The organism is Streptomyces sp. NPDC036822, from assembly GCF_055609145.1.
Genome location: NZ_JBVJPY010000001.1, coordinates 166,343 through 222,954 on the forward strand (window position 1 = coordinate 166,343; position 56,612 = coordinate 222,954).

Genomic DNA, 56,612 nt, shown 5'->3' on the forward strand with positions numbered 1-56,612 from the left:
CGGCGTGGCCCACGTCGGCCTGGACGAGGAGCGGCTCACGCGGATCGCGGAGGACCCCACCGTACGGAAGCTGGGGCACCGCGACCTGGCGCCGGCGCTGGCGACCGGAGCGACCGGTGCGACGACCGTCTCCGGCACCGCCTGGCTCGCGCACTCCGCGGGCATACGCGTCTTCGCCACCGGCGGACTCGGCGGCGTGCACCGGGAGTGGAGCGAGACACAGGACGAGTCGGCCGATCTGCGGCTGCTCTCGCGGGTCGGGGTCACGGTGGTCTGCGCAGGGGTCAAGTCGATCCTGGACGTGCCGGCGACGCTCCAGCGCCTGGAGACCCTGGGTGTGACGGTCGTCGGATACGGCACGGAGCACTTTCCCGGCTTCTATCTGGCCTCCTCCGGCGAGCCGGTGGACTGGACCCTGCGGACACCGCGGGAGGTGGCCGGGGTGATACGCGCGCAGGACGAGCTGGGCGAGCCGTCCGCCGCACTCGTCGTGGCCAATCCGGTGCGGGTGGAGGACCAGCTGGATCCCGCCCTGCACGACCGGGTGCTGGCCCAGGGGCTCGCCGAGGCGAGGGAGAAGGGGATCACGGGGCAGGCGGTGACGCCGTTCCTGCTCGAGTATCTGACGGTGCACACGGACGGGGCCTCCCTGGAGGCCAATCTCGCCGCGGTGCGCGGCAATGTGCGGCTCGCGGCGCGGATCGCGACGGCGTACGCCGAAGCGGGCGCATGAGGGGCCTGCTCGTCGTCGGGGACGTGGTCACCGATGTCGTCGCCCGCCATCGGCACCCGCTCACGGCGGCGACCGACACGGCGGCCGAGATCCGTACGCTTCCGGGCGGGGCGGGGGCCAACGTGGCCTGCTGGGCGGTGCGTTCGGGATGTGCGGACGTGCGCCTGCTCGGCCGGGTCGGGACCGACGCCGCCGACTGGCACGACCGGGCGCTGGCCTCGGCGGGCGTGCGTCCGCTCCTGGTCAGGGACGCGGAGGCCGCCACGGCCACGGTGATAGCGCTGGTCGACGCGAGCGCGGAGCGCACGTTCTTGACCGACAGCGGGGCGGCGCTGCGGCTGGCCCCCGCCGACTGGTCCCCCGCGTTCCTCGACGGGGTCGCCCACCTCCATCTCTCCGGGTACCTCTTCTTCGCGGAGCCGAGCCGCGCCGCCGCGCGGCGGGCGCTGCGGGACGCACGCGAGGCGGGGGTCCCGGTCAGTGTGGACCCGGCGTCGGCGGGCTTCCTGGCGGAGCTGGGGACGGACCGCTTCCTGGCGGAGGCGGCGGGCGCGGACATGCTGTTCCCCAACGCCGACGAGGCCCGGCTGCTGACCGGGCACGCGGCGCCCGGCGAGGCCGCCGTGGCGTTGAGCAGCGCCTTTCCGCTGGTCGCGGTCACGCTGGGCGCGCAGGGTGCCCTGGTCGCCGAGGCGGGGGTGGTGACGGCCCGGGTCGCGGCGCCCGCGGTCCGGCCGGTGGACTCCACGGGCGCGGGTGACGCCTTCACCGGGGCCTTCCTCGCGGCCCGGCTCGCGGGGGCGGACACGCCGAAGGCGGCGGAGGCGGGCTGCCGCGCGGGCGCGGAGGCGGTGACCTCGGTGGGCGGGCGCCCCCCGGCACCCTGAACTCCGGGCCGGGATCGACTCGGACGGGCCTCCTTGTCAGATCCCCTCCGACGGGCCTCCTCCGCCACATCCCCTCGGACGGCCTTCGACGGGCTCCTCCGCCGGATCCCCTGCGACGGGTCTCCTCGCCGCGCCACGGCCACGGCCGTGAGCAGCGAGCCCTCAGCCGCGGTCCTTCACGCCGGGAGACCCGTCCAGGCCGGGTGGCGGGGGTCGTCGGTGCGGACGACGACGTCAGCGGCGCCGGTGGGGCCGACCTCCCGCTCGTACCGCGCGAAAGCGGGCAGGGTCCAGGGCTCCTCGCCGCGGCGCGCGAGGGCCCCCGGGGAGAGCCGCAGATGCACGGACAGGTCGAAGGGGAACCAGTGCCCGAGCAGGAACGGGCCGTGCAGCAGCACCACCCCTCCGGGCGGCAGGGACACGTAGGGACTGCGGGTCGCCCGGTCGGTGACGGGGTCCCACAGGTCGGGCAGCACCCGCCCGCTGCCCCCGGCCTCCAGCGGGCCGAGGACCTCGCGCCAGAGGGCGCCCGTGTCGAACCAGCCGCTGTAGTACGTGTCGGGGTCCTGTCTGCCGTACTCGTACCGCAGCGACGCCGGCCGCAGGAACCCGCCGGTGCCCACCACCAGGACGGACCGGCCGCGCAGCCGCAGTGTGGCCGCGATCCGCTCGGCGAGGTCCCCGGTGGGCGCCACGGGCGCGCCGTCGATGCCCACCTTGAGCCAGTCGCCGCCGTCGCCGGGGGCCGTCCGGTCGAGATGCGCGGCGAGGGTGTCGGCCAGCCGCTCCCAGGTGATCGGTTCGAATCGCACGCTGCTCATGGTGACGGCTCGTCCACGACGGCCCGGCCCGCCACGACCGCCTCCGCGAGCGTCAGTTCGCCCGCCGCCAGGGCGCGGCAGGTCGCCAGGTCCGTCCGCACGCGCGCGTCGGCGGCCTGCGCGGGCCCGTCGCCGTACCCCGCGCTGCCGTCCTCCCCGGTCCGTACGTGGAACGGCCCCTCGTCGAGGTCCACCTGGACGACGCCCGGGCCCCGCGCCTCCAGCGCGCCCAGCAGCGGGATCGCGAGCCAGTGCGCCCGTACGGCGTCGGTCGGTCGCGGCTCGTCGAGTGCGGGCGCCCCCCATTCCGCCAGGGCCCGCAGGACGGGAAGCAAGGCGCGTCCCCGCTCGGTGAGTTCGTACACATGGGCCGGGACGGGCGGCGGCATCCGGCGGCGCGTGACGAGGCCCGCGCCCTCCATCTCCTTGAGGCGGCCGGCCAGCATGTCCGTGCTGACCCCGGGGAGATCGGCGTGCAGGTCGGTGTAGCGGCGCGGCCCCGTGAGGAGTTCACGGACGATCAGCAGCGTCCACCGGTCGCCCACGACATCGAGGGCGCGGGCGGCGGCGCAGTACTGGTCATAGCTTCGGCGACGTGGCATGCGACGCAGTCTAGACAAGTAGTTGGACTTTCCAAGCTCGAACTTGGTAAAACCAAGCAACAGCACTCTGGGGAGGTCGTCGCATGGAGTTCCGGCAGTCGAGCAAGTTGAGCGAGGTCTGTTACGAGATCCGCGGACCGGTCATCGAGCACGCCAACGCCCTGGAGGAGGCGGGACACAGCGTCCTGCGCCTCAACACCGGCAACCCGGCGCTCTTCGGCTTCGAGGCTCCGGAGGAGATCGTCCAGGACATGATCCGGATGCTTCCGAAGGCCCACGGATACACCGATTCCCGCGGCATCCTCTCCGCCCGCCGCGCCGTGGCCCAGCGCTACCAGGCCCTCGGCCTGCCGGACGTCGACGTGGACGACGTCTTCCTCGGCAACGGCGTCTCGGAGCTGATCTCCATGGCCGTCCAGGCGCTCCTGGAGGACGGCGACGAGGTGCTGATCCCCGCCCCCGACTTCCCCCTGTGGACGGCGGTGACCACCCTCGCGGGCGGCAAGGCGGTGCACTACCTCTGCGACGAGTCGGCCGACTGGTACCCGGACCTCGACGACATGGCCGCGAAGATCACCGACCGCACCAAGGCGGTCGTGCTCATCAATCCCAACAACCCCACCGGGGCCGTCTATCCGCGCGAGATCGTCGAGGGCGTCCTCGACCTCGCCCGCCGCCACGGGCTGATGGTCTTCGCCGACGAGATCTACGACCAGATCGTCTACGACGACGCCGTCCACCACACCGCCGCCGCCCTGGCCCCGGACCTCGTCGTCCTCACCTTCTCCGGGCTCTCCAAGACGTACCGCGTCGCGGGCTTCCGCTCCGGCTGGATGGTGGTCAGCGGTCCCCGGCAGCACGCCAAGAACTATCTGGAGGGGCTGACGATGCTGGCCTCCATGCGCCTGTGCGCCAACGCCCCCGCGCAGTACGCCATCCAGGCCGCGCTCGGCGGACGGCAGTCGATCCACGAGCTGACCGGCCCCGGCGGCAGGCTGCGCGAGCAGCGCGACAAGGCGTGGGAGAAGCTCAACGAGATCCCGGGGGTGTCCTGTGTGAAGCCGAAGGGCGCGCTCTACGCCTTCCCGCGCCTCGACCCGAAGGTCCACAGGATCCACGACGACGAGAAGTTCGTCCTCGACCTGCTGCTGCGGGAGAAGATCCAGGTGGTGCAGGGCACGGGCTTCAACTGGCCCCGTCCGGACCACTTCCGCATTCTCACCCTGCCGTACGCCGACGACCTCGACGCGGCGATCAGCCGCATCGGCCGCTTCCTGAGCGGATACCGCCAGTGACGGGGCCCCGCGACGGGAGCGGGAGCAAGGCGTGACCGTCCCCGGAAAGGGAGCGGGTCCGAGGGCGTAGCCTGCCCCCGGACCCTGTCGATGCCGCTCACATCACACGCCGGCACGCTTGAGGACCCGGGTCAGTCGTCATTGCGTCGCGTCCTGCCGTTGGACCACCGCCGATCGGAGCTCGGCGGACCAGATTCGAACTGGCATTTCGACGCACCAGGGCCCGGGCCCGGTCGATCCGGCGATGAGCGGCGCATGCTGAGTCTGGAGCAATAGTCTGAGTCTGCTCGCGCCCCTCGTCAGGAGGGCCGCGCATTCACGACAAGCCTCATCTTCAGCTTCGCGCTCCTCGCGCGCCCCGGCCGTGTTCTGTGGCCGGGGAGTCTGTGTCGTCCGCCTCCCGACTACCCGAAGAGGTAGCCGAAGACGGCGTCGCCGACCCGCTGGTCGGTCACCTCCGCGCCGTTCGCCTCCTCGCGGGCGAACTTCACGGCCTGCTGGAGCTTCTCCACCCGCTCCAGGAGTTCGTTCACCCGACGGGCCGGCAGCGCCCCGGAGAACTTCACCGTGCTCCAGTACCCGACCGGGATGTCCTCGTAGTACACCTCGACCTGCGCCGGGTGCTTCTCCGTCGCCTCCGCCTTCACGTGGTTGCGCGGGACCTTCTTCGTCCGGACCGTGCGGACGACCTCGGTCTTCCACGCGTCCGTCGACGGGTCCTGCGTCCAGGACTCGGCGGCGTCCAGGACGGGCAGCTTGCGCACGAAGGTGTTGATGTCCGTCAGCTGCTTCTCCAGGAAGAGCAGATACGCGACGGGCACCCGGCCCACCAGGACGCGCCCGTCGACCGTGATGTCGGCGCGCGCCTCGCAGTTGGCCCAGTCCTTGGTGGCGGTCACATCGAACAGCCGGGTCAGCGCCCGCGCGGTGTCGCGCAGCACGTCCTCGGCCTTCACCTGGACCAGCGTGGACTCCGGCGGAAGCTGTTCGCCTTCCTCGTCCTTCGGCTGGTACGTACGGGAGATGCCGGCGAGCAGCGCGGGCTTCTGCAGCCCGTGGTGCGCCGCGGTCAGGTCCTGATGCGCCCGGGACTTGACGCCTTTCTCCACTGCGATGATCTGATTGAGTTTCGTTGCCACGTCACTGACCCTAGCCGCGCGACCGGCATCGAATCGAACTGTTTTTCCAGGTGTGTTGACGACTCGAGGAGCGACCTGTCATGGAGACGGCCGTGATCGCCGTGGTGGGAACCCTGCTGGGCGTGGTGGCCACGCACTGGTTCCAGGGCCGTGCCGCCGAGCGGTCGGCGATGCTGACCCGTGCCGAGCAGCTGCGCCAGGAACGCATCGCGTCCTACAGCGCCTTCGCCGGCGCGGTCGTCGACTACCGCCGCGCCCAGAACGACCGCTGGTTCCGGGCCGCCCAGGACCCGGAGTCCCCCGAGGCGGAGGAGTCACGGTACTCCTCCTACCAGCAGCGCACGGCCGCCCGGCAGGCGCTCTTCCGCGTCCAGCTGGTCTGCGACGACCCGGATGCCCGCGAACAGGCCGAGACCGCGTTCGAGTTGACCCACTGCATGCACGAGGCGGGCAGCGAGGAGGAGCGCGCCCACCGCTCCGGTGAGGCCAAGGAAGCACTCGACCGGTTCATCGCCTCGGCCGCTCCCGGCGTCCGCTGAGGAGATCCGTCATGGACCTGGTCGCGCCCGTCGTCGTCGAACCCCTCAAACGCCGCCGCTGCTCCGAGTGTCACCAGGGGCCGCTGCTGCGGATGATCGTCGAATTCAACGCTCCGGTCTGCCTCGACTGCGCCGACCTCGGGCATCTGGTCTTCCTCGGACGCGGCGACACGGCGCTCACCCGGCGCGCCCGGGAGGGGAGCATGCTGTGGGCGGTGGTGGTACGGCACAACCGGCGCCGTACCCGGTACGAACGGCAGGGGCTGCTCGTCGAGGCGGCCGCGCTGGCCCGGGCCGAGGAGGCCTGCCTGGCGGACTCGGAGGCGCGGGCGCGGAGGCGGGCCCGGGACGCCGTTCGGCGCGCGGAGCGGGACGCGCGGGTCACGGCGGAGCTGGAGGCCGAGATCCGGCGGCTGTTCCCACACTGTCCGGTGGAGCGGGCGGCGGAGATCGCGGCTCACGCCTCCCGGAAGGGCAGTGGCCGGGTGGGGCGCACGGCGGCCGGGCGGGCGCTCGACCGGGACGCGGTCACGGCGGCGGTGCGGGCGTCCGTACGCCATGTGGACACGGAGTACGACACGCTCCTGATGCGGGGGGTCCCCCGCCACCAGGCCCGGACGAGGGTCGCTCCCGCCATCGAGGCGGTGCTCCGGGCCTGGCGTCGTGCGTGAGGGCTCAGGGCCCCGCGGTTCTCAGATCTCCCCGCCCGCACGGCGGGAGCGGCGGTACAACAGCGCGCCGCCGAGCAGCAGGGCGGCGCTCGCCGGGGCGGCGTAGCCGACCAGGTCCGAGCCCGTGCTGGCCAGCGAGACGGAGCTGGTCCGCGGAGCGGGGGCCGGGGCCGGCTCGTCGGTGTCCGTGCTCGGCAGCGGCGGGTGGTTCCGGGGCTCCATCGGCTTCGGCTCCTCGCCGGGGGCCTCGGGCGTGCCGGGACCGTTGACCGAGGTGTTGCCGAAGGCGGGGTTGCCGATGCCGACGACGTTGACGGAGTTGCCGCTGACGTTCACCGGGAGGTCGATCGGCAGCTGGATGCCGTTGCCGGAGAGGATCCCGGGCGAGTTGTGCGCCACGCCCTCGGCCGTGGCGCCTCCGCCGTTGCCGCCGTTGCCGCCGTTGGAGGCGTTCCCGCCCTGGCCTCCCGACCCGCCACCGCGCGGGGTGGCGGGCAGGTCCTTGTGCTTGCCGCCGCCCTCGCCGCCCCGGTCGCTGGAGCCGTGACCGCCCGGCGCACCGGAGTGGTTCGCGCATGTGTTGCCGAACGAGGGGTTGAGCAGCCCGACGACGTTGACGGTGTTCCCGCAGATGTTGACCGGGGCGTGCACCGGCAGCTGAACGGTGTTGCCGGAGACCGCGCCCGGCGAACCGATCGCGGCGCCCTGCGCACCGGAGTCGGCGTGCGCGGCACCCGCCGAGAGCGCGAGCGCGCCTCCTGTGACCATCAGTGTGGCCAGACCACTACGGCGAATCTGCCTCATGGCTTCCTGCCTTCCGGAGGTGTAGACGAGCATTCGCCCGTACCGCAATTAACGCGATGCCACCCGGCTCGGATCAGGCCAAAGGGCTGTTTCACTCCTTCGAGTGGGTATGACTCGAACGCTCGTGGGCAGCATTCCTGGCCGCTTGTCGCTCTCGGCGGCGTCCGACGGCCCGGAAGCGGCTCGTGTCACCGTCCCAGCAGGTCGGTGAGGGCGCCGACGGGGTCGGTGTCGGGGGCGCCCCGGGGCCACCAGTCCTCGCGGTCGGCGTCCGATTCGTAGCCGTACCAGAGGCCGTCCCGGCCGAAGCGGAGCTGGAGGGAGCGGGTCGACAGACGGTTCCGCCAGGGCCGGAAGGCGGGGTGGTCGGCGGCGAGCAGCGCGGGGCGGGCCCGGTCGAAGGGGCCGGCGGGCGGGTCCCAGGGCTCCTCGAGGACCGTGAGACCGGCGAGCCCGCCCTGGCGCCAGGCGGCGACCGCGCGCGCCAGTTCGGTCGGGGTCCTGTCGAGGGCGTAGGCGAGGTCGCGGTACAGGGCGCGGGTCGACGCGGTGAGGCCCGAGCCGGGGTGCGCGGCGGCGAGCCGGACGGCGTCCTGCCAGGGGGTGAGGGCGGCGATGGGATCGTGGCCCGTGATCAGGAACGCATGGGCTCGGGCCGCGGCCTCCGAGGCGAGCAGGTCGAGCGCGAGGGGATCGGGGGCGTCCGGGTCCGGCGGGTGGACGGGCGGGCGGCCGGGCTGCGCGGGGGCGGGGAGCGGCGCGGGCAGGGGCGGCAGCGGCCGGGGGACGGTGTCGTCGGCGGTCGGGGCCAGGACGCTGCGGGCGAGGACGGTCGCCAGGGCGGGCGCGGCGGCGCCGGCCTCCGCGGCGGAGCGTGCGGCGTTGCGCCGGGTCAGCGCGGCGAGGATCTCCTGTTCGCCCCGGCCCCGCATGAGGAAGAGGACGAAGGGGTCCTCGTCGAGAAGACGCGCGGCCTGGTAGCAGAGGGCGGCGGCGTGCTTGCAGGGGAAGCCGTCGTCGGGGCAGGAGCAGTCGGGGATCAGGTCGCCGGGAGCGGGCAGCAGTCCGGTGACCGCTTCGAGGGCGTGCGGGACGTCCTTGTCGAGCAGGGCGGCGATGTGGTCCGGTCGGGCGGCCGCCTTGTCGAGGAACCGTTCCCAGTCGTCGTCGCCGAGGGTGCGCAGCCGGATCTCCGAGCGGTACGGGCGGGGGCGGCTGCCGTGGACGTAGGCGACGACCCGGCCGGGCGTGACCGTGATCGCGTCGACGTGGCCCCGCCGGGCGTACGCCTGGCCGCGGGCGAGACGGGCCGGGTCGAGGGCGGTGTCCTCCAGGGCCTCCACCCAGGCGTTGCCCCACCAGGTGGCGGCGAACCGTCCGTCCGGTGCGTCCCGGGGCGCGAGCTGGGGGAACGTGCGGCGGCGGTCGTCGTGACGCGGCAGGGCGGGGCGGCCGCCCGGGGACGGGCGGGGGGTCATGACGGCCTCCTCAACGAGACCAGGTCGGCCAGCTCGCGGTCGGTCAGTTCGGTCAGCGCCGCCTCGCCGGAGCCGAGGACGGCGTCGGCCAGCGCCTGCTTGGCACGGAGCATCTCGGCGATGCGGTCCTCGACCGTCCCCTCGGCGATCAGCCGGTGCACCTGCACCGGCTGGGTCTGACCGATGCGGTAGGCCCGGTCGGTGGCCTGCTCCTCGACCGCCGGGTTCCACCAGCGGTCGAAGTGGACGACATGACCGGCCCGGGTCAGGTTGAGCCCCGTCCCCGCCGCCTTCAGGGAGAGGAGGAAGACGGGCACGTCGCCGGCCTGGAAGCGGTCCACCATCCGCTCGCGCTCGGCGACGGGCGTCCCTCCGTGCAGCAGTTGGGCCGGGATCGCGCGGGCGGCGAGATGGTCGGCGAGGAGCCGGGCCATGGAGACGTACTGGGTGAAGACGAGGACGGAGCCGTCCTCGGTGAGAATCGTGTCGAGGAGTTCGTCGAGCAGGGCGAGCTTCCCCGACCGGCCGGCGAGCCGGGCCGTGCCGCCGTCCTTCGAGGACTGCTCCTTGAGGTACTGGGCGGGGTGGTTGCAGATCTGCTTGAGGGAGGTCAGCAGCTTCATGACGAGCCCGCGGCGCGCGATGCCCTCGGCGTCCTCGACCTGCGCCATGGTCTCCCGCACCACCGCTTCGTAGAGCGAGGCCTGTTCGCGGGTGAGGGGCACGGGGTGGTCGGACTCGGTCTTGGGGGGCAGCTCGGGGACGATGCCGGGATCGGACTTGCGGCGGCGCAGCAGGAACGGCCGGACGAGACGGGCGAGCCGCTCGACGGCCTCGTCGTTCTCGATCTCCTCGGTGTTCTCCACCGCGCGGGCGTGGCGGGAGCGGAATGCCTTGAGGGGGCCGAGGAGGCCGGGGGTGGTCCAGTCGAGGAGGGCCCACAGCTCGGAGAGGTTGTTCTCCACGGGCGTGCCGGTGAGGGCGACCCTGGCCGGCGCGGGGATCGTGCGCAGCGCCTTCGCGGTCGCGGAGAAGGGGTTCTTGACGTGCTGGGCCTCGTCGGCGACGACCATGCCCCACTCGTGTTCGGCCAGTCGGGCCGCGCTGGTGCGCAGGGTGCCGTACGTGGTCAGGACGAACCCGCCGTCGACGCCGGCCAGGGAGCGGTCGGCGCCGTGGAAGCGGCGCACGGGGACACCGGGGGCGAACCGCCTGACCTCCCGCTGCCAGTTGCCCAGCAGGGAGGCGGGACAGACGACGAGGGTGGGCGCGCGGCGGGCGCGCCGCAGATGGAGGGCGATGAGGGTGACGGTCTTGCCGAGGCCCATGTCGTCGGCGAGACAGCCACCGAGGCCGAGCGAGGTCATCAGGTCGAGCCAGGCGAGGCCCCGGAGCTGGTAGTCGCGCAGGGTGGCGTCGAGGCCGTCGGGCGGGGCGACCGCCTCGGGACCGGCGACGAGCCGGTCCCGCAGGGTGGCGAGCGCGCCGACGGGCACGGCGGGGACGGTCTCGCCGTCCACCTCCGCGGTGCCGCTGAGGGCCACGGCGAGCGCGTCGACCGGCTCCAGCAGGCCCAGCTCGCGCTTGCGGGCCTTGCGGACGAGCGCGGGGTCGACGACGACCCACTGGTCGCGCAGGCGCACGATGGGCCGGTGGGACTCGGCGAGGACGTCCATCTCGCGTTCGCTGAGCGGGTCGCCGTCCAGGGCGAGCTGCCAGTTGAAGCGGAGGAGCTCCTCGCTGTCGAAGAAGGCCGTGCCGTCGGTGGCCGAGCCGGGCGCGGACAGCGCCGGCCGGACGACGGCGGAGGCGCTGAGGGAGCGGGCCAGCTCGCGTGGCCAGTGGACGGCGACGCCGGCGTCGGCGAGCCGCGCGGCGGCGGGGCCGAGCAGCTCGTACAGCTCGTCCTCGGTCAGCGCGAGCACGTCGGGCACGTCGCGCTCCAGGAGCCTGCCCAGCGGTGCCCAGACGCGGGACGCCCGGCGGACCGCGAGAAGGGCGTCGATCCGGGCGCGCGGTCCGAAGTGCTCGTCGCCCTCGCCGGCCCAGAGGGCGGCCGCGTCGATGACGAGGGTGGGGTCGGCGAGGCTGTGCACCTGGAGGAGGGCGGCGGCCGCCTGCCGCTCGTCGCCGCCCTCCTCGGCGATGTCGAACAGCTCGTACCCCGCGAGGTCGAGGCGCAGGGAGACGCGGACGCCGGCGTCCATGCCGGCCGCGGCCTCGGCCGCCCAGGCACGGGCGCGGGGCAGGTGCTGGGCCTCACGGGCGGCGAAGGGCGCCCCGGCCGCGTGGGCCGCGGCGGGGGTGCGGGGCAGGGTGTCGGCGACGGCGTCGAGGAAGGCCCGCACCAGCGCCTCGGGGTCGGGCACCCGCAGCGGGCCGCGCCCGGGGACCGGCACGGCGTGGGCCTCGTACGGCATGGCGGCGGCGACGGCCCGGAGATGGGCGATGTCGTCGGCGTCGAGCGGCCCCGCCCGCCAGGCGTCGTGGTCGTCCGCGGTCAGTCCGGGCAGCAGCCGGCCGCGCGCCGTCAGGTGCAGGGCGTGCAGGGCGGCGGCGCCCCAGCAGGCGGTGGCGGGGTGCGCGCCCGGGTGGTGGCGGGCCGCGACCAGGTGGGGCAGGGCGTCGGTGACGGGCAGGATGACGGCGGGCACCGTGCGCCCGCGGGCCCCGGCGCCGTGGCGGCGCACGACGGTCAGCCGGCCTGCGGGCCGGGCGCCGCCCGCATCCTCGGCCGGGAGCTCGGGCAGCGCTCTCCCGTCGGGCGCCCAGAAGGCGACACGGCCCTCGCGGGGCAGGGCGGCCGGAAGGAAGACGGCGGCGCACGCATGCAAGGTGGGGGTCACGGCGCTGCTCACCTCCCGATCAGGCTCGGATTCCGACTGGACTTCCGACCTTACGGGTGGGGTCTGACAACGACCTCTTCCCCCGCTTCCCCCGGGCGGCCCAACGGCGGGTGACAGTCGCCCCGCCGAGGGGCATGGTGACGTGGAATAGGCTGCGGACGGGTTCTGCCGCCTTCGCCCGACAGACGAGGATCCGCCATGTCCGTTCACCGGCGTCTCGGCATCGCCGCCGGGGCCGCGCTCCTGACTCTCGCCGTCGCGGGCTGCTCCGGCCTCGGCCGGACGGCGGTGGGCCCGATCACGTACGAGACCCCGAACGAGGTCGTGGTCTCCGTGACGAGCCCCTCCGTCAAGGGCTGCCACCGCCTGGCACCGGCCGGCGCGACCAGGGTCGAGAACGGGTCGCTGGTCGACATCGTCATGTACCCGGCACCGGGCTGCCGGGGGGACGGCATCTACGTGGCCACCATGACCTCCGACTCGATCGCGCCGGGTACGAGGCCCTGGCGGAGCTACAGCCTCGTGCACTGATCGGCGGCCGGAAGCGGGCGGGTCGGCATCGCGGCCCGCCCGTCTCAGGCGCGGCGGCGCAGGGCCAGGGCGAGCAGCTCCGCGTTGTGGTGGCGGCGCGTCCAGGCGATCACGACGAGCGGGACGGCGAAGAGGAGCGGCGTCAGGGCGTACTGGCCGTCGAAGACGGTCATCTGCGTCACGAACGCCCCGATCATCAGGCCCGTGAGCGCGATCGCCGAGGCGCTCGACAGGACCGGGATCACCAGCGCGACCGCCCCGGCCAGTTCGAGCGCGCCGACCGTGTACATCAGCCAGTCGCCCCAGCCGATCGCGTCGAAGGACTCGGCGGCGGACGAGTGGCCGACGAGCTTGGGGGCGGCGCTGGGAACGGCGAAGGCGAGCGCGAGGAGGATCTGGAGCACGCGCACGGTGAGGTCGAGGCGGCGTCCCGGGCGGCGGACGGCGTCGACGCCGGGGGTCGTGGCGGTGTCGGTGGTGGCGGTCGTGGTGGTGGCCATGCTGAATCTCCTCGTGTCGGCGTCGCGTGCGCTTTCGCTTTCACAGAGGTAGACGGTCCGGGAGCCGGAAACTCATCGCCGACGGGGCGCCCCCAACCGGATTTCCGTCAGCGCGACTTGGGGCGCGCCCGGACCCATGTGCCGTCGTCCGTCAGGGTCGTGTCCACGACGAGACCGGCCTCGCCCAGATGGCGCTCGAAGTCCTCGGGGGCGAGAGGCCGGGACAGGAACGTCTGCGTCCACCGCGCGTCCGGGAAGAGGTACTCGGCGAGGACCGAGTGGACGCCGTCGCCGACCGGCCGCGCCGACACGATCCGTACCGTGCAGCCGGCGGCGTCGACGCGCTCGCGCGGCACTTCGCGGTGCCAGTTCTCGCCTTCGCGCTGGATCAGCACACAGCCGTCGTCCTTGACGTGCCGTCGGCACGTCTCCAGCAGCGCCTGGCGCGTGGCGTGTTCGGCGGTGTGGACCAGGTACGACGCGAGCATGACCACGTCGAACCGTCTGCCCAGGTCGAGTGCCTCGATCGGGCTGAGCGCGGTCTCCACGCCCGGCACCCGCTCCCGGACGGCGGCCAGCATCTCCGCGGACTCGTCGACGGCGGTGACGGCGAACCCCCGCTCGACGAGCGGTCCTGTCACCCGGCCCGCGCCACAGCCCAGTTCGAGCAGGGTCGCGCCGGGTGGCACGGCCGCGGCGATCACATCGGGCTCGTTCCCGACCGCGAGCCGCCGGTACAGCTCGACGGCGCATCCGTCCGGGGTGATCGCCCCGGATCCCGTCCCTTGGTGTCCCTCACGCATCGGTCCCCTCATGCCCCGGAGAACGCGGAGCCGCGCGGCGCCGTTCCCCCGACGGGCGTGCGCGACCGGATAACGCCCGTACGAGTGAACGAGCATCGAACGCGGGCCGCCTCGGCCGTCTCGGACCGCCACCTCCGGCCGTCCCCGGCCGTGTCCCCCGGGGCCGCCGCCCGCGTTCGCGAACGCTCCTGGCGGGTACATCGTCAATGGACACTCCGGCCTCTCACCGGGGAGGGCGATCGTCATGCGTACGGGCAGTGAACCGGCGACCGCGCGCAGTCCCCTGCGCCTGCGGTTCTGGCTGAGTCTGTGGGGTCTGCTCTGGGCGGGCTTCGGGGTGACGGCGTTCGCCCTGATCGGCCGGCCCGGGTGGGCGGCCGCGTGCGGCGTGCTGTTCCTCGTGGTCCTGGCCGACATGGCGACGGTTCTGCGCCGCATCCGGCAGGGGCCGCACTGGCAGCCGGGCCGCGACGTCCCGCCCTACGAGCCGGATCACGGAGGTACGCCTCCGGGGACCGCTCCTCGCCGTGATCACGGGGACACGCGCCGCTGACCGACCCGGTCGGCGGGCCCCCGCCGGGGCGGGCCGCCCCTGGCTCAGTCCTCGGCGCCGAAGCGGGCGGCCTGGAGGTACTCCGGCTTCGGGTCGAGCGCGGCCGCGAGCCGGAAGTGCCGGGTGGCCTGGTCGGGACGGCCCGACCGCTGGAAGGTGCGGGCGAGCGCGAAGTGCGCGAAGGCGTTGTCCGGCTCTCGCTCCAGAACCAGCTCGAACTCGAGCTCGGCCGGACGCAGTTGCGCGGCGGCGAAGAAGGCGCGGGCGCGCAGCAGACGGGCGGCCGTGTTCTCGGGGTGGGCGGCGATCACCGAGTCGAGCAGCTTCACGGCACCGCGCGGGTCACGCGCGGCGAGCAGCTGCTCGGCGGCGCGGAAGTCGATGACGTGGGTTTCAGGGTTCCTCTCGGCCACGGTGGCATCCTTCCCCTCGCTCCGGCGGTTCAACATCGGGGACCGCGGCGGTATTCCGTATCGGATGACGATCCCACCGCCGCCCCCTCCGCGATCCTTACCCAGCCGGGGCCGAAGACGATCGGCCGGGCCCCATCACCGGCTCGCGGCGGGTGCCACGGACCCGGCATGCGGGCCGCCGGCCGGATCCTCTCAGCGTCCGTCGGCCGAGGCCCGCCGGACGAGGTCGGCCCAGACCTTCCGCACCTGCGGTTCCAGCGCCTCGAAGGGGCCGTCGTTGTCGATGACCAGATCCGCGACGGCACGCCGCTGCGCGCGCGTGGCCTGAGCCGCCATCCGGGCCCGCGCCTCGGGCTCCGCCATGCCCCGCAGGCGTACGAGCCGGTCGAGCTGGGTCTCGGGCGACGCGTCCACGACCACGACCAGGTCGTACAGCGGGGCGAGCCCGTTCTCGGTGAGCAGGGGCACGTCGTGGACGACCACGTCGTCCGGGCCCGCCTGGCCCTCCAGCTCGGCGGAGCGGGCGCCGACGAGCGGATGGACGATGGCGTTGAGGGTGGCCAGCCGGTCGGAGTCGGCGAAGACGATCGAGCCGAGCTTCGGCCGGTCCAGCGTCCCTTCCTCGGTGAGGATTCCGGAACCGAACGCCTCGACGACGGCCGCGAGCCCCGGGGTCCCGGGCTCGACGACCTCGCGGGCGATCCTGTCGGCGTCGATCAGCACGGCTCCGTACGAGACGAACAGCCGTGACACTGCACTCTTGCCGGCGCCGATACCGCCGGTCAGGCCCACCTTCAGCATGAGCGGCAGCTTAGGACCCCGGCCCGGTCGCCGTCCGGCGGGGGCGGGGTCCGCTCGCCCGGACGGTCCGGGAACCGGTCCTACGCCTCGCCCTCGCGCTCCGCGAGGAAGCGCTCGAACTCGCGGCCGAGCTCGTCGGCCGAGGGCAGGTCGACGGGCTCGGCGACCAGGCTGCCGCGGGTCTCGGCGCCCGCCATGGCGTCGTACTGGTGCTCGAGCCCCTGGACCAGGGCCACCAGTTCTTCGTCCCCCTCGCCGATCTGGCGGTCGATCTCGGTCTGGGTCCGCCGCGCCTCCGTGCGCAGAGCGTGCGCGACACCCGGCAGGACGAGCCCCGTGGCCGCCGTGATGGCCTCCAGGGCGGTCAGCGCGGCGTCGGGGTAGGAGGCCCGCGCGATGTAGTGCGGGACGTGCGCGGCGATCCCCAGGGTGTCGTGGCCGGATTCCGTCAGCCGGTACTCGATGAGGGCCTCGGCACTGCCGGGCACCTGGGCCTCGTCGAAGGGGCTGCGGTGCCCGGGGACGAGGTCGGTGCGGCTGCCGTGCGGGGTGAGGCCGACGGGTCGGGTGTGCGGCACCCCCATCGGAATGCCGTGGAAGTTCACCGCGAGGCGCACGCCGAGGCGTTCGACGATCTGCCGGACCGCGACGGCGAACCGCTCCCACTCCACGTCCGGCTCGGGACCGGACAGCACCAGGAAGGGCGCGCCGGTGGCGTCCTGGACGAGGTGCACCTCGATGGACGGCGTCTCGTACGCCGTCCAGCGGTCGCGCCGGAAGGTGAGCAGCGGACGGCGGGCCCGGTAGTCGACGAGCCGGTCGTGGTCGAAGCGGGCGACCACCTGGTGGGGCAAGGCGTCCAGCAGGCGCTCGACGATCTGCTCGCCGGTCTCACCCGCGTCGATGTACCCGTCGAAGTGGTAGAGCATGACCAGCCCGGCCGACTCCTGCGCCAGGGCCACGTCCACCACGGCCAGGCCCTTCTGGTCCCATTCGTACAAATCCTGGGGATCAAGCACGATTACCGCTCCTCCTCGCGTTCCGTCAGGGGAACACCGCACGGAGCGAGGGCATTCCCCCGCGGCGGCCGATTTCGATCTCTCCGGCCTCTGGTCCAGACCTTGACATGCCCATGGACCGTCCCTACCGTCACGAAGCAGCAAGCGTTCAGCCCATCGTTCGTCGTGCACATACGAGAACGCCTCGCGCGAGCGGCCGCTCCTGCGAGAACGCCACGCTTCCACGGGAAGGCACCCCCCATGCGCACCCGCACTCTGCTCCTCCCCCTGCTCCCGGCCCTCCTCGCCGTTCCCCTCGTCGCCCCTCCGGCCACCGCCGCCACCATCGAGGTGTCCACCGCCGCCCAGCTCAAGACGGCGTTGGCCGACGTCGGGCCCGGGGACACCATCCACCTCGCCGACGGGACGTACACCGGGAACTTCAAGGCCACCACCCCCGGAACGTCCGCCGCCCGGATCGCGCTCACCGGCTCCTCGCGCGCCGTGCTCACCACCGGCGGCGGCTACGGCCTGCACCTCGACGGCGCCTCGTACTGGACGGTCAAGGGTGTCACCGTCACCGGCGGTCAGAAGGGGATCATGGCGGACACGGCGAACGACGTGGTCATCGACGGCGTGACGGTGCACGGCCTGGACATGGAGGGCGTGCACTTCCGCAAGTCCAGCAGGAACGGCGTCATCAGGAACTCGAGGATCTACGACACCGGGAACGACGGCCGCGGGATGGGCGAAGGGGTCTACGTCGGCTCCGCCAACACCCTCTCGGACAGGAGCGACAACGTTCAGATCCTCGGCAACACCATCGGCCCGGACGTCGGCGGCGAGGCCGTCGACATCAAGGAGGGCACCACCGGGGCGAGGATCATCGGCAACACGTTCGACGGGCGCGGTCTCACCGGCGCCAACTTCGACGACTCGTGGGTCGACGTGAAGGGCAACAACGTGCTGGTGGAGAACAACACCGGCCGCAACACCACCGACAACGGCTTCGAGACCCACACGCAGCAGAGCGGCTGGGGCTGCGGAACGGTCTTCCGTGGCAACCACTCCGATCTGACGGGTGCGACCGGACCGAGGCAGCTGGCGATCAACGTGACCAACCGGAGCGGCAGCTGCCCGACGACGGTCTACAGCTCGAACACGGTGACCGGCGGCAAGGGCCTGACGAACATCCCCGTCACCCCCTGACGCGTCCTGCCGCACCGAAGGAGACCGGGCGGCCGGGAAGGACCGGACTGCCGCAGAACGCGAGAAGGCCCGCTCCCCCGAAGGGGAACGGGTCTTCTCGCTTCAGCCTGTCAGCTGGTGGTCAGAGCGTTCAGCTCTGGCCGCCGGCCAGCTTCTCGCGCAGGGCAGCCAGGGCCTCGTCCGACGCCAGGGCGCCGGAGGTGTCGTCCGACTCCGAGGAGTACGAACCACCGGAGACGCCCGCCGGGGCACCGGCCGGAGCGGCGGTGCCACCCTCGGCAGCGGCGGCCTCGTCGGCCTCGCGGGACTTGATGACCTGAGCCTGGTGCTGCTCGAAGCGCTGCTGCGCCTCGGCGTACTGGGTCTCCCAGGCCTCGCGCTGGGTCTCGTAGCCCTCGAGCCAGTCGTTGGTCTCGGGGTCGAAGCCCTCGGGGTAGATGTAGTTGCCCTGGTCGTCGTAGGACGCGGCCATGCCGTACAGGGTCGGGTCGAACTCGACCGAGGCCGGGTCGGCACCGAAGGACTCGTTGGCCTGCTTCAGCGAGAGGCTGATGCGACGACGCTCGAGGTCGATGTCGATGACCTTGACGAAGATCTCGTCGTTGACCTGGACGACCTGCTCCGGGATCTCCACGTGGCGCTCGGCCAGCTCGGAGATGTGGACCAGACCCTCGATGCCCTCGTCCACGCGGACGAACGCACCGAACGGAACCAGCTTGGTGACCTTGCCGGGAACGACCTGGCCGATCTGGTGCGTCCGGGCGAACTGCTGCCACGGGTCCTCCTGCGTCGCCTTCAGCGACAGGGAGACACGCTCGCGGTCCATGTCCACGTCGAGAACCTCGACGGTGACCTCCTGGCCGACCTCGACAACCTCGGAGGGGTGGTCGATGTGCTTCCAGGACAGCTCGGAGACGTGCACGAGGCCGTCGACGCCACCCAGGTCCACGAAGGCACCGAAGTTGACGATCGAGGACACGACGCCGGAGCGGACCTGACCCTTCTGGAGGGTCGTGAGGAAGGTCTGGCGGACCTCGGACTGGGTCTGCTCCAGCCAGGCACGGCGGGACAGGACCACGTTGTTGCGGTTCTTGTCCAGCTCGATGATCTTCGCCTCGAGCTCCTTGCCCACGTAGGGCTGGAGGTCGCGGACCCGGCGCATCTCGACCAGGGAGGCCGGGAGGAAGCCACGGAGGCCGATGTCGAGGATGAGACCACCCTTGACGACCTCGATGACGGTACCGGTGACGATGCCGTCCTCTTCCTTGATCTTCTCGATGGTGCCCCAGGCGCGCTCGTACTGGGCACGCTTCTTCGAGAGGATCAGGCGGCCTTCCTTGTCCTCCTTCTGAAGGACAAGGGCCTCGATCTCGTCGCCGACCTTGACGACCTCGTTCGGGTCGACGTCGTGCTTGATCGAGAGCTCGCGGCTCGGGATGACACCTTCGGTCTTGTAACCGATGTCGAGCAGGACCTCGTCCCGGTCGACCTTCACGATGACGCCGTCGACGATGTCGCCGTCGTTGAAGTACTTGATCGTCTCGTCGATCGCGGCGAGGAAGGCTTCCTCGTTACCGATGTCGTTGACCGCAACCTGCGGGGTGGTGGCGGTGGTCTCGGTGCTGCTCGTCATGTGGGAAAGGGCTCCGGTTACGGACAGAAAGTCGTAGGTACTGCTACGCCGTGAGCCCGTATCGCACCAAGAAGCCGGACAGCCAATGAAGCGCCGATCCGCGAACGGTGGCGCCCCGAGAACCGAGGGGACATACAACAGGTACGAGCGCGGCCTGCTCCGTCTGAGGCGCGCAGGCCCGCAGCGCAACCTTTAGCATACGGGGGCAGCCGGACAGGGTCAATGCGCGAAGCGCGCACCCGGGGCGGATCGCCGCATAACCGGCACAACTCAAGCCACTCGCAGCCGTCCTGGCCACGAGGGCCACCGCCGCGCTGAGCGCAAACTACATCGACGGGCGAGATGAACCAAGAGTACGGACGGCAGGACGAGAGCGACTTCGAGCCGGAGGCGACGCGGCGTGACGCCGGGGACGCGGAGAGCAGCCGGGCGAGTCGTGGCTGGTGGGACAGGAACGCCGACGAGTACCAGAGCGATCACGGGGCGTTCCTCGGGGACGACCGGTTCGTCTGGGGCCCCGAGGGGCTCGACGAGGCGGACGCCGGGCTGCTGGGGCCGGCCGGCTCGCTGAAGGGCCGGGACGTCCTGGAGATCGGCGCGGGCGCGGCGCAGTGCGCGCGCTGGCTCGCCCGGCAGGGCGCCCGGCCGGTGGCGATGGACCTCTCCCACCGGCAGCTCCAGCACGCCCTGCGGATCGGCGAGGACGTACCGCTGGTCGAGGCGGACGCCGGGGCGCTGCCCTTCCGGGACGGTTCCTTCGATCTGGCGTGCTCGGCGTACGGCGCGGTGCCGTTCGTGGCGGACCCGGTGCGGGTGTTCCGTGAGGTCCGCCGGGTGCTGCGCCCCGGCGGCCGCTGGGTGTTCTCGGTGACCCACCCGATCCGCTGGGCGTTCCCGGACGAGCCGGGGCCCGAGGGCCTGTCCGTCGCCGCCTCGTATTTCGACCGCACTCCCTATGTCGAGCAGGACGAGGAGGGCCGGGCCGTCTATGTGGAGCACCACCGGACGATCGGGGACCGGGTGCGGGACGTGGTGGCGGGCGGGTTCCGCCTGGTGGACCTGGTCGAGCCGGAGTGGCCCGCGTGGAACGACCAGGAGTGGGGCGGCTGGTCCCCGCTGCGGGGCAATCTGATCCCCGGCACGGCGATCTTCGTCTGCGAGCGGGACTGACCCACGGCATCACCGCCGGTCATATGAACAGACGGGCCCTGTGGACAGCCGTGCCCGCCGCCGGTGACGACGTATGAGACTGAGTGCGTGATCCGACACGACGCACTCGACCTTCTCCCCGTCCGCCACGCCGTCCCCGCGCTGCTGAGCGCGCTCGACGAGCGCGGCACGGCGGTGCTGTACGCCCCTCCCGGCACCGGCAAGACGACGCTGGTGCCGCTCGCGCTGGCCGGGCTCATAGGGGACGGGCCGCGGCGGCGGGTGCTGGTGGCCGAGCCCCGCAGGATGGCGGTACGGGCGGCGGCGCGGCGGATGGCGTGGCTGCTCGGCCAGGAGGTCGGCGAGGCCGTCGGCTTCTCCGTCCGGGGCGAGCGCCGGGCCGGGCCCTCCACCCGGATCGAGGTGGTGACGACGGGCGTCCTGCTCCAGCGGCTCCAGCGGGACCCCGAGCTGTCGGGCGTGGACGTCGTCCTGCTCGACGAGTGCCACGAGCGTCATCTGGACGCCGACACGGCGATGGCGTTCCTGGTGGACGTCCGGGCGACGCTGCGGCCGGAGCTGAAGCTGATCGCGGCGTCGGCGACCAGCGACGCCGAGGCGTGGGCGGACCTCCTCACGGTCCTCGACGGGTCCGGTCCGGCGCCGATCGTGCGGGCGACGGGAGAGGGGCACGGGTGCCGCGTCCTGTTCGCTCCCCCGCCCGCCGGCATCCGGCCGGCGCACGGCACCTGGGTGGATCCGGCCCTGTTGCGCCATGTCGCGGCGACGGTGCGGCTGGCGCTGGAGCGGCATGAGGGCGACCTCCTCTGCTTCCTTCCGGGCACGGGCGAGATCGCCCGGACGGCCGGGATGCTGGCCGGCCTGGACGCGGAGGTGCTCCAGCTGCACGGCCGCGCCCCGGCGGCGGTCCAGGACGCGGTGCTGCGCGGGACGGAGCCGGGCGGGCGTCGGCGGGTGGTCCTGGCGACGGCCGTGGCGGAGTCGAGCCTGACGGTGCCGGGGGTGCGGATCGTGGTCGACTCGGGGCTCGCCCGGGAGCCGCGGACGGACCATGCCCGGGGTCTCGGCTCGCTGGCGACGGTGCCGGTGTCGGTGGCCGGGGCGACCCAGCGTCTGGGCAGGGCGGGGCGCGAGGCGTTCGGGACGGTGTACCGCTGCTGGGCCGAGGCGGACGACGGACGCCGGGCGAGGTTCCCGTCCCCGGAGATGAGGATCGCGGACCTCGCCTCGTTCGCCCTCCGGGCGGCGTGCTGGGGCGACCCCTCGGCGGCCGGTCTCGCCCTGCTCGACGCCCCGCCGGCCGGGGCGATGGCGGCGGCCCGTTCCGTGCTGACGGCGATCGGGGCGGTGGAGGAGGACGGCCGGGCGTCGGAGCGCGGGGTACGGATGGCCCGGCTCGGCCTGCATCCCCGGCTGGCGCGGGCTCTCCTGGACGGGGGGCCCGCGGTCGGCACGCGGCGGGCGGCCGAGGTGGTGGCGCTGCTCAGCGAGGAGCCGCCGCGGGAGTACGGCGACGATCTGGCGGCGGCCTGGCGGACGGCCCGTCGGGGCGGGGACGGATACGGGGCGCGCTGGAAGGCGGAGGCCCGGCGTCTGGAGCGGTCGGCCGTCGACGCGGGGGCACAGCGCCCGGCGCCGGCCGGGCCGGCTGCGGAGCGGTCGGCCGCCGTGCGGTCGGACGGCGCGGGAGGGCAGGGGGCCCCGGGAGCGGTCGCGGCTCTCGCCCCGTCGGGGGCGGCGGGGACGGGGGACGATGCCGCGGCCGGGCTGGTGACGGCGCTGGCGTTTCCCGAGCGGGTGGCACGGACGCGTCAGGGCAGCGGGTTCCTCATGGTGTCGGGAACGGGCGCCGAGCTCGCCGAGGGGTCCGGCCTGCGGACCGCTCCGTGGCTGGCCGTCGCCGTCGCGGACCGGACGGCGCAGAACGCCACGGCTCGGGTGCGGCTGGCGGCCGTGGTGGACGAGGAGGTGGCACGGGCGGCCGCCGGGCATCTGCTCACCTCGGGCGAGGAGGTTCTGTGGGAGGACGGGGACGTCGTCGCGCGATGGGTGTCCCGCCTGGGCGCCGTGGAGCTGGCGGCGCGGCCGCTCAGGGACAGGGCCGCCCCCGGGGCGGTGCGGGAGGCACTGCTCGACGGCCTGCGGCGGGAGGGGCCGGGGCTGCTGCGGTGGAGCCGGGACGCGGAGGAGCTGCGCGGGCGGCTCGGATTCCTCCACCGGGTGCGGGGCGAGCCCTGGCCGGACGTCTCGGACGGGGCGCTTGTGGACCGGGCGGACGAGTGGCTGGAGCCCGAGCTGTCCCGGGCCCGGCGGCGCGCCGATCTCGGTCGGATCGACGCCGGTCAGGCCCTCGGGCGGCTGCTGCCGTGGGCGACGGGCGAGGCGGCGCGTCTGGAGGAGCTGGCGCCCGAGCGGATCGAGGTGCCGAGCGGCTCGCGGATACGCGTCGACTACGGCGGGGAGCAGCCGGTTCTCGCGGTGAAGCTGCAGGAGATGTTCGGGCTCGCCGAGACGCCCCGGGTGGCGGGTGTCCCCGTCCTGGTCCATCTCCTCTCCCCCGCCGGCCGTCCGGCGGCGGTCACCGCCGATCTGGCCTCGTTCTGGAAGGAGGGGTACCGCGCGGTGCGGGCGGAGCTGCGCGGCCGCTATCCGAAGCATCCGTGGCCGGAGGACCCCGGGACCGCGGAGCCGACCCGGCACACCAGCGCGCGGCTCAGACGGGAGCGGTGACGGGCGACGGCGGGGGACCGGGTTCCGCTTCCGGGCGGCGGGAGCGCGCCTCGAGCCAGAGGGCGAGGGCGAGAAGGGTGAGGGCGAGGACGACGAAGGTCCACGGCAGATAGGAGACGAGCAGCAGGACCATCAGGCGGTTGGACTCGACCAGCTCGACGACGGCGGTGATGTAGTCCTCGCGCATCTTCACATGGCCTTCGAAGACCGTGACGGTGTCCTGTCCCATCATCGCCCGGGCGTTGCGGAGCTCCTCCTTGTGGATCTCCTCGCCGTTGACGGGGGCTCCGGTGACGGGGTCGACCCAGAACATGCGCCGGGTGGTGTACCAGCGGGTGAGGCCGGAGCCGGCGAGGATCTCGGGGGTGATGCCCTTCACCGGCATGGTCTTGGGCATGGGGACCTTGGTCCAGGGGATGGTCTGCTCGAAGTAGTAGACGTCCAGGCCGCGGAAGGTCCGGGTGCCCTTGTAGTGGATGGGGGCGGAGGTCCGGGTCTGGGCGTCGAAGTACTGGTAGTCGCGCTTCTCGGTGAGGAAGGGCCATTTGAATTCGATGCCCTCGCGACGGACCGGGTCGCCGTCGACCATCTCGCCGGTGGCGTGGACCGGGTCCTGGGTGTGGGCGTCGAAGATGTACCGCTCGGGGATCCGGGACACCATCGCGCCGTCCGGCCCGGCCACGAAGGAGAGCGAGTCCCAGACGACCACGTCCCGGCCGGCGTCTCGCTCGATCCTCCTCGACTCCTCCACGTTGCCCTTGAGGGTCTGGATGATCGTGATCTTCTCGATCTTCTCGGCCTTGAGCGTGGAGTAGTTGAGGAGGGTGGCCGGTTTCGCCTCCAGGACGGTCTCCTGGTACTGGTTCGGCGGGATCTTCGCCAGCCGGGGGAAGGCGTACCAGCGCAGGGTGGGGGCCATCGCGGCGAAGAAGACGGCGAAGGAGAGCAGGACGAGGCTCGCTCGGCGGCGCATGGAAGGGCTCCTCCTACTTCTTGGGGCCGGGGTCGGCGGTGAGGAGGGGGCGGGGGGAGGTGGGGCCGTCGGGCGGCAGCTCGACCACGGAGACGAGCAGGATGACGAGGAGGACGGGGACCAGCCCGAGGGCTGCGGCGACGAGGGCACGCACGGTCGGCCTCCCGGTGCTCGAACTGATGCGGCGTCAGGGCGGGGGCACCGTAGCAACGTGGCCGCGAGATGAGAACACGTTGCACCCAGAACACGGCTCCGCCGCCGGGCGGCGCCCCTCCCCCCACACGGAGCCCCCCCTCCGTCCGGAGGGACGGAGGGGCGGCGCGGGGACGCGTGCGGACCGGGGTCCGTGCGGGGGTCAGGAGGTGGAGCTGGGCGTCGGCGACGGCGAGCCGTCGGGCGACGTCGACGGGGACGGGGTGGGCTCGGGGGCCGGGGCGGTCACCGTGAGCTCGATCAGCACGCTGCCGCCGCCGGGCGCGGTCAGCCGGAGCAGGAACGTGCCCGCCTCGCCGTCCGCGTAGATGTCCGGCAGGGTCAGCAGACCGTTCTCGTCCGTCTTCAGGCCGGTCAGGGCCCGTACGGGATCACCGTTCGCGTCCTTGAAGAACGGGCCCTTGCCGACCGCCTCGGAGTCCTGTGCCGAGCCGACCATGGTGGCGGTGAGGGCGACCGACGCAGCGGGAGCACCGTCGAGGGTGGCCTTGACGAGCACCCGGTCGGCGAACTGCCCTCCGGTCGTCGCCGTCAGCTCCTTGGCGTCGCTGCGGACCAGGGTGTCGGCCTCGCGAGCGGTGACGGTCGCGTCGAACTCAACGGGGGCGAGGGTCCGGCCCACGACCGTGGCCCGCACGGTGAACGTGCCCAGCTGCTCGCCCGCCCGCAGGAGCGGGGTGACGGCCTTGCCCGTGGAGTTCGTGGTGAGGGTGAGGCTCTTGGCCACGCCGCCGAAGTTGGCGCCGGTCGTGCCGGTGATCTCGAAGCGCACGCTGAGCCCGGCGACCGGCTTGCCCGCCGCGTCGAGCGCCACGACCGTGGGCCGCCCGGCGAAGACGCCACCGGCGGTCGCCGTGAGCGCGCCCGTGCCGGCGTCCTTGATGCGGACCACCCGCACCGTCGCCGGCGGGGTGGGCGGCGGGGTGGTCGGGGTCGTGCCCGGCGTGGGCGACTTGGGCTTCGCCGTGGTCGGCGGCTTCGACGGGGACGGCGTCACGGGTGCCGTCGGCGTCGTCTGCGTCGGCGAGGGGTCGCCGGAGGAGTTGTCGCTGCGGTCGACCGGCAGCACGCCCGTGCCGTCCGGGACCTGGTGGGTGCCGCGCTTGTAGTACTCGAACCACGAGAGCACCGTGCGCAGGTACTCCGTCGAGCGGTTGTAGCTGAGGATCGCCCGGTCCAGGTCGGCCTTCACCGCGAGGTCGCGGTTGTTGGCGCAGAGGTAGAGACCGGCGGCCTGGGCGGCGTCGTAGATGTTGTTGGGGTCCTTGCGGCCGTCGCCGTTGGCGTCCTGACCCCAGGTCGCCCAGGTGGAGGGGATGAACTGCATCGGGCCGACCGCGCGGTCGTGCTTCGCGTCGCCGTCGTACGCACCGTTGTCGGTGTCCGAGATGTTGGCGAAGCCGACACCGTTGAGCTGCGGGCCGAGGATCGCCGAGAGGGTGGTGCCGTTGGCGTCCACCCGGCCACCCCGCGCCTGCCCGGACTCGACCTTGCCGATGCCGGCGAGCAGCTGCCACGGCAGGTGGCACGAGGCGTCGCTGGAGGCTATGGACTGTTCCGCACGCTTGTACGCGGCGAGCACGGTCGCGGGTATGCCCGCCTCGGCGGGGCCGGTGACGATCGGCAGGTCGACGGAAGTCCCCGGCTTGTTCGGGGTGTTCAGCGGCGGGAGGTCCGTGTAGTACGGGGACTGACCGGTGGCGGAGCCCTCGGGGGGCGTCGTCGCGTCACCGGCGCCGATCGACTGGTCGCCGCTCGCGGTGTCGGTCGGAGGCGGTGCCATGCCCGGTGCCTGCGAAGCGGCCAGCGCCGCGACCGCCGCGGCGACGACGGCCCCGCTGGTGGCTCCCCTGCGCAGCCGACGGCCGAGTTGCGCTGCCATGCGTATGGTCCCTCCCCCTCGAGTACACCCGCGCTCCCCGCGCGTGGACTCAGGAGACCCTATGACAACTCCGGGCCTGCGGGCACCGGCGCCTGACCGGGTTTCACGCTTTCGTCACCACTTGGCCGCCCCCCTTCCGACGAAATCACTCCCGCATACTGGGCGGACCGTCGAAGGGGGAGATCCGATGCCGTTCACCTTGAGTCATGCCGCGGCGGTGCTGCCGGGCATCAGGAGAGACGGGAGGGGGCGGGGTCCGCTGGTCGCGTCGGCGCTGGTGGCAGGGTCGTTCTCGCCCGACATGACCTATTTCGCGGCCACGGCGATCCCCGACGCGATGATGTTCGGGGACGTCACGCACGCCCCGTTGGGGATCCTGACGGTCGATGTGCTCATCACCGCGCTCCTTGTGGGCCTCTGGCTGATGGTCCGTGAGCCGCTCGTGGCCCTGCTGCCGGCCGGCCGGCGGGCACGGGTGTACGCGTTCGTCCGGGGCCGCCCCTGGCGCGGCCGGCGGCCGCTGCCGCTGGCCGCGTGGTTCTGCGTATCCGCCGTCCTGGGGGCGACGACCCACGTCGTGTGGGACTCCTTCACCCACCTCGACCGCTGGGGGACCCGCGCGATCCCGTTCCTCGGGGACGTCGTGGCCGGCTTCCCCGTCTACCTGTACGCGCAGTACGGCGGGTCGGCGCTGGCTCTGCTGCTGCTGGTGTGGTTCACGGCACGCGCGCTGCGCACGCCCCCCGCGGACCCGGCGCAGGCGGCCCCGGAGACGGAGGCACCCCCGGAGGAACCGGCTCCGGCGCTCTTGGTGCTCGACCGGCGCGGCCGGTGGCTGGCGGCCGGACTCGTCGGAGGATGCGTCCTGGCCGGCATCGTGCACCGCTGCCTGCGCTGGTACGCGTACTGGGGCCGGATCGAGACGCCGCTGGACATCATCCCGACCGCCTGCTTCGGAGGCGGCGCGGGCCTCGCCCTCGGCCTGGTGCTGTACGGGGCGGTCGTGCGGCTGCGCACTCCGCCCGCCGCGCCCGAGGCGGCGGACAAGGACCGTGAGCCGGTGCACTCCCGGCGGGGCCCTCGCTGACCTCGGAGCGGGACATGGCGGGAGCCGGCACCCGCGAGGGCGCCGGCTCCCCGCCGTACGGTCAGTGCGCCGCCGACTCCCAGTCCGGGCCGACACCCACGGAGACGTCGAGCGGGGCACGCAGGGTGACCGCCGCGGCCATCTCGCGGCGGACCAGGGTCTCCACCCGCTCGCGCTCGCCGGGGGCCAGCTCCACCACGATTTCGTCGTGGACCTGCAGGAGCATCCGGGAGGACAGGCCGGCCTCCCGCAGGGCGCGGTCGACGTTCAGCATGGCGACCTTCACGATGTCCGCCGCGGTGCCCTGGATCGGGGCGTTCAGCGCCATCCGCTCGGCGGCCTCGCGGCGCTGCCGGTTGTCGCTGTTCAGGTCCGGGAGGTAGCGCCGACGGCCGAGCATCGTCTCGGTGTAGCCCGTCGCGCGGGCCTCGTCGACGACCCGGCGCAGATAGTCGCGCACCCCGCCGAAACGCTCGAAGTACGTGTCCATCAGCGCGCGCGCCTCGCCCGCCTCGATGTTCAGCTGCTGCGAGAGGCCGAACGCCGACAGGCCGTACGCCAGGCCGTAGGACATGGCCTTGATCTTGCGCCGCATCTCGGCGTCGACGGCTGACCGCTCGACGCCGAAGACCTGCGAGGCGACCGTGGTGTGCAGGTCCTCGCCCGAGGTGAACGCCTCGATGAGCCCGGTGTCCTCGGAGAGGTGGGCCATCACCCGCAGCTCGATCTGGCTGTAGTCGGCGGTCATCAGGGCCTCGAAGCCCTCGCCGACGACGAAGCCGTGCCGGATGGCCCGGCCCTCGTCGGTCCGGACCGGCACGTTCTGCAGGTTCGGGTCGGTGGAGGACAGGCGCCCGGTCGCGGCCACCGTCTGGCTGAACGTCGTGTGGATCCGGCCGTCGGCGGCGATCGTCTTGATCAGGCCCTCGACCGTGGACCGCAGCCGGGCCTGTTCGCGGTGACGGAGCATGATCACCGGGAGCTCGTGCTCTGTCTGGCCGGCCAGCCAGGCGAGCGCGTCGGCGTCCGTCGTGTACCCGGTCTTGGTCTTCTTCGTCTTCGGCAGGTTCAGCTCGCCGAAGAAGACCTCCTGGAGCTGCTTGGGCGAGCCGAGGTTGAACTCGTGGCCCACCGAGGCGTGCGCCTCCTTCACCGCCTGCTGCACCGCACCGGCGAACTGCTGCTCCATCGCCTCCAGATGGGCACGGTCGGCGGCGATGCCGTGCCGCTCCATCCGGGCCAGCAGCAGGGACGTGGGCAGTTCCACGTCGTGGAGCAGGTCGGTGGCGCCGACCTCGCCGAGCTTGCCGGCGAACGCCTCGCCGAGGTCGAGGACGGCGCGGGCCTGCGCCATCAGGGCGTCGGCCTCGGCGTGCTCGTCGGTGCCGAAGGCCAGCTGGCCGTCGGGGGCGGCCGGGGCCAGCTCGCGGTGGAGGTACTCGACGGAGAGCGCGTCCAGGGCGAAGGAGCGGCGGCCGGGCTTGACGAGATAGGCGGCGAGCGCGGTGTCCATCGTGATGCCCTCGATGTGCCAGCCGTGCTCGGGGAAGACCCGCAGCGCGTCCTTGGCATTGTGCATCACCTTGGGGCGGGCCGGGTCGCCGAGCCAGGCCGTGAAGGCCCGCTCGTCGGCCTCGTCGAGCCGGGTGGTGTCGAACCAGGCCGCCTTGCCTCCCCCATGGCCTTCGGTGCCGGAGGTGCCTCCGGCCGCCGCGAGCGCGACCTCGCTGACGTTGCCCACGCCCAGGGCCCACGTGGCCACGGTGGCCACGCCGAGCGGCTGGTCGCCGTGCGCCTCCAGCCACGCGGCCAGCTCGCCGGTGCCCAGGACCGTGCCGTCCAGCTCGACGCCCGCGTCGGGCGCGGGGGCCTCTTCCTCCGCCGCACCGGGGTCGACCGCCAGCAGGCGCTCCCGCAGGCTGGGATTGCGGATCTCCAGGACCTCCAGGAAGCCCTTGAGCGCGGTCCGGTCGTACGGCGCGCGCTCCAGCTCCGCGACGGTGCGGGGCAGCTCGACGTCCCGGACCAGCTCGGTCAGGTGGCGGTTCAGCTTCACCGACTCCAGGTGGTCGCGCAGGGCCTGGCCGACCTTGCCCTTGACCTCGTCGGCGCGCTCCACCAGCTCGGCGAACGAACCGAACTGGTTGATCCACTTCGTGGCGGTCTTCTCCCCGACGCCCGGGATGCCGGGCAGATTGTCGGACGGGTCGCCGCGCAGGGCGGCGAAGTCCGGATACTGCGAGGGGGTCAGGCCGTACTTCTCCTGGACCTTCTCCGGGGTGAAGCGGGTCAGCTCGGAGACGCCCTTGGTGGGGTACAGCACGGTCACGTGGTCGGTGACCAGCTGGAAGGAGTCGCGGTCCCCCGTGACGATCAGCACGTCGAAACCGGCCGCCTCGGCCTGGGTGGCCAGGGTGGCGATGACGTCGTCGGCCTCGAAGCCGTCCACCGCGAACCGCTGCGCGTTCATGGTGTCGAGCAGCTCGCCGATCAGCTCGACCTGCCCCTTGAACTCGTCCGGGGTCGACGAGCGGTTCGCCTTGTACTCCGGGAAGTCGGCCGACCGCCAGGTCTTGCGGGAGACGTCGAACGCCACCGCGAAGTGCGTGGGCGCCTCGTCGCGCAGCGTGTTCGCCAGCATCGACGCGAAGCCGTAGATCGCGTTCGTCGTCTGTCCGCTCGCGGTCGTGAAGTTCTCCGCGGGCAGTGCGAAGAACGCCCGGTACGCCAGCGAGTGCCCGTCCATGAGGAGCAGGCGGGGACGGTTGTCTTGGGTCTTCTTCGATGCTGTCTCGGCCACGTACACGATCCTGCCACGGACCGCTGACAATCCCGTCCACGCCCGGTCCTGGCCGGCTCTGTCAGCGGTCCGTGACAGGATCGGAGACGTACACCCCAGGTTTCCGCTCAAGGGAGAGCGCGATGGTCAGCAAGCCGCCGGCAGGCGACCCGGTCCAGGACGCGCCGCAGGTCGCGCCGCCCCAGCACGCGGCCGCCGGACTCCCCGCCGTGGCCCATACGCTCAAGGCGGCCCACGCGCAGATGGGGGTGCGGCGCACGGCCCGGACTCTGCTCAAGGTCAACCAGAAGGACGGGTTCGACTGCCCGGGCTGCGCCTGGCCCGAGGGCGACAAGCGGCATGTGGCGGAGTTCTGCGAGAACGGCGCGAAGGCGGTCGCCGAGGAGGCGACGCTGCGCCGGGTGACGCCCGACTTCTTCGCCGCCCACCCGGTGACGGACCTGGCGACCCGCAGCGGCTACTGGCTGGGACAGCAGGGCCGCATCACCCAGCCGATGTACCTGCCGGAGGGCGCGGACCGGTACGAGGCGGTCACCTGGGAGCGGGCCTTCGCGATCATCGCCGAGGAGCTGGGGGCGCTCTCCTCCCCCGACGAGGCGCTCTTCTACACCTCGGGACGCACCAGCAACGAGGCCGCGTTCCTGCTGCAGCTCTTCGCCCGCGAGTTCGGCACGAACAATCTGCCCGACTGCTCCAACATGTGCCACGAATCGTCCGGTTCGGCGCTCAACGAGACCATAGGGATCGGCAAGGGCAGCGTCTCCCTGGAGGACCTGCACCAGGCGGACCTGATCATCGTCGCCGGGCAGAACCCCGGGACGAACCATCCGCGGATGCTCTCCGCCCTGGAGAAGGCCAAGGCGGCCGGCGCCCGGATCATCTCGGTCAATCCGCTGCCCGAGGCCGGCCTGGAGAAGTTCAGGAACCCGCAGACCCCGCAGGGCATGCTCAAGGGCGCCGCGCTCACGGATCTCTTCCTCCAGATCCGGATCGGCGGCGACCAGGCCCTCTTCCGGCTCCTCAACAAGCTGATCCTGGAGACGGAGGGCGCGGTCGACGAAGGGTTCGTGCGCGAGCACACCCACGGGTTCGAGGAGTTCGCCGCGGCCGCCCGCGCCGCCGACTGGGACGAGACGCTCGCGGCGACCGGACTGGGCCGCGACGAGATCGAGCGGGCCCTGGAGATGGTCCTCGCCTCGCGGCGGACCATCGTCTGCTGGGCGATGGGGCTCACCCAGCACAAGCACTCCGTCCCGACCATCCGCGAGGTGGTCAACCTCCTCCTGCTGCGCGGCGCGATCGGCCGGCCGGGAGCCGGCGTCTGCCCGGTCCGCGGCCACTCCAACGTCCAGGGCGACCGCACGATGGGCATCTTCGAGCGGCCGGCGCCCGCCTTCCTCGACGCCCTCGACAAGGAGTTCGGGATCGTCTCGCCGCGCCACCACGGCTTCGACGTGGTCCGGTCCATCCAGGCCCTGCGCGACGGCGAGGCGAAGGTCTTCTTCGCCATGGGCGGCAACTTCGTCGCGGCGACGCCGGACACGGAGGTCACCGAGGCCGCGATGCGCCGGGCCCGGCTCACGGTGCACGTCTCGACCAAGCTGAACCGCTCCCACGCGGTCACCGGCAGGCGGGCGCTCATCCTGCCGACGCTCGGCCGCACCGACAAGGACGTGCAGCGCGGCGGCAAGCAGTTCGTGACGGTGGAGGACTCGATGAGCCTGGTGCACGCCTCGCGCGGCAACCTGCCGCCGGCGAGCCCGCACCTCCTGTCCGAGCCGGCGATCGTGGCCCGGATGGCACGGGCGGTCCTCGGTGCCGCCTCCTCGACACCCTGGGAGGAGTTCGAGAAGGACTACGCCACCATCCGCGACCGGATCGCGCGCGTGGTGCCCGGCTTCGAGGACTTCAACGCCCGCCTCGCCGCACATCCCGGCGGCTTCGCCCTTCCGCACGCCCCGCGCGACGAGCGCCGCTTCCCCACGGCCACCGGCAAGGCCAACTTCACCGCCGCGCCCGTCGAGTACCCGAGGGTGCCGCAGGGCCGGCTGCTGCTCCAGACCCTCCGGTCGCACGACCAGTACAACACCACCATCTACGGTCTCGACGACCGCTACCGAGGCATCAAGGGCGGCCGCCGGGTCGTCCTGGTGCACCCCGAGGACGCGGCGGAGCTGGGCCTGGCCGACGGGGCGTACACGGACCTGGTCAGCGAGTGGACGGACGGCAGCGAGCGCCGGGCGCCGGGCTTCCGGGTGGTGCACTATCCGACGGCCCGGGGCTGCGCGGCGGCGTACTACCCCGAGACGAACGTCCTGGTGCCGCTGGAGTCCACCGCGGACGTCAGCAACACACCCGCGAGCAAGTCGGTCGTCGTGCGTCTGGAACAATCACCCACCGCCTAAGCGTTTGCTCAGGCACCCGGGCCGCGTCGTGGCGGCGCCGGTCGCACCACACTGAGGACGTACGACGACGTACGAAGACGAACGGAGCCGGGCCGATGGGCGAGCAGCAGCACGTGAAGTTCCCGCAGGAGGTCATCGACGAGTACGCCTCGCTCGGTGTCGACCTGCCCGCCCTCTTCTCGGCCGGGCACCTCGGCAACCGGATGGGCGTGCAGATCGTCGAGGCCTCGGCGGACAAGGTCGTCGGCACGATGCCCGTGGAGGGCAACACCCAGCCCTACGGCCTGCTGCACGGCGGCGCGTCGGCGGTGCTGGCCGAGACGCTCGGCTCGATCGGCTCCATGCTGCACGGAGGAGTCTCCAAGATCGCGGTGGGTGTGGACCTGAACTGCACGCACCACCGCGGGGCCCGCAGCGGCCTGGTCACCGGCGTCGCGACCCCCGTCCACCGCGGGCGCTCCACCGCCACCTACGAGATCGTGATCACGGACGAGCAGGACAAGCGCGTGTGCACGGCGCGCCTGACCTGCATGCTGCGCGAGGTCACCGCCAAGGACGCGGGGAACGTCCCGGACGCGGGGACGACGACGGCCGTCTGACCGCACGGGCGGGGCGGACCGAGCGGGGCGGGCACCCTGCCCGCCCCCACCCGCGGGCGGCCCGGGACCGGGCCCGGCACCACCCGCCCCGCACCCGCGGCGGCGAGAACCCCGTACCCCGCCCGGCCCCGGCCGCCCCGCACCCGCGGCGGCGAGAGCCCACACCCCGGCCGGCCGCCCCGCACCCCGGCGGCCCGGCGCCACATCCGCCCCGCCCGCCCCGCACCCCGGCGGCCCGGCTCAACATCCGCCCCGTGCGGCCCTCTTGCCCCGCAGGGTGTCAGGCGTTTCACTTGCGGCCTTCCCCCACAGGAGAAGACCCGATCCGCTCACACACCGAGGGGCTCTTCTTGACCGCCGTACGTACCACCGCCGTACGCACCACCACCGTGGCGACCGCCGTCGCCGCCGCGGCCTGCGCTGCCGTTCTCGCCACCGCGATACCGTCCTCAGCGATCAACTCGTACCACGCGACCCCCGCGCCCGAGCGCACCGAGGTCGGAGCGCTCGTCGCAACCTGGGACGACGACGCGGACCCGGGCACACCCGACCGGGTCGACTGGGTCTGCTCCGGCACGATGATCGACGCCGACACCTTCCTGACCGCCGCGCACTGCACCACCGACTGGCCGGAGAACGTGCGGTTCCACGTCTCCCTCGAACAGGACGTGCAGACCGCTCTCGACCAGGCCGCCACCCGGCACCCGGGGGACCCGGCCGCCATCGCGAAGGCCGTGGCCGTCGAGGGCACGGCGCACAACCACCCGGCCTACCCCGGCCCGGCCTCCGACACCCGCGACATCGCCGTGGTGGAGGTTTCGGCCGCCGCGATGAAGGCCCGCTGGTCCTTCACGCCCGCCGCGCTCCCGAAGGCGGACGCGCTCTCCGCGCTCGGCCCGCAGGGGCTGAACGCCACCCCGTTCGTCGTCGCCGGATACGGCACCCAGGAGGCGCGACGCGGCCCCGGCGGGCACACCCACCCCGGCGGCGGCGTCCGGCTGAAGGCGCCGGTCACCTTCAACGCGCTCAACGAGGTGTGGATCCGGCTCGCGATGACCGCCCCCCAAGGCAACGGCGGCGCCTGTTACGGCGATTCAGGCGGCCCGAACTTCGCCACGCTGGACGGCAAGCGCACGCTCGTCGCCACCACGATCACGGGCGACACGCCGTGTTACGCCACCAACGTGGTCTACCGCCTCGACGCGCCCGGCGCCCGGGACTTCCTCAAGCCCTTCACGCAACTGCCTTAGCCCGCACGGGCGTTGTGCGCGGGAGCCTGATCGCCTAGCGTGACGGCCATGGCGCCGCCGCCGCACACCCGGGCCAGGACCGCCCTGTGCGCGGTCCTGGCCTTCGGCGTGCTGACCGCCGCACCGGCCTACGCCCCGGCCCCCGCACCGCGTCAGCCGCCGGCTCCCGGCGCCCGGACGGCCGTGGCCATCTGCGTCGACCTCGTCGCGTACTGGGTGAAGGAAGCCCTGCGCGGCAGCCCGTGGGCCGGCCTCGACTGGGAGCAGAAAGGGCTCTCCAACGAGCAGCTGGTGATCCACGACGACGTGCTCGCGCTCGCCCGCGCCCAGGACCGCGCCGAGGGGCGCGAGGCCGCCCTCGCCGGGACCGACCGGGAGACCCGAAGACGGTGCGCGTCGGCGAACGGCGCGACCGGCAGCTCGGAGAACTGGAGACCGCCCCCGACGCGGAGCACACCGGAACCCTCTCCCTCGTAACACTGCGTAACGTTTCCGCAATCTTGAGGCGGAGCACGGCGCCGGACGCTTCGTCCGCTCAGATTTGAGGGCTTGTCCGCTATGCGGACACCGTCAAGGCTGGGCCGACAGGAGCAAGATCCGCTCAAGCACCTTAACGGAACTGCGCGTTCTCACTATGTGAACACCCTCCGACTGCCCGATACGCCCCTATTTGCCCCCCGCCTGCGCACCTCCTCTCCCCCTCGCGATAACAAGACAGTCACATCCTGACCTCGCCGCTCCCCACCTCCCCCACCTGCGCTTAGAGTCACCGCCAGTCACCGCGCCGCCGGGCGCGTCCACTGCACGGCCCTGCATCACCCAGTCATCCCCGTACGGCCCGGCACTCACCAACGGCACCTCTTGCCACGGCTTCACGGCACCGCCTCAGCTCGAGGGGGCCGCGCCAGGGAAAGGATTCATCGTGCGACACCGTTCCTTGCTCATCCTCACCACCGTGATCACCACGGGAGCACTCACCCTCACCGCCTGCGGTTCGCGCGACGACAAGGGCGGAAGCGACGCCAACGACAAGGGCGGCACGACGGTCGTCATCGGCGTCGACGCACCGCTCACCGGCTCGCTCTCCGCACTGGGTCAGGGCATCAAGAACTCCGTGGACCTGGCGGTGCAGACCGCCAACAAGAACAACGAGGTCCCGGGCGTCACCTTCAAGATCGAAGCCCTCGACGACCAGGCCGTCCCGGCCACCGGCAAGGCCAACGCCACCAAACTGGTCGGCATCAAGGACGTCCTCGGCGTCGTCGGCCCGCTGAACTCCGGCGTCTCGCAGTCCATGCAGGCGGACTTCGACAAGGCCAACCTCACCCAGGTCTCGCCCGCCAACACCAACCCCTCGCTCTCCCAGGGCGACAACTGGGGCAAGGGCGAGTTCAAGCGCCCCTTCAAGACGTACTTCCGCACCGCCACCACGGACGTCGTCCAGGGCAAGTTCGCCGCGAACTACCTCTTCAAGGACGCCGGCAAGAAGAAGGTCTTCGTCGTCAACGACAAGCAGACCTACGGCGCCGGCCTCGCCGCGATCTTCTCCGACGAGTTCAAGCGCCTCGGCGGCACCGTCGTCGGCACCGACTCCGTCACCGTGAAGGAGACCGACTTCTCCTCCACCGCCAACAAGATCAAGGCCTCCGGCGCCGACTCCGTCTACTTCGGCGGCCAGTACCCCGAGGGCGGCCTGCTCTCCGACCAGGTCAAGAAGGCCGGCGCCAAGATCCCCACCATGGGCGGCGACGGCATCTACGACCCCCAGTTCATCAAGGCCTCCGGCGAGGCCAACGACGGTGACCTCGCGACCTCGGTCGGCTTCCCCGTCGAGAAGCTCCCGACCGCCAAGAAGTTCATCGCCGACTACAACGCCGGCGGCTACAAGGACCCCTACGCGGCCTACGGCGGCTACTCCTACGACGCCGCCTGGTCCATCATCCAGGCCGTCAAGGCCGTCGTCGCCGACAACGGCGGCAAGCTGCCCGAAGACGCCCGCGCCAAGGTCACCGAGGCCATGTCCAAGGTCTCCTTCGAAGGCGTGACCGGCAAGGTCTCCTTCGACCAGTACGGCGACACCACCAACAAGCAGCTCACCGTCTACCAGGTCAAGAACGGCGCCTGGGCCGACGTGAAGTCCGAGACCTTCAAGGACTGACCCCCCGCACTGCCCCGCACACGCACCACCTGAACCAAGCCGCGCGAGGGCGCAAACAGCGCCCTCGCGCGGTGTCATATCCGACACGCTCATCGGAGGCCCTGCGGTGAACGAACTGCCGCAACAGCTGGCCGACGGCCTTGCCCTGGGGGCCCTTTACGGCCTCATCGCCATCGGTTACACGATGGTCTACGGCATCGTCCAGCTCATCAACTTCGCCCATGGCGAGATCTTCATGATCGGGGGCTTCGGCGCCCTCACGGCATACACGATCCTCCCCGAGGGCACCGCCCTCGTGATCGCGATCCCCGTGATGCTCATAGGCGGCGCGGTGGTCTCCGTGGCCGTCGCCACCGCCGCCGAGCGCTTCGCCTACCGCCCCCTGCGCGGCGCCCCCCGCCTCGCCCCGCTCATCACGGCGATCGGCCTGTCGATCGTGCTCCAGCAGCTCGTCTGGGGCTTCTACCCCAACGCCAAGAGCCCGGTCAGCTTCCCCGAATTCAAGGGAGGCAGCTTCGAGATCTTCGAGAACCTCGCGATCTCCCGCGCCGACGCGTTCGTCCTCGTCGCCGCCCCCGCCTGCATGCTCGCCCTCGGCCTCTTCGTCTCGAAGAGCCGCAGCGGCCGCGCCATGCAGGCCACGGCCCAGGACCCCGACACCGCGAAGCTGATGGGCATCAACACCGACCGCATCATCGTGATGGCCTTCGCCATCGGCGCGGCCTTCGCCGCCGTCGCCGCGGTCGCCGAAGGCCTCGACAAGGGCCAGATCCGCTTCGAGATGGGCTTCCTCCTCGGCCTCAAGGCCTTCACGGCCGCCGTCCTCGGAGGCATCGGCAACATCTACGGCGCCATGATCGGCGGCGTCGTCCTCGGTGTCGCCGAAACCCTCTCCATCGCCTACGTCGAGCACATCCCCGGGATGGCCCAGTTCGGCGGCGGTGCCTGGAAGGACATCTGGGTCTTCTCCCTCCTCATCCTCGTGCTCCTGTTCAGACCACAAGGTCTGCTCGGACAGCGCGCCGCGGACAGGGCGTGATCGCGATGACGACCGACCTCACCAAGACGCCGGAGACCACCGGCACCCCCGAGAAGACCGCGGCCCCCCAGACCCCCGGCCTCCTCCACTGGATCATCGCCGCCGGTGGCCTCGCCACCGTCGCGAGCACCTTCCTCGCCTGGACCTACACCACCGAATTCCCCGGCAACCTCACGGTCTCCGGCTACCCCGGCGGCCTCCAGGTCCTCACCCTCGTCGGCGGCCTCCTCGTCACGCTGTTCGCCCTCTCCGGGCTCGGCATCAAGGGCCTCCGCTGGCTGACCCCCGCCGGCTCCACCAAGGCGCTGCAGTTCCTCGCCCTCGGCGCACTCGGCACCACCTGGTACACCGTGATCGCGATCGCCGCCCAGCTCGGCGGCCTCGCCCACTGGGAGCCCGGCGCCTACGTCGCCTTCGTCGCCGTCCTGATCCCCCTCGCGGCGTTCTCCCTCAAGGACGACTCCCGCAAGCCGTCCAAGCCCAAGGAACTCCCCTCCTGGGCCGAGATCCTGATCATCGTCGCCGCCTTCGCGATCGGCATGTACGCCGTCACGTACGGCATCTCCACCGAATACCCCGAGCTCTTCCTCGGCTACCTGCTCCTCGCAGGCCTCGGCGCCGGCGCACTCAACAAGTCCGGCCTCATGGGCCGGATCTCCGCCATCGCCTCGAAGAACAAGCAGATCGCCGCCGTCGCAGCCTTCGCCGCCGCGGCCGTCTTCCCCTTCACCCAGGCCACGGACACCTTCACCGTCATCGCGGTGCAGATCCTCATCTTCGCCACCGTCGCCCTCGGCCTCAACGTCGTCGTCGGCCTGGCCGGCCTCCTCGACCTCGGATACGTCGCCTTCCTCGGCGTCGGCGCCTACACGGCCGCCCTCGTCTCCGGATCGACCGCCTCCGCGTTCGACATCCAGCTCCCGTTCTGGGTCGCCATGATCATCGGCGCCATCGCCTCCCTGATCTTCGGCGTGATCATCGGCGCCCCGACCCTCCGACTCCACGGCGACTACCTCGCCATCGTCACCCTGGGCTTCGGAGAGATCTTCCGCATCACCGTCAACAACATGGACGGCGACAACGGACCCCAGATCACCAACGGCCCCAACGGCATCCCCAACATCCCCGCCCTGAACATCTTCGGCTACGACTTCGGCGAGACCCACACCATCCTCGGCGTGGAACTCGGCTCGTACGCCAACTACTACCTGCTGATGCTCCTCGTCATGGTGTTCGTCGTCCTGGTCTTCAGCCGCGCCCAGGACTCCCGCATCGGCCGCGCCTGGGTCGCCATCCGCGAAGACGAGACCGCCGCCACCGCCATGGGCATCAACGGCTTCCGCGTCAAGCTCATCGCCTTCGCCCTCGGCGCCACCCTCGCCGGCGTCGCCGGCACCGTCCAGGCACACTTCCAGGGCACCGTCCTCCCCGAGATGTACGTGTTCGCCGGCCCCGTCGCCCCGAACTCCGCGTTCCTCCTCGCGGCCGTCATCCTCGGCGGCATGGGCACCATCCGCGGCCCGCTCCTCGGCGCGGCGCTGCTCTTCCTCATCCCCGAGAAGCTGGCCTTCCTCAAGGACTACCAGCTCCTCGCCTTCGGCCTCGCGCTCATCCTGCTGATGCGATTCCGTCCGGAGGGCCTCATCCCCAACCGGCGCGCCCAGCTCGAATACCACGAGCACGACGAGAACGCCGACAAGCTCGACGTACCGGAACAGCGGCCCCCCGCCGACCCGATCGTCGGAACCTCGAAGGCGGGTGCGTGAACGCCATGACGACGACCACCACCACGGAAACCACGGCAGCGGCCCCCACCGCCGCCACCGTCCTCGACGCCAGCGGCGTCACCATGCGCTTCGGCGGCCTCACCGCCGTACGCGGAGTCGACCTCACCGTCCGCGAAGGCGAGATCGTCGGCCTCATCGGCCCCAACGGCGCCGGCAAGACGACCTTCTTCAACTGCCTGACCGGCCTGTACATCCCCACCGAGGGAACGGTCAGCTACAAGGGCACCGTGCTGCCGCCCAAGCCGCACCTCGTCACCAAAGCCGGCATCGCCCGCACCTTCCAGAACATCCGTCTCTTCTCCAACATGACGGTCCTGGAAAACGTCCTCGTCGGCCGCCACACCCGCACCAAGGAGGGCCTCTGGTCCGCCCTGCTGCGCGGCCCCGGCTTCAAGAAGGCCGAAACCGCCTCCCGCGAGCGGGCCATGGAACTCCTCGAGTTCATCGGCCTCCAGCACAAGGCCGACCACCTCGCCCGCAACCTCCCCTACGGCGAGCAGCGCAAGCTGGAGATCGCCCGCGCACTCGCCAGCGACCCCGGCCTGCTCCTCCTCGACGAGCCCACCGCGGGCATGAACCAGAACGAGACCCGGGCCACCGAGGAACTCGTCTTCGCGATCCGCGACAAGGGCATCGCCGTCCTCGTCATCGAGCACGACATGAAGTTCATCTTCAACCTGTGCGACCGGGTCGCCGTCCTCGTCCAGGGCGAAAAGCTCGTCGAAGGCACCTCCGACGTCGTCCAGGGCGACGAGCGCGTCGTGGCCGCCTACCTCGGCACGCCGTACGAAGGCGCACCCGGCGCGGACGAGGTCGCCGAGGTCGAAGCGGCCGAAGCCCACGCCGAGGCCGACACCTCCCACACCTCCCACACGGAGACCGCGGAGCCGGCCGACGCCGACGACGCCCCGGCGGCCGACGCCCCCGAAAGCCCCGAGGCACCCGAAGCCCCCCAGGCCCAGGACACCCCGAAGGCCGACACACCGGCCGACGAGGCCGCCCCCGAGGCACCCGCGACCAAGGACGCGGACAGCACCACCGAAGGAGACACCAAGTGACCGCACTCCTCGAGGTCGAGGACCTCAGGGTCGCCTACGGCAAGATCGAGGCCGTCAAGGGCATCTCCTTCTCCGTCGAAGCCGGCCAGGTCGTCTCCCTCATCGGCACCAACGGCGCGGGCAAGACCACCACCCTCCGCACCCTCTCCGGACTGATCAAGCCCGCCAGCGGAAAGATCACCTTCGACGGCCAGGTGCTCAACGGCATCCCCGCCCACAAGGTCGTCTCCCTCGGCATGGCCCACTCCCCCGAGGGCCGGCACATCTTCCCCAAGCTCACCATCGCCGAAAACCTCCAGCTCGGCGCCTTCCTCCGCAAGGACAAGGACGGCATCGAGCGGGACGTCCAGCGCGCCTACGACCTCTTCCCCATCCTGGGCGAACGTCGCAAGCAGGCCGCGGGCACCCTCTCCGGCGGCGAACAGCAGATGCTCGCCATGGGCAGGGCCCTCATGTCCCAGCCCAAACTGCTCATGCTCGACGAGCCCTCCATGGGCCTCTCCCCGATCATGATGCAGAAGATCATGGAAACCATCGCCACCCTCAAAGCCGAGGGCATGACGATCCTGCTCATCGAGCAGAACGCCCAGGCCGCCCTCTCCCTGGCGGACTACGGCTACGTCCTCGAAGTCGGCACGATCAAACTGTCCGGCACCGGCCAGGACCTCCTCCACGACGACGAGGTCCGCAAGACCTACCTCGGCGAGGACTAGTCCCACACGAACGGAAGGCCCGCCCCACAACGTTGTGGGGCGGGCCTTCTCACGTACGGACGGCGCTCCTACTGGCCCTGCTGGCCCTTCGCCGCCTTCTTCTCCTCGGCATCCTCGATGACCGCCTCGGCCACCTGCTGCATCGACATACGGCGATCCATGGACGTCTTCTGGATCCACCGGAACGCCGCCGGCTCCGACAGCCCGTACTGCGTCTGCAGCACGCTCTTCGCCCGGTCCACCAGCTTCCGCGTCTCCAGACGCTGCGAGAGGTCCGCGACCTCCTTCTCCAGCGCCCGCAGCTCCGCGAAACGGGACACCGCCATCTCGATCGCCGGCACCACATCACTCTTGCTGAACGGCTTCACGAGGTACGCCATCGCCCCGGCGTCCCTCGCCCGCTCCACCAGGTCCCGCTGCGAGAACGCGGTCAGCATGAGAACCGGCGCGATCGACTCACCGGCGATCTTCTCGGCGGCCGAGATCCCGTCGAGCACCGGCATCTTCACGTCCAGGATCACCAGGTCGGGCCGGTGCTCCCGGGCCAGCTCGACGGCCCGGGCACCGTCGCCGGCCTCGCCGACGACCGTGTAGCCCTCTTCTTCGAGCATCTCTTTGAGGTCGAGGCGGATGAGGGCCTCGTCCTCGGCGATGACGACACGGGTCGTCAGCGGCGGGACGTGCGACGCGTCGTCATCGTCGGCGGCGGGCTGGGGCGACTCGGGGGCGGTCACGGGGGCTCCTCGTTGCGGGGCAGGTACTGCTACATGAGCCTACCTAGGTCCTGTATGTTTGAGACACAGCAGGTTGCCAATGACCTTCGTTTCGAAGGGGCCCCGGTAGCCCAGCGGCAGAGGCGATGGTCTCAAACACCATATAGCGTGGGTTCGAATCCCACCCGGGGCACTCCCCCTTCGATTCCAAGGATTCGCAGGGTGTTGGCGATCTTCACTCGTCGCAGTGAACGTCTCTTCGATTCCATTCGGACGAATGTCAACCCGGCCAGACTGCCGGCATGAATCAGCACAACCCTTCGATTCGCGACGAAGCGCTCGATCTTCTGCGCCAGGGTCTGCCCAACAGGACGGTGGCCGAGCGTCTGAATGTGCCGCGCGGCACTGTCGGTTGGTGGCTCTCGGAGGAGCGCCGGAAGAGCGGCGTCCGGTTCGAACGCCCTACGGACTGCCCCATCTGTACGAACCGGACGTTCGACGCACCCGCGTACGCATACCTTCTGGGGCTGTATCTCGGCGACGGGCACATCATCTCGAAGCGCAAGCAGCACCATTTGTCGATCTTCTGCACCGCCTCCTGGCCGGCATTGATCGACGCTGCCGAAGCGGCGATGCGCAGAGTGATGGCCATGCCAAGGGTCGGTCGGCGAATCAGGCAGGGCTGCGCCGAGGTGAAGTCGTACACAAAGCACTGGAAGTGCATGTTCCCGCAACACGGCCCCGGCAAGAAGCACGAGCGTAGGATCGCCCTAGAGCCGTGGCAGCAGGAGATCGTCGACGCTCACCCCTGGGAGTTCCTTCGCGGGCTCATCCACTCCGACGGCTGCCGGATCACCAACTGGACCACCCGTGTCGTCGGCGGGGAGCGCAAGCGGTACGAGTACCCCCGCTACTTCTTCACCAACGTCTCGGACGACATCCGGCAGCTCTACACCGACACACTCGACCGGCTCGGCATCGAGTGGACGCCTTGCACCCGGAACGGGAAGCCGTACAACATCTCCGTCGCCCGCAAAGCCTCCGTCGCGCTCATGGACCTGCACGTCGGTCCCAAGTCCTGAGCCTCAGTTCGTCAGCGGGTCGCCGATGTGGTGCACGCGGACCAGGTTCGTGGAGCCGGCCACTCCGGGCGGGGAGCCGGCCGTGATGACGACGATGTCGCCCTTCCGGCAGCGGCCGATGCGCAGGAGTTCCTCGTCGACCTGGGCCACCATCGCGTCGGTGGAGTCGACGTGCGGGCCGAGGAAGGTCTCGACGCCCCAGGTGAGGTTGAGCTGGGAGCGGGTGGCCGGGTCCGGGGTGAAGGCCAGGAGCGGGATGGGTGAGCGGTAGCGGGAGAGGCGTTTGACGGTGTCGCCGGACTGGGTGAAGGCGACGAGGAGTTTGGCGCCGAGGAAGTCGCCCATTTCGGCGGCGGCGCGGGCGACGGCGCCGGCCTGGGTGCGGGGCTTGTTGCGTTCGGTCAGCGGGGGCAGGCCCTTGGCGAGGACGTCTTCTTCGGCGGCCTCGATGATGCGGCTCATGGTCTTGACGGTTTCGATGGGGTATTTGCCGACGCTGGTCTCGCCGGAGAGCATGACGGCGTCGGTGCCGTCGATGACGGCGTTGGCGACGTCGCTGGCTTCGGCGCGGGTGGGTCGGGAGTTGTCGATCATCGAGTCGAGCATCTGGGTGGCGACGATGACCGGTTTGGCGTTGCGCTTGGCGAGTTTGACGGCTCGCTTCTGGACGATGGGGACTTGTTCGAGGGGCATTTCGACGCCGAGGTCGCCGCGGGCGACCATGATGCCGTCGAAGGCGGCGACGATGTCGTCGATGTTGTCGACGGCCTGGGGTTTTTCGATCTTGGCGATGACGGGGAGGCGGCGGCCTTCCTCGTCCATGATGCGGTGGACGTCCTCGATGTCGCGTCCGCTGCGGACGAAGGAGAGGGCGATGACGTCGGCGCCGGTGCGCAGGGCCCAGCGGAGGTCGTCGATGTCCTTTTCGGAGAGGGCGGGTACGGAGACGGCGACTCCGGGGAGGTTGAGTCCTTTGTGGTCGGAGACCATGCCGCCTTCGATGACGCGGGTGTGGACGCGGGGGCCGTCGACGGAGGTGACTTCGAGGGTGACGCGGCCGTCGTCGACGAGGATGCGTTCGCCGGTGGTGACGTCGGTGGCGAGGCCGTCGTAGGTGGTGCCGCAGGTGTGGCGGTCGCCTTCGATGTGTTCGACGGTGATGGTGAAGTCGTCGCCGCGTTCAAGGAGTACGGGGCCTTCGTGGAAGCGGCCGAGGCGGATCTTCGGGCCTTGAAGGTCGGCGAGGACTCCGATGCTGCGGCCGGTTTCGTCGGAGGCTTTGCGTACGCGGTGGTATCGCTCCTCGTGCTCGGCGTAGGTGCCGTGGCTGAGGTTGAGGCGGGCTACGTCCATTCCGGCTTCGACCAGTGCCTTGATCTGGTCGTATGTGTCGGTGGCGGGGCCCAGGGTGCAGACGATTTTCGCTCGGCGCATGGGTCGAGCCTAGGGCTTACCGATGGGTAGGGCAGGGGCCCGGCATGACTGTTCAACAACCTTTGCGTGAAAGGTTATTGACAAGACTTGAATCTGTGCGGGGCGGTGCTCCGATGAGCGCTTTCGGGGGTTGGTGGGGGTGTGTCAGAGGGTGGGGGGGTGCATGGTGAAGCGGGCTGTCACTTCGGCGGTGACGGTCTGTCGTGGGGGTTCGAGGTCCAGGGGTGCGGGTTCGTCGGTGGTGGCGGCGGCGAAGGCCATGCGTGGGGTGCGGAGGGTGCCGGGTGGGGGGAGGAGTCCGGTGTCGGTGAGTTCGAGGAGGGCGGAGAGGGTGGTGCCGAGGGCGGCGGTGTATTCGTGGGCTCGGTCGAGCGCTTCTCGTACCGCTTGTCGGCGGGCTTGGGCGTGTGCGGGGTTGTCGGGGCGGAGTGTCCACCAGGGGCCGTCGACGCGGGTCATGTCGAGGTCGGCGAGGCGGGTGGTGAGTTCGCCGAGGGCGGTGAAGTCGTTGAGTTCGGCGGTGAGTCGTACGTGGCCTTGGTAGGACCGGACGCGTTCGCCCTTGCCGCGTTTGGCCATGTCCGGTGCGAGGGAGAAGGCTCCGGTTTCCAGCCGTTCGACGGCGTCTCCGTAGGTGGTGAGGAGGTCGAGGGTTCGGGCGTTGCGGCGGGTGAGGGAGGTGAGTGCTTCGGTTCGATCGGTGGCGCGTGCGGTGAGGGTGATGTGGATGCGGGCGAGGTCGGGGGCGACTTCGAGGTGTGCTTCGCCGCGGACGGTCAGGTGGGGGGCGCCGGGGGTGGGGGTGTCGGTGGTCATGGCGGGTTCCTTCGTCGGGCGAACGAGGGGTGCGGTCCCGAACACTTTCCCACTCCGTAACCGGAAAGGTCTGTTGCCTGGGTGGCGTCTGAGCCAGAATCTACGCGCGTTGTGCGCCACTGGACCAAGGAGAACACATGCCGCTGAACCGCCGGACGTTCCTGGAGAGCTCCGTTGCCGTCGGAGCAGGAGCCGCCGTCACCGCGGGGGCCGTCGCGCCCGCGCAGGCCCATGGGCGTCCGCCCACGTCGGCGAAGCGGTACTCGTTCACCGTGATGGGTACGACGGACCTGCATGGGAACGTCTTCAACTGGGACTACTTCACGGACAGGGAGTTCGACGACAAGGCGCACAACGATGTGGGTCTCGCGAAGATCTCGACTCTGGTGGACCAGGTGCGGGAGGCGAAGGGGCGGCACAACACGCTGCTGATCGACGCCGGCGACACGATTCAGGGCACGCAGCTCTCGTACTACTACGCCAAGGTGGATCCGATCACGGCGCGGCGTGGTCCGGTGCATCCGATGGCGCAGGCGATGAACGCGATCGGCTATGACGCGGCGGCGCTGGGCAATCACGAGTTCAATTACGGCATTCCGGTGCTGCGGAAGTTCGAGGAGCAGTGTGATTTTCCGCTGCTGGGTGCCAATGCGCTGGACGCGAGGACGTTGCGTCCGGCGTTTCCGCCGTACAGCATGCACCGGTTGCGTACGCCGCACGGCCGGGATGTCCGTGTGGCGGTGCTGGGTCTGACCAATCCGGGGATCGCGATCTGGGACAAGGCGAACGTGACCGGGAAGATGGTGTTTCCGGGTCTTGAGGAGCAGGCGGCGAAGTGGGTGCCGCGGCTGCGTTCGATGGGTGCGGATGTGGTGGTGGTGTCGGCGCACAGTGGGTCGAGTGGTACGTCGTCGTACGGTGATCAGCTTCCGCATGTGGAGAACGCGGCGGGTCTGGTCGCCGAGCAGGTGCCGGGGATCGACGCGATCCTGGTCGGGCATGCGCACACCGAGATCCCGGAGTACCGGGTGCGGAACAAGGAGACGGGGCGGGATGTGGTCCTGTCGGAGCCGCTCAAGTGGGGGCAGCGGCTGACGCTGTTCGACTTCGACCTGGTGTGGAGCCGGGGTCGCTGGACGGTGGAGAAGGTGGCGGCGCAGGTTCTGAACTCGAACACGGTGGCGGAGGACCCGAAGATCACGGGGTTGCTCGTGGACGAGCACGAGAAGGTCGTGGCGTATGTGAATCAGGTGATCGGTACGTCGACGGCTGCGATGGCGACGGCGGATGCGCCGTGGAAGGACGAGCCGATCATCGATCTGATCAATCACGTGCAGGCGGAGACGGTGAGGGGTGCGCTGGCGGGTGGGGCGTATGCGGCTCTGCCGGTGCTGTCGCAGGCGTCGTGTTTCTCGCGTACGGCGGCGATTCCGGCTGGTGAGGTCACGATCAGGGATGCGGCCGGGTTGTACCCGTTCGAGAACACGTTGGAGGCGCGGCTGCTGACGGGCGCGCAGCTGAAGGACTACCTGGAGTTCTCGGCGCGGTATTACGTCCAGACCGCGGCGGGGGTGCCGGTCGACACGTCGAAGCTGACGAACGCGGGCGGGATACCGGATTACAACTACGACGCGGTGTACGGGCTGACGTATGAGATCGACATCGCGAAGCCGGCCGGTTCGCGGATCGTGGCGTTGTCGTTCGAGGGGCGGCCGGTCGATCCGGCGGCGCGGTTCGTGTTGGCCGTGAACAACTACCGGGCGAGCGGTGGTGGCGCGTTTCCGCATGTGGCGGGGGCGGAGCAGGTGTGGGCGAACTCGGATGAGATCCGTAACACGATCATTCAGTGGGTGACGGCGAAGGGGACGGTCGACCCGGGGCAGTTCGCCTCGGTGGGGTGGAAGCTGACCCGGGACGGTGTGCCGGTCTTCTAGCGCAGTGGTGTGAGGGGCGTCAGCTTCTGGCCTTGGGCCGGGATGCGTGGCGCCTCTTGCCGTTCCAGGCCGAAGCTGGTGAAGGCGGTGCGGCGTGGGAGGGGGTAGGGCTCTTCGCCGGTGAGGTTGTTGAGGATGGTGGCGCTGCGCCAGGCGGCGAGTCCGAGGTCGGGGGCGCCGACGCCGTGGGTGTGTTTTTCGGCGTTCTGTACGTAGACGGAGCCGGTGACGGATGTGTCGAGGACGAGTCGGAAGGCGTGGTCGATGTGGGCGCGGCCGGCGGAGTCGTGGCGGAGGTAGGGGTCGAGTCCGGCGAGCATGCGGTCGAGGGGTCGTTCGCGGTAGCCGGTGGCGAGGATGACGGCGTCGGTGGTGAGGCGGGAGCGGGTGGCTTGTTGGGTGTGTTCGAGGTGGAGTTCGATCTTGGTGGTGGCGACGCGGCCGGCGGTGCGGACGCGGACGCCGGGGGTGAGGACGGCGTCGGGCCAGCCGCCGTGGAGGGTGCGGCGGTAGAGCTCGTCGTGGATGGCGGCGATGGTGTCGGCGTCGATGCCTTTGTGGAGTTGCCATTGGCGGGGGACGAGGTCGTTGCGGACGGGTTCGGGGAGGCCGTGGAAGTAGCGGGTGTAGTCGGGGGTGAAGTGTTCGAGGCCGAGTTTGCTGTATTCCATGGGTGCGAAGGCCTCGGTGCGTGCCAGCCAGTGGATCTTCTCGGCTCCGGTGGGGCGGGCGCGGAGGAGGTCGAGGAAGATTTCGGCGCCGGACTGGCCGGAGCCGATGACGGTGACGTGTTCGGCGGTGAGGAGTCGTTCGCGGTGGTGGAGGTAGTCGGCGGAGTGGATGACGGGGACGCCGGGGGCGTCGGCGAGGGGTCTGAGGGGTTCGGGGATGTAGGGCTCGGTGCCGACGCCGAGGGCGATGTGGCGGGCGTAGGCGCGGCCTAGGGCTTCGGCTTCGCCGTCGGTGTCGAGTTGGGTGTAGTCGATTTCGAAGAGGGCGCGTTCGGGGTTCCAGCGGACGGCGTCGACGTGGTGGCCGAAGTGGAGTCCGGGGAGTTGGGTGGAGACCCAGCGGCAGTAGGCGTCGTATTCGGCGCGTTGGATGTGGAATTTCTCGGCGAAGTAGAAGGGGAAGAGCCGCTCTCGGGTGCGGAGGTAGTTGAGGAAGGTCCAGGGGCTGGCGGGGTCGGCGAGGGTGACGAGGTCGGCGAGGAAGGGGACTTGGAGGGTGGCGCCTTCGAGGAGGAGGCCGGGGTGCCAGTGGAAGGCGGGGTTCTGGTCGTAGAAGGCGGTGGAGAGTCGGCCGGGGATGCCGTGGGCGAGGGCGGCGAGGGAGAGGTTGAAGGGGCCGATGCCGATGCCCACCAGGTCGTGGGGGTGGTCGAGGTCGTGGTGTGGGGTGGTGCCGGTCATCGGTCGGTGCTGCCTTCCACGAGGGTGAGGAGTGCTTCGAGGTCGCGGGGGGTGGCGTGGGGGTTGAGGAGGGTGGCCTTGAGCCAGAGTCGGCCGTCGGCGCGGGCGCGGCCGAGGACGGCGCGGCCTTGGGTGAGCAGGGTTCGTCGGATGGTGGCGACGGTGGTGTCGGGGGCGTGGCGGGGGCGGAAGAGGACGGTGGTGAGGGTGGGGCGTTCGTGGAGTTCGAGGTCGGGGTTCTTCTCGATGAGGTCGGCGAGGTGGTGGGCGAGGGTGCAGCACTGGTCGACGAGGGTGCCGAGGCCGGTGCGGCCGAGGGCGCGGAGGACGACGGCGATTTTCAGGACGTCGGGGCGGCGGGTGGTGCGGGGGGAGCGTCCGAGGAGGTCGGGCAGGCCGGCTTCGGTGTCGTCGTCGGCGTTGAGGTAGTCGGCGGTGTGGGTGAGGGGGGTGAGGTCGGCGGTGTCGCGTACGGCGAGGATTCCGGCGGCGGCGGGTAGCCAGCCCAGTTTGTGCAGGTCGAGGGTGACGGTGTGGGCGCGGTCGAGGCCGGCGAGGAGGGGGCGGTGGGTGGGGCTGAAGAGGGCGGGGCCTCCGTAGGCGGCGTCGATGTGGAGGTCGGCGCCGTGGGTGTGGCAGAGGTCGGCGATCTCGGGGAGGGGGTCGATGCGGCCGGTGTCGGTGGTGCCGGCGGTGGCGGCGACGAGGAGGGGGCCGTGGAGGCCGGCCACTGTCTCGTGGAGGGCGGCGGGGTCGAGGGTGCCGCGGGGGGTGGGGACGGTGACGGGTTCGGGGAGGCCGAGGAGCCAGGCGGCGCGGCGGAAGGAGTGGTGGGCGGCGGCGCCGACGACGGTCTGGAGGGGGTGGGGGCGGTGGCGTTCGCGGGCGAGGAGCAGGGCGAGTTGGTTGGATTCGGTGCCGCCGGTGGTGACGAGGGCGTCGGGGCGGGGGGCGCGGGGGTACACCTCGGTGGCGAGGGCGTGGGTGACGAGGTCTTCGAGGGCGGAGGCGGCGGGGGCCTGGTCCCAGGAGTCCATGGAGGGGTTGAGCGCGGAGGCGGCGAGGTCGGCGGCGGCGGCGAGCGCGAGGGGTGGGGTGTGGAGGTGGGCGGCGCAGTGGGGGTGGGCGGGGTCGGCGGCGCCTTCGGTGAGGGCGCGGGTGAGGGTGTGGAGTGCGTGGTGGGGGTCGGTGCCGGTGTCGGGGAGGGCGTCGCCGAGTGCGTGCCGGAGGCGGCTGGTGACCGCGTCGGGTCCGCCGGCGGGTAGGGGGCCGCCGCGGTGGGTGGCTCCTTCGCGCAGGGCGTCGAGGACGGTGTCGAGGAGCGGGCGCAGGGCGTCGGGGCCGGTCTCGCCTCCGGCCAGGGGCGGGATCGTCGGGGAGGGCGCGGCACGCATGGCACGAGCTTGCCGGGGGTTCCGGGGGTTTGTCCGGTGAGCGTGGGCATGCAACCCGAACGGGGGACGGCGCGCTCGGCGCGGGCGCGCGCCGGGGGCCGGTGGATGGCGCGCCTGGGGTGGTCCGGGGGCCGGTGGATGGCGCGCCTGGGGTGGTCCGGGGGCCGGTGGATGCCCCCCCCTCTCGGGTGGTTCGGGGGTCGCGGGCCGGTGGGTGCCCCGCCTCCGGTGGTCCGGGGGCGGGGCGAGCCGTCAGGATGCCGGTGGTCCTGGGGCGGGGCGTTGCGTTGCCGGTGGTCCGGGGCGGGGGTGTTACGCGCCGCGGACGCGGAGGGCTCGGGCGAGGTCGTCCAGCTGGTCGACGAGCTTGCGGCGGAGGGCGGGGATCGGGGTCTCGTCGGTGAGGTGGGCGTGGCCGAGGGCCAGGGAGTCGGCGTCGATCGCGTACGCGGGGAAGGCGTGGCGGCCGGCGGCCTCGGCGATCGCGGGGCCTCGGCGGGCGCCGAGTGCGGTGGCGGCGGGGTAGAACCGCGGGATGTACTCCTTTACCAGTTCGGCCTGTTCGGGCTGCCAGAAGCCTTGGGCGGTGGCGGAGAAGAGGTAGTTGGACAGGTCGTCCGTGTCGAAGAGGCGGGACCAGGCCGCGGCCTTGGCCTGCGGGGTGGGCAGGGCGGCGCGGCAGCGGGCGGCGCCTTCCTGGCCGGTGGCGCTGGGGTCCCTGGCCAGTTCCCGGCCGATCGCGGTCTCGTCGACGGCGCCGAGGACGGCGAGGCGGGCGAGGATCCGCCAGCGAAGTTCGGGGTCGGTCTCCGGGCCGCCGGGGACGGTTCCCTCGGCGAGCCAGGCGGCGATGGTGTCGGGCTGGGTGGCGCTGCCGATGAAGGTGCGGACGGCGGTCAGGCGCAGTCCGGGGGCGGAGCCGTCCTCGGTGCGGCGGATGAGGTCGCGGGCGAGGGAGGTGATGAGGGCGAGGGCGGCGGGGCGCTGGTCGGCCGGTACGTAGCGGTCGGCGATCTGGGTGCGGGCGAAGGCGAGGACGCCCTGCACGATGGCGAGGTCGGTCTCCTCGGGGAGGTGGGCGTGGGCCGCCTCCAGGTAGGCGGCGGGGTCGAGTTCGCCGTCGCGGACCATGTCGCGCAGGGTGTTCCAGACGACGGCGCGGGTGAGGGCGTCGGGGATGCCGGAGAGGGTGCGCAGGGCGGTCTCGAGCGAGGTCTCGTCGAGGCGGACCTTGGCGTAGGTGAGGTCGCCGTCGTTGAGGACGATCAGGGCGGGGCGGGGGCCGCGGAGTTCGACGGGTGCGGTGGGGGTGTCGGTGATGTCGAGGTCGAGGCGTTCGCGCGGGACGAGTCGGCGGGCGTCGATGAGGTCGCGGTCGTAGACGCCGGCGGTGACCCGGTGCGGGCGGCTGCCGTCGCGGCGCACGGTGAGGGTGGTGTGGGTCGGTTCGACGGCCGGGCGCGGGGTGAGGGTGTCGACGCCCGTGGTCCGCAACCAGCGCTCGGCCCAGGCGTGGACGTCGCGATCGGTGGCGGAGGCGAGGTTGTCGATGAAGTCGGCGAGGGTGGCGTTGCCGAACTTGTGCCGTTTGAAGTGGGCGTTGATCCCGGCGAGGAAGTCCTTCTCGCCCATCCAGGCGACGAGCTGGCGGAGCGCCGAGGCGCCCTTGGCGTAGGAGATGCCGTCGAAGTTGAGCAGTGCGGAGGCGGTGTCGGGGACGGCGTCGGGGTCGGGGGCGACGGGGTGGGTGGAGGGCCGCTGGTCGGCGTCGTAGCCCCAGGCCTTGCGTTCGACGGCGAAGTCGACCCAGGTGTCGGGGAAGCGGCGGGTGGCTTCGTTGACGGTCTGGTAGCCCATGTACTCGGCGAAGGACTCGTTGAGCCAGATGTCGTCCCACCAGCGCAGGGTGACGAGGTCGCCGAACCACATGTGGGCCATCTCGTGGGCGATGACCATGGCGCGGGTCTGTCGCTCGGTGACGGTGACGGCGGAGCGGTAGACGAACTCGTCGCGGAAGGTGACGAGTCCGGGGTTCTCCATGGCGCCGGCGTTGAACTCGGGGACGAAGGCCTGGTCGTAGGAGTCGAAGGGGTACGGCTCCTCGAACATCTCGTGGAAGCGGTCGAAGCAGGCCTTGGTGACGTCGAGGATCTCGTCGGCGTCGGCGTCGAGGTGGGGGGCCAGCGAGCGGCGGCAATGGATGGCGAAGGGCAGGCCGGCGTGTTCGGTGCGCACGGAGTGCCAGGGGCCCGCGGCGACGCAGACGAGGTAGGTGGAGATCGGCGGGGTGGGGGCGGCCTTCCAGGGGCCGTCGGGCTGCCGCTCGGTGATGCCGTTGGAGAGGACGGTCCAGCCTTCGGGGGCGTGGACGGTCAGCTCGAAGACGGCTTTGAGGTCGGGCTGGTCGAAGGCGGCGAAGACGCGCTGGACGTCTTCCATGAAGAGCTGGGTGTAGGTGTAGGACTCGCCGTCGGTGGGGTCCGTGAAGCGGTGCATGCCCTCGCCGGTGCGGGAGTAGCGCATCGCGGCCGTGATGTGCAGTTCGTGTTCGCCGGCGGTGAGGCCGGGGAGCGGGAGCCGGTTCCCGGTCAGTGTGGCGGGGTCGAGGGCGACGCCGTCGAGCGTGGCGGAGTGCAGGGTCTCGGGCTTCAGCTCGACGAAGGTGTCCCCGGCGGTGCGGGCAGTGAACCGGATCACGGCCGTGGAGGCGAAGGTCTCGTCGCCGATGGTGAGGTCGAGCTCGACCGCGTAGTGCTGGACGTCGAGGAGCTGGGCACGGGTCTGCGCTTCGTCGCGCGTCAGTACGGACATGGGCCCATGCTGCCTGATGGCCGGGGCCGCGGGGAGGGGGGCCCGCGATCTCCCTTCAGGCCCGTGTGGTGCCGGTGAGGTGGGTGAAGGCGGCGGTGATGCGGGGGCGGTCGTAGCCGCCGGGGCCGGCGGCGCCGCTGGAGAGGAGGGTGTGGAGCAGGAGGCGGGCCTTGGCGGGGTCGAGGGCGCCGGCCGGGATGAGGCCGCGGTGGAGGATGTCGTGTTCGGATCCAGGGCCGCGGTAGGTGTGGGTGAGGATGGCGCCGGCGCCGGTGCGGGAGGCGAGGACGACGGGGATGCGGGTCGCCAGGGCCTCCAGGGGCTCGATGAGCCACGTCGGGACGTGTCCGGCTCCGAAGGCGGCCAGTACCAGGCCGTCGAAGCGGGTCTCCAGGCCGTCGAGGAGTTCGCCGCGGTCGCCGAGGGAGAGGGTGACGAGGGCGACCCGGACGGCGGGGTCGAGCCGCAGGGGGCAGAGCGCCGCGGGCCGGGAGGGCCGGAGGAGGATGCGGGGTTCGCCTTCGACGACCGCGCCGAGGGGGCCCGCGCCCGGGGAGGCGAAGGTCGCGACGGAGGTGGTGTGGGTCTTGCGGACGTGGCGGGCGGCGTGGATCTCGTCCGCGAGGACCACGAGGACGCCGAGGTCGCGGCAGGCCGGGTCGGCGGCGACGGCGATCGCCGCGGCGAGGTTGGCGGGGCCGTCGGCGCCGGGCAGGTCGGGTCGGCGCATGGCGCCGGTGACGACGACCGGTTCGCTCGTGGTGCACAGCAGGTCGAGGAGGAACGCGGTCTCCTCCAGGGTGTCGGTGCCCTGGACCACGACGACGCCGGAGCCTTCGGCCACGGTCCGGCGGACTTCGTCGGCGAGCGCGGCGAGGTCCTCGAAGGAGAGGGAGGAGCTGGGGAGGCGCCGGAAGTCGCGCAGCCGCACGTCGGGGCCGGCGGGGGCGGGCTTCGCGCCGGGTTCCAGGGCCGATCCCGCGCCGGGTCCGGCTTTCACACCCGGGCCCGCGCCCGACACCGGGCCCGCGCCCTGCTCCGCGCCCGGTCCGTGCCCCGGTCCCGGCCCCGTGCTCCGGCTCTTCGCCAGGCCCAGGCCCGCGAGGACCTCCGTGCCCGTCATGCGGGTGGCGTCACCGCCCCGTGCCGAGATGGTGCCGCCCAGCGTGAAGACCGTGACACGGCCCATCAGCGCGCGCCGTCCGCGATGGTCTCGTGGTGGCGGATGACCTCCGCGATGATGAAGTTCAGGAGCTTCTCGGCGAACGCCGGGTCGAGCTTCGCGCTCTCGGCCAACTCGCGCAGCCGGGTGATCTGGCGGGCCTCGCGGGCCGGGTCGGCGGGCGGGAGCTGGTGCTGTGCCTTGAGGACGCCGACCTGCTGGGTGCACTTGAAGCGTTCGGCGAGCATGTGGACGACCGCCGCGTCGATGTTGTCGATGCTCTCGCGCAGCCGGTTCAGTTCCGCTCGTACGGTCTCGTCGATCTCGCTCATGAGCAGCGAGCTTAGACGGATCGGGAGCCGATCGTCGGTGGGTGGTCGGGATGCGGGACGCGGTTGCTCCAGCCGCCCGGCACGGTCCGTCCCTGCTGTTCGCGGAAGCGGATGGGGGCGGTGCCGACCCGGCGGGTGAACAGCCGGGAGAAGTAGGCCGGGTCGTCGTAGCCGACCCTGCGGGCGACCGCCGCGACGGGCAGTTCGGTGGCGGCGAGGAGTTCCTTGGCGCGGCCGAGGCGGAGGGAGAGGAGGTAGTCCTTGGGGCTGCATCCGGCGGCGCGCCGTACGGCGGCGCGCAGCTCGGTGGGGGTCATGCCGTGCCGGGCGGCGTGCTCGGCGACGGACAGGGGCTGGAAGGCGTCGCGGGCGAGGGCGGCGAGGAGGGGGTCGCCGTCGGCGTTGGTGTCGGCGCGGGCCCGGCGCAGGGCGACGAGGAGTTCGTGGACGGCGGCTCCGGTCTCGACTTCGAGGAGGGGGTTGCCGCGCCGGGCGGCGCGGGCGATCCGGCCGACGGCGGCGCGGGCGCCGGCGGCGTCGGAGAGCGGGACGACGGGCTGGTCGGGTTCGATGTAGCCGAGTTCGGTGTAGGTGGCGGTGGCGGGGCCCGCGAAGTCGACGAAGCTCTCGTCCCAGCCGGTGACGGGGTCGGCGGAGTAGTGGTGGGGCACGCCGGGGCTGAGCCAGATCAGGGCGGGTGCGGTGATGGTGGTCAGGCGGCCGTCGGGGGCGCGGTACCAGCCGCTGCCGGCGCTGACGACGACGGCGACGTGGTGGTCGAGGGTGCGCGGGCCGACGGCCGGCAGGGCGCCGTGCTGGAGTCCGACGCCGAGGCAGACGAGGCCGAGGCGGTGGTGGACCGGGCTGGGTGTGAAGTAGCGCATCCAGGTGTGGTACATCCGCCGTACCTGCCTCTCTTCCGTCCAAACAGCGACGATCTTTGTCCATGGACCGGTCCGCCGCCAGAGGGCGAGGGTGAGGCCATGAGCACGTTCGCTGTGGGTGACGAGAACTTCCTCCTGGACGGGCGGCCGGTGCGGCTGCTGTCGGGGGCGCTGCACTACTTCCGGGTGCACGAGGAGCAGTGGGGGCACCGGCTGGGGATGCTCCGGGCGATGGGGCTCAACTGTGTCGAGACGTACGTCCCGTGGAACCTGTACGAGGCGGAGCCGGGGCGGTACGGGGACGTGGCGGCGCTCGGCCGTTTCCTGGACGCGGTGGGGCGGGCCGGGATGTGGGCGATCGTGCGGCCGGGGCCGTACATCTGCGCCGAGTGGGAGAACGGCGGGCTTCCGCACTGGCTGACCGGCCGGCTGGGGCGGCGGGTGCGGACAGACGACGCGGAGTACCTGGCCGAGGTGGAGGGCTGGTTCGGCCGGCTGCTGCCGCAGGTGGTGGAGCGGCAGATCGACCGAGGTGGCCCGGTGGTCATGGTGCAGGTGGAGAACGAGTACGGGAGCTACGGCTGCGACCAGGGCTATCTGCGCCGTGTCGCGGGGCTGCTGCGGGGGCTCGGGGTGAGCGTGCCGCTGTTCACGTCGGACGGGCCGGAGGACCACATGCTGACGGGCGGTTCGCTGCCGGGGGTGCTGGCCACGGCGAACTTCGGCTCGGGGGCGCGGGAGGCGTTCGCGACGCTGCGGAGGCACCAGCCGTCGGGGCCGCTGATGTGCATGGAGTTCTGGTGCGGCTGGTTCGACCACTGGGGTACGGAGCGTTCCGTGCGGGACGCCGGGGACGCGGCGGCGGCGCTGCGGGAGATCCTGGAGTGCGGGGCGTCGGTCAATCTGTACATGGCGCACGGGGGGACGAACTTCGCCGGGTGGGCGGGGGCGAACCGGGCCGGTGCGCTGCACGAGGGAGCGCTGCTGCCGACGGTGACCTCGTACGACTACGACGCTCCGGTGGACGAGGCGGGGCTGCCGACGGAGAAGTTCTGGCGGTTCCGCGAGGTGCTCGCGGAGTTCGCGGAGGGGCCGTTGCCGGAGGTTCCGGCGCCGCCGCGCCGGATCGCGGGTGCGGTGGGGGCGGCTCCCGTGGAGTGGGCGCCGGCGGCGGAGGTCCTGGAGGTCCTCGGTGACGCGGAGGCGAGCGGTCCGCTGCCGCCGACGTTCGAGGAGCTGGGGGTGGACCGGGGTCTCGTCCGCTACCGCCTGGAGATTCCCGGGCCCCGGCAGCCGTACCCGCTGTCGGTGGCCGGGTTGCGTGACCGGGCGGTGGTGTACGTGGACGGGGTGCGGGCGGGCGTGCTGACGGCCGAGGACGCGGCGCTCGCGGAGCCGGTGGCGGGGCCCGCGGTGGTGGAGCTGTGGGTGGAGTCGCTGGGCCGGGTGAACTACGGGCCGCGTCAGGCGGAGACGAAGGGGATCACGGGCGGGGTGCGACACGAGCGGCAGTACGTG

At 71.8% G+C, this 56,612-nt stretch carries 48 protein-coding genes and 1 tRNA gene (2 of these 49 running past the window's edge); 24 read left to right on the forward strand and 25 right to left on the reverse strand.

Annotation, left to right across the window (positions count from 1 at the left end):
• Together ACZ68P_RS00805 and ACZ68P_RS00810 are read left to right on the forward strand one after the other, a co-directional pair.
• Positions 1–733, forward strand: the 3' portion of a protein-coding gene (locus ACZ68P_RS00805; protein WP_471000556.1) for a pseudouridine-5'-phosphate glycosidase. It extends 182 nt beyond the left edge of the window; the window shows 733 of its 915 coding nt (coding positions 183–915); its start codon lies off the left edge, out of view; it ends in the stop codon at positions 731–733.
• Positions 730–1,620: a carbohydrate kinase family protein gene (locus tag ACZ68P_RS00810; RefSeq protein WP_471000559.1), complete on the forward strand. Its 891-nt coding sequence runs from the start codon at positions 730–732 to the stop codon at positions 1,618–1,620. The genes ACZ68P_RS00805 and ACZ68P_RS00810 overlap by 4 nt, the downstream gene beginning before the upstream one ends.
• Before the next feature lie 176 nt (positions 1,621–1,796).
• Here ACZ68P_RS00810 and ACZ68P_RS00815 read toward each other — a convergent pair whose 3' ends face one another.
• Positions 1,797–2,432: a nucleoside/nucleotide kinase family protein gene (locus tag ACZ68P_RS00815; protein WP_471000561.1), complete on the reverse strand. Its 636-nt coding sequence runs from the start codon at positions 2,430–2,432 to the stop codon at positions 1,797–1,799.
• A 5-nt stretch (positions 2,433–2,437) separates the two neighbouring features.
• Entirely contained in the window at positions 2,438–3,043 is a 606-nt protein-coding gene (locus ACZ68P_RS00820; protein ID WP_471000563.1) for a winged helix-turn-helix transcriptional regulator, read from the reverse strand.
• A gap of 83 nt (positions 3,044–3,126) precedes the next feature.
• On the opposite strand from ACZ68P_RS00820, the gene ACZ68P_RS00825 reads away from it, so the two are divergent.
• Positions 3,127–4,338, forward strand: a complete 1,212-nt coding sequence (locus ACZ68P_RS00825) for a pyridoxal phosphate-dependent aminotransferase (protein WP_471000566.1) — start codon at positions 3,127–3,129, stop codon at positions 4,336–4,338.
• Between the two features lie 404 nt (positions 4,339–4,742).
• On the opposite strand, the gene ACZ68P_RS00830 is transcribed toward ACZ68P_RS00825, so the two are convergent.
• Positions 4,743–5,477 (reverse strand): DUF7873 family protein, encoded by a 735-nt coding sequence (locus ACZ68P_RS00830; RefSeq protein ID WP_365715182.1) that lies wholly within the window; start codon positions 5,475–5,477, stop codon positions 4,743–4,745.
• An 80-nt stretch (positions 5,478–5,557) separates the two neighbouring features.
• Here ACZ68P_RS00830 and ACZ68P_RS00835 point away from each other — a divergent pair, with 80 nt between their 5' ends.
• Both ACZ68P_RS00835 and ACZ68P_RS00840 read left to right on the forward strand, forming a co-directional pair.
• Complete coding sequence (locus ACZ68P_RS00835; RefSeq protein ID WP_471000570.1) at positions 5,558–6,016, forward strand: hypothetical protein; 459 nt, start codon at positions 5,558–5,560, stop codon at positions 6,014–6,016.
• A gap of 11 nt (positions 6,017–6,027) precedes the next feature.
• Positions 6,028–6,687: a DUF2293 domain-containing protein gene (locus tag ACZ68P_RS00840; RefSeq protein ID WP_471000572.1), complete on the forward strand. Its 660-nt coding sequence runs from the start codon at positions 6,028–6,030 to the stop codon at positions 6,685–6,687.
• A 21-nt stretch (positions 6,688–6,708) separates the two neighbouring features.
• Here ACZ68P_RS00840 and ACZ68P_RS00845 read toward each other — a convergent pair whose 3' ends face one another.
• The 3 genes from ACZ68P_RS00845 to ACZ68P_RS00855 all read right to left on the reverse strand — a co-directional run bounded on the left by ACZ68P_RS00845 (position 6,709) and on the right by ACZ68P_RS00855 (position 11,815).
• A complete protein-coding gene (locus ACZ68P_RS00845) occupies positions 6,709–7,491 on the reverse strand; it encodes a chaplin (RefSeq protein ID WP_471000575.1) in 783 nt (260 codons plus the stop codon).
• A 188-nt stretch (positions 7,492–7,679) separates the two neighbouring features.
• The gene (locus ACZ68P_RS00850) at positions 7,680–8,969 is read right to left on the reverse strand and encodes an SWIM zinc finger family protein (RefSeq protein WP_471000579.1); all 1,290 of its coding nucleotides are present in this window, start codon (positions 8,967–8,969) and stop codon (positions 7,680–7,682) included.
• Positions 8,966–11,815, reverse strand: a complete 2,850-nt coding sequence (locus ACZ68P_RS00855) for an SNF2-related protein (protein ID WP_471000582.1) — start codon at positions 11,813–11,815, stop codon at positions 8,966–8,968. Before ACZ68P_RS00855 ends, ACZ68P_RS00850 begins: the two co-directional genes overlap by 4 nt.
• Before the next feature lie 198 nt (positions 11,816–12,013).
• Between ACZ68P_RS00855 and ACZ68P_RS00860 the strand changes: the two genes are divergently transcribed.
• Positions 12,014–12,346 (forward strand): hypothetical protein, encoded by a 333-nt coding sequence (locus ACZ68P_RS00860; protein ID WP_471000585.1) that lies wholly within the window; start codon positions 12,014–12,016, stop codon positions 12,344–12,346.
• A gap of 44 nt (positions 12,347–12,390) precedes the next feature.
• On the opposite strand, the gene ACZ68P_RS00865 is transcribed toward ACZ68P_RS00860, so the two are convergent.
• Both ACZ68P_RS00865 and ACZ68P_RS00870 read right to left on the reverse strand, forming a co-directional pair.
• The gene (locus tag ACZ68P_RS00865; protein ID WP_471000588.1) at positions 12,391–12,846 is read right to left on the reverse strand and encodes a DoxX family protein; all 456 of its coding nucleotides are present in this window, start codon (positions 12,844–12,846) and stop codon (positions 12,391–12,393) included.
• A gap of 107 nt (positions 12,847–12,953) precedes the next feature.
• Positions 12,954–13,649 (reverse strand): class I SAM-dependent methyltransferase, encoded by a 696-nt coding sequence (locus ACZ68P_RS00870; protein WP_471000590.1) that lies wholly within the window; start codon positions 13,647–13,649, stop codon positions 12,954–12,956.
• Positions 13,650–13,893: 244 nt separating this feature from the next.
• On the opposite strand from ACZ68P_RS00870, the gene ACZ68P_RS00875 reads away from it, so the two are divergent.
• Positions 13,894–14,202 (forward strand): DUF6343 family protein, encoded by a 309-nt coding sequence (locus tag ACZ68P_RS00875; RefSeq protein ID WP_471000593.1) that lies wholly within the window; start codon positions 13,894–13,896, stop codon positions 14,200–14,202.
• A gap of 44 nt (positions 14,203–14,246) precedes the next feature.
• Here ACZ68P_RS00875 and ACZ68P_RS00880 read toward each other — a convergent pair whose 3' ends face one another.
• The 3 genes from ACZ68P_RS00880 to ACZ68P_RS00890 all read right to left on the reverse strand — a co-directional run bounded on the left by ACZ68P_RS00880 (position 14,247) and on the right by ACZ68P_RS00890 (position 16,435).
• Complete coding sequence (locus tag ACZ68P_RS00880; RefSeq protein ID WP_391797958.1) at positions 14,247–14,615, reverse strand: tetratricopeptide repeat protein; 369 nt, start codon at positions 14,613–14,615, stop codon at positions 14,247–14,249.
• Between the two features lie 192 nt (positions 14,616–14,807).
• Complete coding sequence (coaE, locus tag ACZ68P_RS00885) at positions 14,808–15,416, reverse strand: dephospho-CoA kinase (protein ID WP_471000597.1); 609 nt, start codon at positions 15,414–15,416, stop codon at positions 14,808–14,810.
• Positions 15,417–15,496: 80 nt separating this feature from the next.
• Positions 15,497–16,435 (reverse strand): PAC2 family protein, encoded by a 939-nt coding sequence (locus tag ACZ68P_RS00890; RefSeq protein WP_471000600.1) that lies wholly within the window; start codon positions 16,433–16,435, stop codon positions 15,497–15,499.
• Positions 16,436–16,675: 240 nt separating this feature from the next.
• On the opposite strand from ACZ68P_RS00890, the gene ACZ68P_RS00895 reads away from it, so the two are divergent.
• Positions 16,676–17,623 (forward strand): right-handed parallel beta-helix repeat-containing protein, encoded by a 948-nt coding sequence (locus ACZ68P_RS00895; protein WP_471000603.1) that lies wholly within the window; start codon positions 16,676–16,678, stop codon positions 17,621–17,623.
• A gap of 130 nt (positions 17,624–17,753) precedes the next feature.
• Here ACZ68P_RS00895 and rpsA read toward each other — a convergent pair whose 3' ends face one another.
• Entirely contained in the window at positions 17,754–19,256 is a 1,503-nt protein-coding gene (gene rpsA, locus ACZ68P_RS00900; protein ID WP_391140634.1) for a 30S ribosomal protein S1, read from the reverse strand.
• A 342-nt stretch (positions 19,257–19,598) separates the two neighbouring features.
• Between rpsA and ACZ68P_RS00905 the strand changes: the two genes are divergently transcribed.
• Both ACZ68P_RS00905 and hrpB read left to right on the forward strand, forming a co-directional pair.
• The gene (locus tag ACZ68P_RS00905) at positions 19,599–20,426 is read left to right on the forward strand and encodes a class I SAM-dependent methyltransferase (protein WP_471000606.1); all 828 of its coding nucleotides are present in this window, start codon (positions 19,599–19,601) and stop codon (positions 20,424–20,426) included.
• An 87-nt stretch (positions 20,427–20,513) separates the two neighbouring features.
• Entirely contained in the window at positions 20,514–23,156 is a 2,643-nt protein-coding gene (gene hrpB / locus ACZ68P_RS00910) for an ATP-dependent helicase HrpB (protein ID WP_471000609.1), read from the forward strand.
• On the opposite strand, the gene pgfA is transcribed toward hrpB, so the two are convergent.
• The 3 genes from pgfA to ACZ68P_RS00925 all read right to left on the reverse strand — a co-directional run bounded on the left by pgfA (position 23,140) and on the right by ACZ68P_RS00925 (position 26,224).
• A complete protein-coding gene (gene pgfA / locus ACZ68P_RS00915; RefSeq protein WP_471000612.1) occupies positions 23,140–24,129 on the reverse strand; it encodes a cell envelope lipid trafficking protein PgfA in 990 nt (329 codons plus the stop codon). The genes hrpB and pgfA overlap by 17 nt on opposite strands.
• Before the next feature lie 13 nt (positions 24,130–24,142).
• Positions 24,143–24,283: an SPW_0924 family protein gene (locus tag ACZ68P_RS00920; protein ID WP_365715165.1), complete on the reverse strand. Its 141-nt coding sequence runs from the start codon at positions 24,281–24,283 to the stop codon at positions 24,143–24,145.
• 201 nt (positions 24,284–24,484) lie between these two features.
• Positions 24,485–26,224 carry a lytic transglycosylase domain-containing protein gene (locus tag ACZ68P_RS00925; protein ID WP_471000615.1) on the reverse strand — a complete coding sequence of 580 codons (1,740 nt, stop codon included), beginning with the start codon at positions 26,222–26,224 and terminating at the stop codon, positions 24,485–24,487.
• A gap of 187 nt (positions 26,225–26,411) precedes the next feature.
• Between ACZ68P_RS00925 and ACZ68P_RS00930 the strand changes: the two genes are divergently transcribed.
• On the forward strand, positions 26,412–27,311 hold the full coding sequence (locus ACZ68P_RS00930) for a DUF4184 family protein (protein ID WP_471000617.1): 900 nt from the start codon (positions 26,412–26,414) through the stop codon (positions 27,309–27,311).
• Positions 27,312–27,372: 61 nt separating this feature from the next.
• Here the strand turns inward: ACZ68P_RS00930 and polA are convergent, their stop codons facing one another.
• A complete protein-coding gene (gene polA / locus ACZ68P_RS00935) occupies positions 27,373–30,057 on the reverse strand; it encodes a DNA polymerase I (protein WP_471002354.1) in 2,685 nt (894 codons plus the stop codon).
• 176 nt (positions 30,058–30,233) lie between these two features.
• On the opposite strand from polA, the gene ACZ68P_RS00940 reads away from it, so the two are divergent.
• The 9 genes from ACZ68P_RS00940 (at position 30,234) to ACZ68P_RS00980 (ending at position 41,120) form a co-directional block, all read left to right on the forward strand.
• Entirely contained in the window at positions 30,234–32,516 is a 2,283-nt protein-coding gene (locus tag ACZ68P_RS00940; RefSeq protein WP_471000620.1) for an FdhF/YdeP family oxidoreductase, read from the forward strand.
• A 95-nt stretch (positions 32,517–32,611) separates the two neighbouring features.
• Positions 32,612–33,115 (forward strand): PaaI family thioesterase, encoded by a 504-nt coding sequence (locus tag ACZ68P_RS00945; RefSeq protein ID WP_471000623.1) that lies wholly within the window; start codon positions 32,612–32,614, stop codon positions 33,113–33,115.
• Between the two features lie 350 nt (positions 33,116–33,465).
• A complete protein-coding gene (locus ACZ68P_RS00950) occupies positions 33,466–34,365 on the forward strand; it encodes a trypsin-like serine protease (protein ID WP_471000626.1) in 900 nt (299 codons plus the stop codon).
• Positions 34,366–34,413: 48 nt separating this feature from the next.
• Entirely contained in the window at positions 34,414–34,842 is a 429-nt protein-coding gene (locus ACZ68P_RS00955) for a hypothetical protein (protein ID WP_471000629.1), read from the forward strand.
• Positions 34,843–35,287: 445 nt separating this feature from the next.
• Positions 35,288–36,523, forward strand: a complete 1,236-nt coding sequence (locus tag ACZ68P_RS00960; protein WP_471000632.1) for a branched-chain amino acid ABC transporter substrate-binding protein — start codon at positions 35,288–35,290, stop codon at positions 36,521–36,523.
• Between the two features lie 106 nt (positions 36,524–36,629).
• On the forward strand, positions 36,630–37,562 hold the full coding sequence (locus tag ACZ68P_RS00965) for a branched-chain amino acid ABC transporter permease (RefSeq protein ID WP_471000635.1): 933 nt from the start codon (positions 36,630–36,632) through the stop codon (positions 37,560–37,562).
• Positions 37,563–37,567: 5 nt separating this feature from the next.
• Positions 37,568–39,328: a branched-chain amino acid ABC transporter permease gene (locus ACZ68P_RS00970; RefSeq protein ID WP_471000638.1), complete on the forward strand. Its 1,761-nt coding sequence runs from the start codon at positions 37,568–37,570 to the stop codon at positions 39,326–39,328.
• 5 nt (positions 39,329–39,333) lie between these two features.
• Entirely contained in the window at positions 39,334–40,407 is a 1,074-nt protein-coding gene (locus ACZ68P_RS00975) for an ABC transporter ATP-binding protein (RefSeq protein ID WP_471002357.1), read from the forward strand.
• The gene (locus tag ACZ68P_RS00980; RefSeq protein ID WP_471000641.1) at positions 40,404–41,120 is read left to right on the forward strand and encodes an ABC transporter ATP-binding protein; all 717 of its coding nucleotides are present in this window, start codon (positions 40,404–40,406) and stop codon (positions 41,118–41,120) included. The genes ACZ68P_RS00975 and ACZ68P_RS00980 overlap by 4 nt, the downstream gene beginning before the upstream one ends.
• Positions 41,121–41,188: 68 nt before the next feature.
• Here the strand turns inward: ACZ68P_RS00980 and ACZ68P_RS00985 are convergent, their stop codons facing one another.
• Entirely contained in the window at positions 41,189–41,854 is a 666-nt protein-coding gene (locus ACZ68P_RS00985; RefSeq protein WP_365715154.1) for an ANTAR domain-containing response regulator, read from the reverse strand.
• A gap of 99 nt (positions 41,855–41,953) precedes the next feature.
• Here ACZ68P_RS00985 and ACZ68P_RS00990 point away from each other — a divergent pair.
• Both ACZ68P_RS00990 and ACZ68P_RS00995 read left to right on the forward strand, forming a co-directional pair.
• Positions 41,954–42,026: transfer RNA gene (locus ACZ68P_RS00990), tRNA-Leu, on the forward strand.
• Positions 42,027–42,135: 109 nt separating this feature from the next.
• A complete protein-coding gene (locus tag ACZ68P_RS00995; protein WP_471000644.1) occupies positions 42,136–42,915 on the forward strand; it encodes a helix-turn-helix domain-containing protein in 780 nt (259 codons plus the stop codon).
• A gap of 3 nt (positions 42,916–42,918) precedes the next feature.
• Here the strand turns inward: ACZ68P_RS00995 and pyk are convergent, their stop codons facing one another.
• Positions 42,919–44,349 (reverse strand): pyruvate kinase, encoded by a 1,431-nt coding sequence (gene pyk, locus ACZ68P_RS01000; RefSeq protein WP_471000647.1) that lies wholly within the window; start codon positions 44,347–44,349, stop codon positions 42,919–42,921.
• Between the two features lie 144 nt (positions 44,350–44,493).
• Entirely contained in the window at positions 44,494–45,165 is a 672-nt protein-coding gene (locus ACZ68P_RS01005) for an SIMPL domain-containing protein (protein ID WP_471000650.1), read from the reverse strand.
• A gap of 137 nt (positions 45,166–45,302) precedes the next feature.
• On the opposite strand from ACZ68P_RS01005, the gene ACZ68P_RS01010 reads away from it, so the two are divergent.
• Positions 45,303–47,099: a bifunctional metallophosphatase/5'-nucleotidase gene (locus ACZ68P_RS01010; RefSeq protein ID WP_471000653.1), complete on the forward strand. Its 1,797-nt coding sequence runs from the start codon at positions 45,303–45,305 to the stop codon at positions 47,097–47,099.
• On the opposite strand, the gene ACZ68P_RS01015 is transcribed toward ACZ68P_RS01010, so the two are convergent.
• From ACZ68P_RS01015 to ACZ68P_RS01040, 6 genes are all read right to left on the reverse strand, one after another.
• A complete protein-coding gene (locus ACZ68P_RS01015) occupies positions 47,096–48,511 on the reverse strand; it encodes a lysine N(6)-hydroxylase/L-ornithine N(5)-oxygenase family protein (RefSeq protein ID WP_471000656.1) in 1,416 nt (471 codons plus the stop codon). The genes ACZ68P_RS01010 and ACZ68P_RS01015 overlap by 4 nt on opposite strands.
• The gene (locus ACZ68P_RS01020; protein ID WP_471000658.1) at positions 48,508–49,905 is read right to left on the reverse strand and encodes a pyridoxal phosphate-dependent decarboxylase family protein; all 1,398 of its coding nucleotides are present in this window, start codon (positions 49,903–49,905) and stop codon (positions 48,508–48,510) included. Before ACZ68P_RS01020 ends, ACZ68P_RS01015 begins: the two co-directional genes overlap by 4 nt.
• A 312-nt stretch (positions 49,906–50,217) precedes the next feature.
• Positions 50,218–52,716 (reverse strand): aminopeptidase N, encoded by a 2,499-nt coding sequence (gene pepN, locus ACZ68P_RS01025; protein ID WP_471000661.1) that lies wholly within the window; start codon positions 52,714–52,716, stop codon positions 50,218–50,220.
• Between the two features lie 55 nt (positions 52,717–52,771).
• On the reverse strand, positions 52,772–53,905 hold the full coding sequence (locus ACZ68P_RS01030) for an asparaginase (RefSeq protein WP_471000664.1): 1,134 nt from the start codon (positions 53,903–53,905) through the stop codon (positions 52,772–52,774).
• Positions 53,905–54,210: a chorismate mutase gene (locus ACZ68P_RS01035; protein ID WP_471000667.1), complete on the reverse strand. Its 306-nt coding sequence runs from the start codon at positions 54,208–54,210 to the stop codon at positions 53,905–53,907. The genes ACZ68P_RS01030 and ACZ68P_RS01035 overlap by 1 nt, the downstream gene beginning before the upstream one ends.
• A gap of 11 nt (positions 54,211–54,221) precedes the next feature.
• A complete protein-coding gene (locus tag ACZ68P_RS01040) occupies positions 54,222–55,109 on the reverse strand; it encodes a helix-turn-helix domain-containing protein (protein ID WP_471000670.1) in 888 nt (295 codons plus the stop codon).
• Between the two features lie 84 nt (positions 55,110–55,193).
• Here ACZ68P_RS01040 and ACZ68P_RS01045 point away from each other — a divergent pair, with 84 nt between their 5' ends.
• Positions 55,194–56,612 carry the 5' portion of a glycoside hydrolase family 35 protein gene (locus ACZ68P_RS01045; RefSeq protein WP_471000673.1) on the forward strand. The gene runs 336 nt beyond the window's last position, so the window shows 1,419 of its 1,755 coding nt (coding positions 1–1,419); it begins with the start codon at positions 55,194–55,196; the stop codon falls past the right edge of the window.

Coding starts and splice junctions, on each gene's coding strand:
- pyk (WP_471000647.1), bottom strand. CDS start 44,349: ATGCGCCGAGCGAAAATCGTCTGCACCCTGGGCCCCGCCACCGACACA.
- ACZ68P_RS00930 (WP_471000617.1), top strand. CDS start 26,412: ATGCCGTTCACCTTGAGTCATGCCGCGGCGGTGCTGCCGGGCATCAGG.
- polA (WP_471002354.1), bottom strand. CDS start 30,057: ATGGACGGGCACTCGCTGGCGTACCGGGCGTTCTTCGCACTGCCCGCG.
- ACZ68P_RS01015 (WP_471000656.1), bottom strand. CDS start 48,511: ATGACCGGCACCACCCCACACCACGACCTCGACCACCCCCACGACCTG.
- ACZ68P_RS00835 (WP_471000570.1), top strand. CDS start 5,558: ATGGAGACGGCCGTGATCGCCGTGGTGGGAACCCTGCTGGGCGTGGTG.
- ACZ68P_RS00955 (WP_471000629.1), top strand. CDS start 34,414: ATGGCGCCGCCGCCGCACACCCGGGCCAGGACCGCCCTGTGCGCGGTC.
- ACZ68P_RS00975 (WP_471002357.1), top strand. CDS start 39,334: ATGACGACGACCACCACCACGGAAACCACGGCAGCGGCCCCCACCGCC.
- ACZ68P_RS01020 (WP_471000658.1), bottom strand. CDS start 49,905: ATGCGTGCCGCGCCCTCCCCGACGATCCCGCCCCTGGCCGGAGGCGAG.
- ACZ68P_RS00860 (WP_471000585.1), top strand. CDS start 12,014: ATGTCCGTTCACCGGCGTCTCGGCATCGCCGCCGGGGCCGCGCTCCTG.
- rpsA (WP_391140634.1), bottom strand. CDS start 19,256: ATGACGAGCAGCACCGAGACCACCGCCACCACCCCGCAGGTTGCGGTC.
- ACZ68P_RS00925 (WP_471000615.1), bottom strand. CDS start 26,224: ATGGCAGCGCAACTCGGCCGTCGGCTGCGCAGGGGAGCCACCAGCGGG.
- ACZ68P_RS00820 (WP_471000563.1), bottom strand. CDS start 3,043: ATGCCACGTCGCCGAAGCTATGACCAGTACTGCGCCGCCGCCCGCGCC.
- coaE (WP_471000597.1), bottom strand. CDS start 15,416: ATGCTGAAGGTGGGCCTGACCGGCGGTATCGGCGCCGGCAAGAGTGCA.
- ACZ68P_RS00875 (WP_471000593.1), top strand. CDS start 13,894: ATGCGTACGGGCAGTGAACCGGCGACCGCGCGCAGTCCCCTGCGCCTG.
- ACZ68P_RS00845 (WP_471000575.1), bottom strand. CDS start 7,491: ATGAGGCAGATTCGCCGTAGTGGTCTGGCCACACTGATGGTCACAGGA.
- ACZ68P_RS01035 (WP_471000667.1), bottom strand. CDS start 54,210: ATGAGCGAGATCGACGAGACCGTACGAGCGGAACTGAACCGGCTGCGC.
- ACZ68P_RS01030 (WP_471000664.1), bottom strand. CDS start 53,905: ATGGGCCGTGTCACGGTCTTCACGCTGGGCGGCACCATCTCGGCACGG.
- ACZ68P_RS00940 (WP_471000620.1), top strand. CDS start 30,234: ATGGTCAGCAAGCCGCCGGCAGGCGACCCGGTCCAGGACGCGCCGCAG.
- ACZ68P_RS00850 (WP_471000579.1), bottom strand. CDS start 8,969: ATGACCCCCCGCCCGTCCCCGGGCGGCCGCCCCGCCCTGCCGCGTCAC.
- ACZ68P_RS01040 (WP_471000670.1), bottom strand. CDS start 55,109: ATGTACCACACCTGGATGCGCTACTTCACACCCAGCCCGGTCCACCAC.
- ACZ68P_RS00895 (WP_471000603.1), top strand. CDS start 16,676: ATGCGCACCCGCACTCTGCTCCTCCCCCTGCTCCCGGCCCTCCTCGCC.
- ACZ68P_RS00905 (WP_471000606.1), top strand. CDS start 19,599: ATGAACCAAGAGTACGGACGGCAGGACGAGAGCGACTTCGAGCCGGAG.
- ACZ68P_RS00970 (WP_471000638.1), top strand. CDS start 37,568: ATGACGACCGACCTCACCAAGACGCCGGAGACCACCGGCACCCCCGAG.
- ACZ68P_RS00865 (WP_471000588.1), bottom strand. CDS start 12,846: ATGGCCACCACCACGACCGCCACCACCGACACCGCCACGACCCCCGGC.
- ACZ68P_RS00825 (WP_471000566.1), top strand. CDS start 3,127: ATGGAGTTCCGGCAGTCGAGCAAGTTGAGCGAGGTCTGTTACGAGATC.
- ACZ68P_RS00840 (WP_471000572.1), top strand. CDS start 6,028: ATGGACCTGGTCGCGCCCGTCGTCGTCGAACCCCTCAAACGCCGCCGC.
- ACZ68P_RS00945 (WP_471000623.1), top strand. CDS start 32,612: ATGGGCGAGCAGCAGCACGTGAAGTTCCCGCAGGAGGTCATCGACGAG.
- ACZ68P_RS01010 (WP_471000653.1), top strand. CDS start 45,303: ATGCCGCTGAACCGCCGGACGTTCCTGGAGAGCTCCGTTGCCGTCGGA.
- pgfA (WP_471000612.1), bottom strand. CDS start 24,129: ATGCGCCGCCGAGCGAGCCTCGTCCTGCTCTCCTTCGCCGTCTTCTTC.
- ACZ68P_RS00995 (WP_471000644.1), top strand. CDS start 42,136: ATGAATCAGCACAACCCTTCGATTCGCGACGAAGCGCTCGATCTTCTG.
- pepN (WP_471000661.1), bottom strand. CDS start 52,716: ATGTCCGTACTGACGCGCGACGAAGCGCAGACCCGTGCCCAGCTCCTC.
- ACZ68P_RS00870 (WP_471000590.1), bottom strand. CDS start 13,649: ATGCGTGAGGGACACCAAGGGACGGGATCCGGGGCGATCACCCCGGAC.
- ACZ68P_RS01005 (WP_471000650.1), bottom strand. CDS start 45,165: ATGACCACCGACACCCCCACCCCCGGCGCCCCCCACCTGACCGTCCGC.
- ACZ68P_RS00810 (WP_471000559.1), top strand. CDS start 730: ATGAGGGGCCTGCTCGTCGTCGGGGACGTGGTCACCGATGTCGTCGCC.